This window comes from Gordonia rhizosphera NBRC 16068, from assembly GCF_000298195.1.
Classification (GTDB): Bacteria; Actinomycetota; Actinomycetes; order Mycobacteriales; family Mycobacteriaceae; genus Gordonia; species Gordonia rhizosphera.
The window spans coordinates 1-57,671 of record NZ_BAHC01000053.1; the positions used below are offsets into that span (position 1 = coordinate 1).

A 57,671-nucleotide genomic window follows, 5' to 3' on the forward strand; every position below is an offset into this window, starting at 1 on the left:
GTCCGGCGTAGTCGGCGGCGTAGGCGAGGACGACATCCGAGCCCTCACCGAGCCCGAGAAGCGCGAGATGGGCGACCCCCCACCTGATGCGCAACGCCTCCAGATCGGCGGCCGCGAAGGCCACACCGAAGTCGAGCTGATTGGGGCTCAACGTCTCGTTACAGCCGTCGGATGCCGACGCGGCCGCCCGCGCGAGGCGGTCGATCCGCTCCGACTGCGGCATCGACGCGTTACCCGCGAGCCCGTTGGTGGCCATGGCGGAACGTTCGAATCGCGTCATACAGTCCAGCGGGCTGCTCGTCGGGGTGCCGCGGCGGTCGACGGCCACCACCGGATGCTGCGTGAGCAGGCTGCGGCCCGGTCCGCGCGCCAACAGCAGAAGAGCCCGCGACGACGGCACATCGGTGCCTGCGGTGAGGACCACCGGGGCGGCGTCGGGCGGCGTGTCGGTGACCCGGGCGCGGGTCAGGGCGACGGTCAGGGTCGTCGCGGTCGGCCTATCCGGGTCGATCGGCGTGTCGAGTTCGGCACATTCGACGGTGACGCCTGCGGGCGCGGTCACGCCGTAGCGCGTCGCTGTCGCGCGCGCACACTCGGTCCACGTCAGGTCCGTCTTCGGCGCCTCGATCATCGGCGGCTCCGGGGTTGCCGACGACGAGGAGGGTGCCGCGCCGCCACCTCCGCCGCCGGTCACCACATCGGGGCCGGTGTCGGGTCCGATGGCGCACCCGGATACGACGACAGCCACGATCGCGCACAGGGTCGCGCCGAGCCGGGCCCGCCGAAGGGGTGGAGGTCGCATGCCCGCGAGCCTACTGCTGCCGCTACCGGCCGACGGTGGTCCGGGTCCAGCGGGTGTAGACGAAGCCGTCGTCGTCGGTGATGATCGTCGTCGGACGCATCGCGCGCAGCTGCGCCGTCGCGGGGTGATGCGCGATCCGCTCCGCCGTACCGGCCGCCACGTTGGGGCTCGTCGTGACACACAGTTCGTCGACGGCATCGGCGGCGATGAACGACCCGAGTAGCGACGGCCCGCCCTCGCTGAGGACGCGGACCCAGCCGCGTTCGGCGCAGACGTCGAGTACCGCGGAGATGTCGACGGTGTCGTCGCCGCAGTCGATGACGGTGGCGCCGGCGTCGGACAGGGCGCGGCGCCGGCTGTCCGGGGCGTCACAGCACGTCAGGATCGCCGTCTCCCGGCACGACAGCGGTGGGTAGTCGGTCGGGATCGACAGTGACCGGCTCACCAGCGCGAGCGCCGGCGCCGGGGTCTGCTCCCGGTCGGCTCGGGCCGCGGTGAAGACATCGTCGGGGCTCGGCTGCCGGTAGCCCTCCACGACCGCGGTGCGGGCACCGACGAGCACCACGTCGGCCAGCGCACGCAGCACGCGGAAGATCGCCTTGTCGCCGGGTCCGGCCAGGTCACCCGACCGGCCGTTGTGGGTGACGGCACCGTCGATCGAACTGACCATGTTCACCCGAAGGTAGGGGCGCGGCAGACACGGCGGCGAGGCCGGGCGATCCGGGTACGGATACTGCTCCGCGAGCCACCGCAGCGTTGCGGTCTCGTCGTCGGCCGATGTGAGCTGGGTCGCTTTCTGTAGACCGAACATGACTACATCATGTCCCAGGTGGCTAGGCTCCCCCTATGACGGCACGACTTTGCGACCGGAATCCGGTGGTCGCCCCCGAAGCACTGATCCTCGAGATGGTGCCACCGTCGACGTTCGACCTCGTCAGCTTCGACTCCTACATCCCCGACCCCGGCGAGCCCTCCCAGGCTCAGGCGGTGTCGAAGGCGCGTGACTTCGTCGGCCGCGCCGGGAAGGCCCGCACCACCAAACGCGGCCTGTTCTCGCGCAAACAAACCCCGCAGGGTATCGGCCTGTACCTCGACGGCGGGTTCGGCGTCGGCAAGACGCACCTGCTCGCCTCGATCTACCACTCCTTGCCCGAACCGAAGGCGTTCGCGACCTTCGTGGAGGTCACCCACCTCGTCGGTGCGCTGGGCTTCGTGAATGCGGTCGAGCGGCTCTCGGATCGCACGGTGCTGTGCATCGACGAGTTCGAACTCGACGATCCGGGCGACACCATGCTGGTCTCGCGACTGCTGACCGAACTCACCGCCAAGGGTGTGTCGATCGCCGCCACCTCGAACACACTGCCCGGGCAGCTCGGCGAGGGCCGATTCGCCGCGCAGGACTTCCTGCGTGAGATCCGCAAGCTGTCGGCGATCTTCGAGACGATCCGCGTCGACGGCCCCGATTACCGGCACCGCGATCTGCCGCCGGCCCCCGCCCCCCGCTCGGATGCCGAACTGGTCGAGTTGGCCGAGTCGACGACCGACGCGACCCTCGACGATTTCGACGCACTCTGCGATCACCTCAGCACGCTGCATCCGTCGAAGTACAAGGACCTCGTCGACGGTGTGTCCCTGGTCTGTCTGCGCGGCGTGCATCCGGCGAAGGACCAGTCGGTGGCGCTGCGCATCGTGGTGCTCGCCGACCGCCTCTACGACGCCAACATCCCGGTGACCGTGTCGGGTTGCCGACTCGACGAGATCTTCACCGAGGAGATGCTCGGCGGCGGCTACCGCAAGAAGTATCTGCGGGCCATGTCCCGACTGCTCGCGCTGTCGCGGTTCGCCGAGTCGACGGTCTGACCCGCCGATCCTCGCGCGCTGCGTCAGACCAGGGTCTGCGCCAGGATGTAGTCGTGCTCGATCGACCCGTTCAGGTCGAAGGTCTTGACGCCCACCCTGGCGAACCCCATCTTGGTGTAGAAGCGCTGCGCGCGGACGTTCTCCTGGTTGACGCCCAGCCACACCATGGCGCTGCCGCGTCGTCGGGCGCAGTCGATGGCGGCGCGCATCATTGCGTGTGACGGTGCGCCCGACCGGCCCTGGGCATGGTGGTCGGGCAACACGTACATCTTCGAGACCTCGGAGACCGGACGCTCGGTGATCACTGCCGCGACGTCGGGATGTGTGGGTGCGGTGTGATGGACCAGGCAGTACCCGATGATCGGGCCGTCGATCCGCTCGCGGGCGACCAGGACGTCGCTCTGGTCGCTGACGATGTGGCGGACGAAGTCGTCGGGCGCCAGGTTGGCTTCGATGAACGCGGCGATGTCCTGTGCCGTCGAATGTGGTGGGCATGCCAGCGGGAACGTCGCCGCCGCGACCTCGGCGACACTCGGTGCATGACGAGGGTCGCCGACGACCTCGATCAGTTCGGTGGCGGGCACAAACGAAATGTACTCACTCGCCCGCGAGATCCGCCGACAGGTCCGCGACCTCGACCCCCTCGGGGACCATCACCTCGGTGATCCGCTCAGGAATGTCGTCGAACTCGAGTCGCAGGGCCTTGCACATCGTCGCGTGCATCTCGTAGAGGGCGGCGATGTAGGTGAACTGGACGATCTCCGATGGACTCAGATGCTCTCGCAACATGTCGAACACACCATCGGGCACCCGCCCGCCGTCGTAGACCACGGCATCCGTGTAGGCGAGTACCGCACGCTCGAGCGGTGTGAACAGGTCGCTGACCTGCCAGGACCCGATCGCGGCGATCTTCTCCTCGGGCATGCCCAGAGAGCGCATCTGCTTGCAGTGCTGGGAGAACACGAACTGGCTGCCCCGGGCATATCCGGCTCGGCCCTGACAGAGTTCACGCAAAAGCGGGTCGATCGATGAGTTGCGGTACAACGAGAATCCGGCCACGGCATGGCGGAACACGTCGGGAGAGTGTGCGAAGACCGTCCACCAATCGCCCGGTGTGGCATGGATGGTGCCGTGATCGACCGCCGGATCCTTGTCGGGTCCGAACAGGTGATCGTAAAACCAGAGGATCTTCTCGTCGGTGACGTCCGCGCGGGGGACTTCGGGAAGTCGTGGCATCAGGAGGCCTTCCGTTCACGGCGGTCGGCGGCCGTCTTCGGTCTGTGGGCCACGAATGTCGGGTTGTCTGGGGTCATGGTTGCCCTTTCCGCAAAGTTGACTTGACTGTCATGTCATCTGGCTGGATAGTTTGTTTGTGGCCAAGTCGTCTGTCAACACCTCGACGGTTCCCGCCCCGGTGGACTCACTGTCGCCGCGGGGCCGGGCCACCCGCGACGCGCTGCTCGCCGCCGCGCAACGGGTCTTCGAGAGGGTCGGCTTCCTCGACGCGCGGGTGGAACTGATCGCGCAGGAGGCAAACGTCTCTTATGGGACGTTCTACCGATACTTCGAGTCGAAAGAGGACGTTTTCCGGGAACTGAGCACATGGCTGTTCAGTGAGATGCATCGGCGCGAACCGTCGTCGCCGGACATGGGGCCGGCCGAACGGCTCATCGCGTCCAATCGGGCCTACTACCGGGCGTACCGGCGCCACGCCGCCATGCTGGCGATCGTCGAGCAGGTGGCGACCTTCAACGAGGAGTTCCGCGAGCTACGTCATCAGCACCGTGCACAGCTGATCGACCGGACGGCCACTGCGATTGCGGGCTGGCAGCGGGAGGGACGTGTGCGCGAATCCCTGGACCCGACGATGGCCGCACGCGCCATGGCCGCGATGGTCGATCACACCCTCTATCTGTGGCTGATTCAGGGTGAGGAGGCCTCAGAGGGGGCGTTACTCGATACGCTCGATGCGATGTGTCTGGGCGCCTTGGGATTGTCCGACGAGGGTTCGACCGACGAGGGTTCGACCGACGAGAACGGGGATCGATGATCATCGACGAGGTGGCCGACCGATTCTTCGCGGCGATCGAGTCCGGCGACACCGATGCACTGCTTGCGCTGTACGCGCCGGACGCAGTCATCTGGCACAACGAGGACGGCACGGAACAGACGGTGGAGCAGAACCTGCGCGTATTGCGCTGGCTGACGAGGACCGTCGCCGACCTCGAATATCGTGATGTCCGGCGCATCGTCCACGACGGCGGCTTCGTCCAACAGCATCTGCTGACCGGAACCCTGCCCGACGGCGAGGACCTGGCCATCCCGGCGGGACTGTTCGTCGACGTCGCCGACGACCACATCGTCCGGATCAACGAGTACGTCGACTCCGCACACCTCCGACCGCTCCTGACGACACGAAGGACCAACAGGTGAACACTGCCGACAGTCATGCCCCCGACGCCGAACTGGCGGACCTGTGCGCACGCATGCGTGCCTTCATCGACGACGAGGTGATCCCACGCGAGCCGGAACTGATCACCGAGGACGAGGCCGCCGCCAAGGTTCTCGACGAGCTGCGTTCGCGGGCAAAGGAACTCGGCCTGTGGGCGCTGGGGCATCCGGCCGAGGTCGGCGGTGGCGGCGTGCCCTTCATGGACTTCGTCTACCTCAACGAGATCATCGGGCGTTCGGAGTTCGGACAGCTCGCCGTCGGGTCGGTGACCATGCAGGACACCATCATGCTGCACAAGCACGGGACCGCCGAGCAGCAGCGCCGCTGGATGACCGGGATGGTGTCGGGGGACATCTTCCCGTCGGTCGGACTGACCGAACCGGAGGTCGCCGGTTCCGACCCGACGCTGATCGCGACGCGCGCCGAACTCGACGGTGACACCTGGGTCATCAACGGACACAAGTGGTTCACCACCGGGGTCAACGTCGCCGCCTATTGCACCGTGTTCGCCCGGACCGAAGACGACACCGTCCCGCGGCACTCCCGGATCAGCTCGATCATCGTGCCGACAGACACTCCGGGCTTCGAGATCGTCCGCGCCATCCCGACGATGGGTCACGACCCGAGCGATCATTTCGAGGTGCGCCTGAACGACGTCCGGGTGCCGAAGGAGAATCTGCTCGGTGAACGCGGCAAGGGCTTCGTCATCGCCCAGGATCGTCTGGGTCCGGGCCGCATCTTCCACAGCATGCGCTGGCTGGGCCAGGCGCAGCGCGCGTACGAATTGATGTGCGAGCGTGCGAATTCGCGCTACGTGCACGGTTCACTGCTCGCCGACAAGGGCGAGGTGCACCGCTACATCGCCGAGTCCGCGGCCGAGATCCAGGCGGCCCGACTGATGACGCTCGACGCCGCCCGCGTGATGGACACCGGCGACGACGCCCGCATCCAGATCGGGCTCATCAAGTTCTGGGGGGCCCGCATGCTGCACAACGTCGTCGATCGCGCCATCCAAGTGCACGGCGCACTCGGGCTCACCGCCGACACCCCACTCGAGCGGATGTACCGGCAGGCCCGCTATGCGCGCATCTACGACGGCCCCGACGAGGTGCACCGGATGTCGACCGCTCGTCGCCTGCTGCGCGACCCCGACGCCGCCCCGTGGCGATGATCGTCCCGCCGACGCTCGACGCCGACGGGCTGGCCGCCGGGATCGGAGCCGTACTGAGTGCGGCGACGGGAGCCGAGGTCGTCGTCGCCGACCTGCACCGGCTGACCGGTGGGGCCAGCCGCGAGACATGGGCGGCGCGTACGGAATCCGCCACCGCCGGCGAACGCACCGTGGTGTTGCGGCGTGATCCACCCGGACACGGGCAGCCGGAGCGGATGCGTGCCGAGGCCGCCTGCCTGCGGGCGGCCGCCGCAGCCGGGGTACCGGTGCCGACACTGATCGCCGCGGGCGACGACGCCCCCGGCATCCATGCGCCGTTCCTGGTGACCGAACTGGTACCCGGCGAGGCGATCGCCCGCAAATTGCAGCGTGATCCGCAATTCGCGGACGCACGAACTCATCTCGCCGAGGACATGGGCCGAGTCCTCGGGAAGATCCACCGGACCGGCACCGAGTCGTTGACGATGCTCGATCGGTCCGACCCGCTCGAGCAGATCGAGACGATGTACCTCGGATTCGACGAGCCGCGGCCGGCCGTCGAGCTGGGCTTGCGCTGGTTGCGCGAACACCGCCCGCCCCGTCGCCCGGATGCGCTGTTACACGGCGACTTCCGGATGGGCAATATCCTCGTCGATCCCAGCGGAATCCGGGGTGTGCTGGACTGGGAGCTGGCCCACATCGGGGACCCGATCGAGGACCTCGGGTGGCTGTGCGTGCGGGCCTGGCGGTTCGGGAGCCCAGCACCGGTCGCCGGGGTCGGTACCCGCGAACAGTTGCTCGACGGGTACGCGGAGACGACCGGATACCGGCCCTCGACCGAGGAACTGCGGTGGTGGGAGGTCTTCGGGACCCTGCGCTGGCTGATCATCAGCCGTTTCCAGGCGCAACGGCATCTCGGCGGCGAGGAGCACTCGCTGGAACTGGCCGCCATCGGCCGGCGTGTCTGCGAGTCCGAGTACGACCTGCTGCTCGTGCTCGACCTCTTGGACACCACGGCAATCGGCTCGATCGGGTCGGCGGAGCCGTCGATGCTGCACGATCGTCCCGAGCTGACCGAGATCCTCGATCTGGTGACCGACACGCTCCGGTCGGACGTGCTCGATGCGCTCGGCCCCGACCGCGCGCGTGAGCGGTACCAACTCCGGATCTGTCTGAACCTGCTCGGGATCGCCGCGCGGGAGATCGCCGCCGGAGGAGAAGCCGAGGCCACCGTCGCGGCCGCTCTGAGGGGAGCGGGGCACGACAGTGAAGCGGAGTTGGCGGCGCGCATCAGAGATGGTTCGGTCGACTACACCGAGCCTCTCGTGCGGCGCGCGATCTCGGCGGCGGTGGTCGGTCGCCTCCGGGTCGCAAATCCGCGCCACGAGTTGACCGGTAAGTCCGAGGGATTGAAGGTGTAACATGTCTGATCTGCTGGGCGCCCGGTCGCCGGTCCGCTCCCGTCTACGTGCCGCGCTGGAAGGGGGGAGGCCCGTTGTCGCGCCCGGGGCCTACGACTCGCTTACCGCCCGACTCGCCGAGAGTGCGGGGTTCGAGGCGGTCTATATGACCGGATTCGGCACCGCGGCGAGCCTTTTGGGACGTCCTGACGTAGGGCTCATCACCGCCTCGGAGATGACCGACAACGCGCGCCGAATGGTCGCAGCCATCGACGTCCCACTGATCGCCGACGCGGACACCGGATACGGCAACGCCATCAACGTGATCCGGACCATGCAGGACTACGAACGTGCCGGCGTCGCCGCCATCCAGCTCGAGGATCAGGTGGCGCCGAAACGTTGTGGCCACATGGCGGGCAAGCAGGTGGTGCCGGCCGGGGAGATGGTGGCCAAGATCGCGGCCGCGGTCGACGCCCGAACCGACCCTGATCTCCTCATCATCGCCCGTACCGACGCGATCGCGGTCACCGGGGTCGAAGACGCCATCGATCGTGCGCGGCGATACGCCGACGCGGGTGCGGACCTGTTGTTCGTGGAAGCACCGGGCAGCGTCAACGAGATCGCCATGGTGGCAACGGCTCTCAGTGATTGTCGGCTGGTGTTCAATTGGGCCGAGGGGGGCCGGACACCGGGGCTGACCATGGATGAGATCACCGAGCTGGGTTTCGCGCTGATCCTGTATCCGATCGGTGCACTGTTCTCCGCCGTGCGCGCGATCCAGGGCTATTACGAGGTGCTGGCCCGCGACGGCGTGCCCACGGCGGTGCTGGGGGACCTGCCCGCCTTCGACGACGTGACCGATTTCCTCGGCCTTCCCGAGGTCAACGAGTTGAGCGACCGATACGCCGATCGGTAGTGGATTTCCGTGCGGCGGGTGTGGTCTCGATACGCGTCGGGCTCGCTGCGCTCGTTCGCTCGCTACTAATGGGAGCTACCGGGTCTGGTCGAGGTTTGAGTTGGGCAGACTTTGGTTGTGGTGGCTGCTACTGGGTGAGCACTCCTTGCTACTGGACTGTTCATGAGTTCTGGGTCGAGACCGTGCCCCTGGTGGTAGGCCGAGAGGGTGTGATCGCTGCTGGGATGTTGTGCCGACTCGTTGGTTGGGGTGTGAGCACTGAGCCATTAGTTCGCGAGTAACCCTCCGGCCGGCTGCTGCTTTGGAACGATCGAGATCGAGCGTCGGAAGCTGATAGGAGGCGAAAGTGGCAGTGTTGTTCGTCGGGGACGATTGGGCCGAAGATCACCACGATGTCGAGGTGCAAGACGAGGACGGGCGGATTCTGCGTCGTGCCCGGCTGCCGGAGGGGATTGCTGGGATCGCGAAGTTCGGTGAGATCGCGGCCACGTTCCTCGACGATGGAGACCAGCCCGAACAGGTGCTGGTGTGCATCGAGGTCGATCGCGGCCCGTGGGTCAACGCGTTGATCGCTGCCGGGTACCGGGTGTTCGGAGTGGACCCGAAGCAGGCGCACCGGTATCGGGAGATCCTGGCCAGTTCGGGCGCCAAGAGCGACAAGGGCGATGCGCATGCGCTGGCCGAGATGATGCGGACCCGCCGCCACCAGCTGCGTGAGAGCGGTGGGGACTCCGAGATCGCTGATGCGGTCAAGGTGGTGGCCCGGGCGCATCAAACGATGATCTGGGAACGGACCCGCCACCTGCTGCGGTTGCGTGCGGCGTTACGCGAGTACTTCCCGGCGATCCTGCTGGTGTGCTCGGCGTTGGACCTGGACTTGTCCAGCCGCCCGATCCTGGGATTGCTGGCCAAGGCGCCGACCCCGGCGCGGGCGGCGAAACTCACCAAGAGTCAGATCATGCCCCTGCTCAAGGGACGCCGCAACAAAGAGGCCAAAGCCATTGAGATCCAACAGATCCTACGCGAACAACACCTCGGCCAACCCGACCGGGTGACCGACGCCTACGCGGCCTCGGTGCGCGCTTCGGTGGCGGTGCTGGACGTGGTGATCGAGCAGATCGCCGAGCTCGCCAAGGAGGTCGATGCCCATTTTTCCCAGCACCCGGACCATGAGATCTACCTCAGTCAGCCCGGCATGGGGCCGACCCTGGGCCCCCGGGTGCTCGCCGAGTTCGGAGACGATCCACACCGGTTCCGCCACAGCAAGGCCCGCAAAAACTATGCCGGCACCAGTCCCATCACGATCCAGTCGGGCAAGTCGCGGATCGTCTCGGCGCGCTTCGTGCACAACGACAGACTCGTCGACGCGTTGATGGCGCAGGCCCACGCAGCGTTCATGCACGACGAGGGTGCCCGTGCCTACTACCGCAGACAGCGAGCACGAGAAGTCGAACACAACGCCGCGCTACGGCAAGTCGCCAACCGCCTCGTCGGCATCCTCCACGGCTGCCTGGCACGCGGGATCCCCTACGACCCTGACACCGCCTGGAAAGACCAGACACCCGCCGCGGCTTGACAAACAACCTTCAGGGATGTCTCGACCAGCGGTGGGCGAGTGGCCTTTCCCGCTGGTCGAGTAGTCCCGAGCCGCTAGGCGAGGGGCGTATCGAGACCACCTGAGGTGCTGGTGGCCTCGATACGCGCCGTGCCGTGCCCTCACACCAGCGTGTCCACGAACCGTTGGCGCAGATCCTTCTTGAGGATCTTGCCGGTGATGTTCTTCGGCAGGGCGTCGACGTACTCCACGCGGCGCGGCACCTGGAAGCCGCCCAGGTGGTTGCGGCAGTGCGCGATGATATCGGCCTCGTCTGCTTTGGTACCCGGCCGCAACGCGACCACGGCGCAGACGATCTCGCCCCACGTGTCGTCAGGAATGCCGATGGCTGCCGCCTCGGCGACCGCCGGGTGTTTGTAGAGGGCCTGTTCGACCAGAAGCGATGCGACGTTCTCGCCGCCGCTGATGATCAGATCCTTCTTACGGTCGACGATGAAGACGAACCCCTGCGCGTCCTGGCGTACCAGATCGCCGGTGTGGAACCATCCGTCGGTGAAGGCTGCGGCGGTCGCCTCCGGATCACGCCAGTACCCGGTCATCACCTGGTCACAGCGAACCAGCATCTCGCCGACCGCGCCGATCGGCAGATCGTTGCCCTCGTCGTCGACGATACGGATGTCGGCCAGCCGCATGGGTTTCCCGGCCGCGGCCAGCAGCCCGGTCTCGCCGGCGGCCGCACGACGATGCGCCGCCTCGTCGAAATGCAGCACGTTGCCGGCCACCTCGGTCATCCCCATGCCCTGGTAGAAGTCGACCTTGAGTTTCTCGAGGCCCTCGCGCAGGACGGCTGCCGGGATCGCCGACGACCCGTACCCGATCTCCTGCAGGGTGCCCAGGTCGTGGTCGTCGAGTGACGGGTCCTGCAGGAGGAAGTTGATCATGGTCGGCGCGAGACCGGTCTGGGTGACGTGCCACTCGTCGATCAGGCGCAGGAATGTCGCGTTGTCGTAGGACCGCAGGATGCCGACCGTGCTGCCCAGCAGATGGTTGAGCACCGTCACGTATCCGCCGACGTGACACAGCGGGAAGCAGAACAGGAACACGGTGGCCTCGGGGATGTTCCATTCGACCGCCGACGATGTGACCGCGCTGATCAAGTTGTGGTGACTGAGCATCACGCCCTTGGGCGTTCCGGTCGTGCCGCTGGTGTACACGAGCCACGCCATGTCGTTCGCGGAGGGCCGTGGCGCCACCTCGGTGGCCGGGGCGCCACCGACGAACGACGCCCACGATGTCGTCTCGTCCGAGCCGCCGATGACGACGACGGTGTGCACGGTCGGGATACGGTCCCGGATCTCGGTCACGAGTCCGGCGAACTCGGCGGCGACGATGAGAACCGATGCCTCCGAGTGGTTCACGAGGGAGGTGATCTGCTCGGGGTGCAGCCGGAAGTTGAGGATGGTCAGGGCCATACCCGCCATCGGAACGCCGTAGTAGCAGTCGAAATACTCGGTGCAGTTCGTGGAGAGCACGGCCACCCGGCCGCCCGGCGAGGCGACCTCGAGCAGGGCATTCGCGAGACTCCGGCTGCGGTCACGCAGTTCGCGATAGGTGACGGTCTCGTCCTCGAAGCGGACGGCGATGCGATCGGGGTGCTTGCGTGCCCCGTATTCGACGATGTCGCTGAGAAGCATGTAATTCCTCCGGTCAGCGGATCGCGAGTGGATTGATCGGGGAGCCGACGCCGCGGGTGAACTTCAGTGGTGGGCCGGCGTAGAAGAAGTCGTACCGACCGTCGGCGGCGCAGGCCTCGGCGAGTTCCTCGAAGTCCAGCATCTCGGCCAGGGTCATACCCATGTCGCGGATCAGCACCATGTGCAGCTCGAACAAAGCACCGGGGTTCTCACCGGGCATCACCTCGATGGCCCAGTTGTCGGAGCCGACCACGGCGACGTCACGCTCGCGCAGCCAGGCGGCGGTTGCCAGCCCGAGGCCGGGCTCTCCCGCCATGAAGCCGGCGGGGTCCTTCTCGGCCAGGAACTTCGCGCGCCAGCCCGTGCGGAACAGCACAATGTCGCCCGGGCCGATCTCCACCCCTTGGGCCTTGGCCACGTCGTCGAGTTCGTCGGGACCGATGACGCTGCCGGCCTCCAGCCAGTCGACGCCCCGGTGGCGGGCGATGTCGAGCAGGACGCCGCGCCCGGTGATGCCCTTGGCCTGAGTGTGGATTCCGCACTTGTCGGCGCCCTTGACGGTGACACCGTCACCGGGATGGCCGTTGTAGAGCTGTCCGTCGTAGTGGACGTGGGAGAGCGAATCGTACTGGGAGCCGGCCTGAAGCGGCATGAAGACGTAGTCGTCGGCCCACTTGAACCCGCCCGGCAAAACCTGCTCCTGGCCGTTCTCCGACATCAGCCGGATGGGATTGATGCGATTGCCACCGGGTTGGGGACCGTCGGCGTCGAGGGGGATGCCCAGTTCGAACACCTCTCCGGTGCGGATGAGCTGTGCGGCGGCAGCGATGCGCTCCGGAGTGATCAGGTTGGTGGTGCCGCGCTCGTCGTCGGCGCCCCAGCGTCCCCAGTTCCGTACCTGCTTGCCGAGTTCTCGCATGTCGCTGGCAAAGGTGGTCACGCTACCTCCAAAGTTCTTTGACGTGACAGTCATGTCATGTTTGCAGCGATAGTGTGACGCGGAGCACCGTTGGCTGTCAATGTGGGCCCGGCGCCCAGTGGTCCCGCTCGCGCGCCGCACCCGCCGATTTTCACCCGGATGGCAGTCCGATGATCGTGGTCAGCGGGCGTCCGCGGCGCACCGGAATCCGGTGTTGCCGGTCGTACTGTCGGGTTCGTTGGCGGTGCGCGCGGCGACACGATATCGATTGCAGTAGGAATCGTGGCACAGGTACGAGCCCCCACGGATCACCCGCGCCGGACCGCCCTTGGGACCGTGCGGGTTGACGCACCGCCCGGGGGAGTGGTCGACACCCCACCAGTCCGCGCACCACTGCCATACGTTGCCCGCCATGTTGTACAGGCCGAACCCGTTCGGCGGGAACGCATCCACCGGGCACGTGCCGCGGTACCCGTCCTCGGCGGTGTTCTTCGTCGGGAAGCTGCCCTGCCAGATGTTGCACATGTGCACGCCGTCGGGTACGAGTTCATCGCCCCAGACGTACCGTTTCTGGATGAGGCCGCCACGGGCCGCGTACTCCCACTCGGCCTCGGTGGGAAGCCGGGCACCGGCCCACGCGCAGTAGGCCTGCGCGTCGTTCCAGGACACGTGGACCACCGGATGGCGTCCGCGGTCCTCGACGGTGCTGCCCGGTCCCTCGGGTGCGGACCACATCGCGCCGGAGACACCGCACCACCACGGCGCCTGCTCGGGCCGCGGGGCGCCGCGGCGCAGCTGCGCGGGAAGGAAGGAGGCGAACACGAACGACCATCCGTACCGCTCCGCGTCGGTGACATATCCGGTCGCCTCGATGAAGGCGGCGAACTCGTCGTTGGTGACCGGACATTCGGCCATGCGGAAGGCGTCGACGAACACCGGGCGTACCGGGCCCTCACCGTCGTCGGGAAAGCCCACCGGATCGTCGGTACCCATCAGGAACTCGCCTCCAGGCAGGTCCACCCACCTGATGGGCGCATGCCCCGCCTCGATGGTCCGTGTGGGCGGGGACTCGTCCGCCGGATCACCGGGACTACGCGCGGGGGCGCAGCAACCCGACTTCTCGACGTTGGGATCCATCGATACCTCCTGAACCGCTCGGGTGATGTGCTCTCCACGCTCTGAGGTCCCGCGCGTCCATCAACGACGGTATTACCTCTTCCGCACGATCTGTATGGTCGAGCCGCCAAACCGCAGCGGCATTGACATTTCGCGGCGGCGTCTGGCCGGATACCGATATCGTTGATGGCGAACTGCCGGACCAACCTACCGCCGCGCCCGGACCGCGATGGGAGCGACCCGTGCCCCACCGAACCGTTGCCGATGTCATGACCGCCGACGTGCTGTGCCTTTCGCTCGGCACGAGTTTCCGATCCGTCGTCGAAGCGCTCGCCGAGCGAGGTGTGAGCGGTGCGCCGGTCGTCGACACGGACGGTCGGGTGGTCGGAGTCGTCTCCGAGGCCGACCTGATCACCGCCCAGGCACAGATCCCACCCGATGGGTGGCATCGATTCCTCGCCCGCGTCGGGCACTCCACGCAGGAGACTCCCCATGGGGCCGAACTCGACACTGTGATGCACTCGCCGGCCATCACGATTCCTCCGGACGCGACGGTACGGGAGGCGGCCACACAACTGGCGCGGCACGACATCAAACGGTTGCCCGTGGTGGACGACGACGGTCGACCGATCGGGATCGTCTCACGTAAGGACGTGCTGCGCGTCTACCTCCGTTCGGACTCCGATCTCGCCGACGACATCCGCACGAACGTGCTCGAGCGCGCGATGTGGATGGACCCCGCATCGATCGAGGTCCAGGTGGCCGACGGCACGGTCACCTTTCGCGGGACGGTCGAGCGACAGAGCATGGTCCCGATCATCGATCACCTCACCCGGGCGGTCGACGGTGTCGTCGACGTCGTCGTCGAACTCGATGCTCGACTCGACGACCGTCACGTGCCGCCGCCACCGCCGGAGGTCACCGGCATCCTGCACCTTCCGCACCGGCCGGACCGATGAGCGCGATCATCGACCGCGCCGGCCTCGACCGGCTGATCGAGGTGCTCTGGGCGCGCGGATACGAGGTGATCGGACCGACGGTCCGTGATGGCGCGATCGTGCTCGAGCGGCTGGCCACCGGGGCGTCGCTGCCGGACGGCTGGGGAGTTCTGACCGCACCCGGGTCATATCGGTTACGTCCCCGCGATGACGGTGCGGTCTTCGCGCACTCGGCGGGACCGCAATCGTTCAAGCAGTTCCTGCATCCACCCCACCGGCAGCTGGCCACCATCGATCGGGACGGCGACTGGCACGAACCGGATGAACCCGACCCGCGATACGCGTTCGTCGGGGTACACGCCTGTGATCTCGCGGCGATCCGGGTGCTGCGTGAGGTCCTGTGCCGCGGCACCCACCCCGACAGCGCGACGGCACGCCGGTTCGCCCGGCTGTTCGTGGTCGCCGCGAACTGCACCGAACCCGGCGAGGTCTGTTTCTGCGCCTCGATGGGCACCGGTCCGGGTGCGGACCGCGACTACGACCTGGCGCTCACCGAGCGCATCGACGACGACGGGCACCGTTTTCTGGTCGACGTCGGCACCGACGCCGGAGCCGGCGTCCTGGCCGAGATCTCCCGCCGCGACGCCGCCGACCCCGAGATCGACGATGCCCGCGCCGCGGTGCGTGACGCGGCCGGGCGCATGGGTCGGCGGATGCCGCAGGTCGACTTGCGCGACATGCTGGCTGCGGCGCGCGACTGTGACGTCTGGGCCGACGTCGCCGACCGCTGCCTCACCTGCGGCAACTGCACCATGGTCTGCCCGACCTGCTTCTGCACCACCGTCGAGGACCACACCGACCTGACCGGCGACCATGCGCAGCGGTGGCAGCACTGGTCGTCGTGCTTCGAACCCGACTTCTCCCACCTGCACGGCGGCAACGTCCGCGACTCCGGCGAAAGCCGCTACCGGCAATGGATTTCGCACAAGCTGGGCACCTGGCACGACCAGTTCGGCAGCTCCGGATGCGTCGGCTGCGGACGGTGTGTCGACTGGTGCCCGGTCGGCATCGATATCACCGCGGAGGCCTCCCGGCTGACCGGGGCGATCGGCTGGGCCGAGACAGAACCCGAGAGGCCGGCATGAACCCGGTCGACCATGATTCCGTACCGGCTGCGCCGACCGCATTGTCGGCGGTGCATCGGGTCCGACTGCTCGGACTTGGTCGACGGGTGAGCTTCGAACCCGGCACGCTGCTGTTCTCGGAGGGCGATAGCGCCGACCAACTCTGGGTTCTGCACAGCGGGCGCGTGGCGCTGGTCGCCGGTCACCCGGGCCGCGGCGAACTCGTCGTCGAAACCCTCGGCGCCGGTGACCTGCTCGGTGTCTCCGGACTGACGCGGTATCGCTCGTACCATTACGGCGCCCGCGCGCTGCTGCCGACCGAGGCCACCGAGATCGCGGTGGACGACCTACACACGATGACCCGGGCCGATCCCGAGTTCGGTGCCGCGGTCGCCGATCTCCTGGTGGAGACGTTGTTGGAACGGCTGCAGTCCGCGCGCGCCCGTCTGCTCGACCTCTACGAGCCGACATGAGTGCCGACTTCGCAAGCAACGGGAGGACCGGTGCCGCGACGACCGGGACCGCGACGACCGGAACGATGGTGCCCACGCGGTATCGGGTACGTGAACGCATCGTCGAGGCGGCCGACTGCGCGTCGCTGACTCTCGAACCCGTCGACCGGGCGCTGGCGCCGTTTCGGCCCGGGCAGTTCATGATGCTCTACGCGTTCGGGATCGGGGAGATAGCGGTGTCCTGCAGCGGCGATCCGGGCGCGGCGGGAGGTGCCGCGATGCACACCATCCGCGGGGTGGGCGCGGTCAGCACCGCGCTGCGCGATGCCACGCCCGGCACGGTCATCGGGATGCGCGGACCCTTCGGCACCGACTGGAACCTGGCCGACTGCGCGGAACGCGACCTGCTCATCGTCGCCGGCGGGGTCGGACTGGCGGCCGTGCGCGCGGCGGTTGTGGCGGCGGTGGGGCGGCGCGACCGCTATCGGCGGATCGTGCTCGTCGTCGGCGCCCGCACGCCCGCACAGATCCTGTACGGTCGCGAACTCGACATGTGGGCCACAGATTTCGGCGTCGAGGTCGAACTCACCATCGATCGTCCGGCCGTCGGATGGACCGGATCGGTCGGGTTCGTGACCGACCCACTGAGACGGCTGGCGCTCGACGCGGACGCGACCTCGGCCCTGCTGTGCGGGCCGGAGCCGATGATGCGTTTCGCCGCGAGAGTGTTGCTGGAGAAGGGAATCCGGCCCGACGACGTGCGGGTGTCGTTGGAGCGCAACATGCAGTGCGGGATCGGACACTGCGGGCATTGCCAACTCGGCGAGTTGTTGTTGTGCCGCGACGGGCCGGTGGTGCCCTATTCGGTCGCCCGACCGTTGCTCGGAGTGGGGGAGCTCTAGATGAACCGACCGACACTGGCCGTATGGAAGTTCGCCTCATGCGACGGCTGCCAACTGTCGTTGCTCGACTGCGAGGACGAACTGCTCGCGCTGTCCGGGGCGGTGCGGATCGCGCATTTCCTCGAGATGTCCAGTGCCGTCGAGGACGGGCCCTACGATCTGTCCCTCGTGGAGGGCTCGGTCACCACGGCCGCCGACGTCGAACGCATCCACCGCGTCCGCGAACAGTCACGCACGCTGATCACGATCGGTGCGTGCGCGACCGCCGGCGGGGTACAGGCGCTACGGAACTTCGGCGACGCCACCGAGTTCGCGGCGGCCGTCTACGCGCACCCCGACTACATCGACACGCTGGCCACCTCCACGCCGATCGCCGCCCACGTGCCGGTCGACTTCGAACTGCGCGGCTGCCCGATCGACCGGGGACAGTTGCTCGAGGTGATCACTGCATTCCTGGCCGGCCGTAAACCGAACATCCCGAACACCACCGTGTGCACCGAATGCAAACGCCGCGGCCTCACCTGTGTGATGGTCGCGCACGGCACGCCGTGTCTGGGGCCGGTCACCCACGCCGGCTGCGGCGCGGCGTGCCCGGCCCAATCTCGTGGCTGTTACGGCTGTTTCGGCCCGGCGCCCGACCCGAACATCGCGTCGCTGTCGGGGTGGCTACGGGAGTCGGGGACCAGCGAGGACACCATCGACCGGATGCTCGCGACGTTCAACGTGGCGGCACCGGAGTTCGTCGAGGGGCGCCGGCATGGCCGAGGAGACTAGGCGGCTGACCCTGCGCGGACTTGCCCGCGTCGAGGGTGAGGGCCGATTGCATGTCTCCATCACCGGGGGCTCGGTCGACCGGGCCGACCTGAACATCTACGAGCCGCCGCGCTTTTTCGAATCCCTCCTGCGCGGGCGGGACTTCCGCGAACCACCCGACATCACCTCGCGCATCTGCGGGATCTGCCCGGTGGCCTATCAGGTCAGCGCCTGCAACGCGCTCGAACAGGCCTGTGGCGTCGAGCTGAGCGACCCGATACGCACCCTGCGACGGTTGCTGTACTGCGGGGAATGGATCGCCAGCCACACCCTGCACATCTACTTCCTGCACGCCCCTGACTTCCTCGGTGTCCCCGACGCCGTCGAACTCGCGCGCCGGCAAAGCGAGGCGGTGGAACGCGGGCTCGCCCTCAAGAAGGCCGGCAACGCGATCCTCGAACAACTCGGCGGTCGACCCATCCATCCGGTCAACGTCCGGGTCGGTGGCTTCTACCGGGTGCCCACCCGCGCAGAACTCGCCCCGCTCGCCGAGCAACTGCGCCGCGCCCTCGACGACGCGGTGCAGACCGTGGCGTGGGTGGCCGGGTTCGACTTCCCCGACGCCCGCCTCGATTGCGACCTGTTGGCCCTGCGTGGTCGAGATCGGTATCCGATCGAGGACGGGACCATCGCGTCGGCGAGCGGTGCCGCGTTCGACGCCGCGGAGTTCCCGGCGCACGTCGCCGAGCATCAGGTTCCGCACTCCACCGCTCTGCACGCCCGCTTCGACGGGCACCGCTACCTCACCGGACCTCTCGCCCGGTTCGCGCTCAACGCATCGTTGCTCTCCCCGGTGGCGCAGCGGGCCGCGGCGGACGCCCGACTCGATGACGAGTGTCGTAACCCGTTTCGCAGCATCGTGATCCGCAGCGTGGAGACGGTCTACGCGGTAGAGGAGGCGTTGCGTCTGATCACCGACTACGAACCCCCCGACCGACCGAACGTCGAGGTGGAGCCGGTCGAGGCCGTCGGCCACGGGGTCAGTGAGGCGCCCCGCGGGCTGCTGTATCACCGCTACGCGATCGCCGCCGACGGCACGATCCGCGACGCCGTCATCGTGCCGCCCACCGCTCAGAACCAGTCGGTGATCGAAGATGACGTGCGCGCTATCGTCACTGCGAACCTCGCCGCCGGCGATGCCGAGCTGACCGAACTGTGCGAGCGGACGGTCCGCAACCACGACCCGTGCATCTCGTGCGCCGCACACTTCCTCACCACCACCATCGAGCGACGATGACGGTGCGGTCATGACGGGCGTGCCGAAGACGGGCGTGCTCATCGGAGTCGGCAACGAATTCCGGCGCGACGACGGTGTCGGCCCCGCGGTCGCGCGTGCACTCGAGAACGTCGTCCCGCCGGGCTGGCGCATCGTCGAGTCGAGCGGTGACCCCACCGAACTCCTCGACGCGTGGTCGTCGGCGTCGACGGCGGTGACCGTGGATTCCCTCGTCTGCGAACCGTCGAATCCGGGCAGGGTACATCGGTTCGACCCCGGTGCGGTGCCGCTGCCGGTGGATGTGCCGAGTTCGCATGGTCTCGGTGTCGCCGAGGCGCTCCGGCTGGCCGAGGTGCTCGGACGGGTGCCGCAGCGACACGTCGTCTACGCGATCGAGATCGCGGACACCGGTGTCGGAGAGGGGTTGTCGCCTGCGGTGGCGGCGGCGGTGCCGGTGGTGGTGTCCGCGGTGTGGGCCGAGATGGCGAACAACCCTTGCCATCGACGGTATCCTCAGGAAAGGAGGCGTGTGATGTTGGCAAAGACCGGAGACTGGCTCATCACCGAACAGCCCGTGCTCGGCAAGGAACCGAGGATGGGACTGATCGTCGAAGTACACTCGTCCGACGGTTCGCCGCCGTACCTGGTGAAATGGACCGACAACGATCACACCGCGCTCGTCTTCCCCGGGCCGGACTCGATCGTGCGGACCGCCGCCGAGGTCGAGGCGGCCAACCAGGCGAGCGCCGAACGCGCCGCACGGGTGGAATCGGAACTGTCGCACCGATCCGAAGGCTAGTCCTCCGGCGTTGCGCGGTGCTGCTCGACGTAGCTCACGATGTCGTCGAGTGTCCGTAGGTCGGCGTAGTCCGATTCGGGGATGTCGACCCCGAGCGCCTTCTTGACGCCGATCAGGAAGTTCAGCCAGTCCATCGAATCCAGGTCCGCCTGATCGCGCAGCGGTTCGTCGGCGACGAGTTCCTCGTCCGACAGTTCCGGCGCGACGTCGTACAGCGCGTCGGTGACCGTGCTCAGGATCGCTTCGCTGTTCATGGTGCCCTTCACAATTGGTCCGGCCGTTGCAACAGATCTCTGATGTGGGCGAGGAACAACCCGCCCCGGCGTCCGTCGCTGACCCGATGGTCGGCGGCGAGACTGGCGACCACGACCGACACCGGCCGGATGTCGTCGCCAACGACCCACGGGCGTACGACCGGTTTGCCGAAACCGACCAGCGCCACCTGCGGTGGGTAGATCACCCCGAACACCGACTCGACACCCTGATCGCCGAGATTCGTCACCGTCAGCGTCGGGTCCGACACCTCCGAACTGCGGAGCTTGCCGGCCCGCGTCCGTTTCACCAGGTCGGTCAGATCCGCCTGAATCCGGTCCAGCGATTTGTCGGGCACGTCATGGATCGCGGGGGCGATCAGTCCGCCGCGACGCAGCGAGACCGCCACGCCGACATGCACGGCCGATTGCTGATGGAACTCCTCGTCGATCCAGAACCCGTTCATCTCGGGGTAGCGACCGGCGGCCACGGCCACCGCCTTGAGCAGCAGCACCGCTGGCAGGATGCGCTCGGTGACCGAGCGTTGTGCGTTGCGTTCGGACAGCCACGCCTGCGCGGCGGCCAGCGGTATGGACTCCGACAGGTAGTAGTGCGGGATCTCCCGTTTGGACCGGCTCATCGCCGCCCCGATCGTCCGGCGCATCTCCTTGGCGCGGTCGGCTGCCGTTTGTGCGGGGGCCACCGACGGCGCGGATGGCTGTGCGGTGGGCGCCGCGTCGGCGGCGCGGTCGACGTCGGCGAGGGTGATCGCGCCGCCCGGCCCGGTACCCGAGACCACATCCGGATCGATGCCACGCACGTGAGCCCGACGCCGTGCGGCGGGGGAGATACGGGTGCGGGTGATCGGTGCAGCGCCGGAATCTGCCATCGGCGCCGGGACAGGGGTGGCAGCGGTCGGAGCTGCGGTCGGCGCCGGTGCAGCGGGTGGTGTCGGTGCGGGCGGAGTCGGTGGTGGTGGCGGAGTCGGTGCGGGCGAGGTCGGTGCCGGCGTCTCGACCGCCGGAGTCTCTGCGATCGGATTCTCGGCCGCCGGAGTCGCGGGCGCTTGGGCCTGGGGTGGCCGGTCGGTGGGCGGCGTCTCGCCGGGCTCGAGGAACAACGCCATCACCGTGCCCACCGGGATGGTCTGGCCCACCTCGACGATGAGTTCGGCGACCGTGCCCTCGTGCCACGCTTCGACGTCGATGGCCGACTTGGTGGTCTCCACCTCGGCGACCACCTGGCCCTTCTCCACGGGGTCACCCGGCTTGATCATCCACTCGTTGAGTCGCGCCTCGTCCATGTCGGCGCCAAGCGACGGCAGCCTGAACTCGATCACCGGCGCCCACCTACTCCGCGCCGAGGACGGAATGCACTGCGGTCACGATCTTTTCGGGCTGGGGGACAGCGGCCTCCTCGAGATGTCGAGCATACGGAATGGGCACCTCCGCGCTGCACACCCGCGCGGGCGGCGCGTCGAGCTCGTAGAACGCCTCCTCGACGATGCGGGCCATCACCTCGCCGGCGAGGCTGCCGCTGCGCCAGCCCTCGTCCACCACGACCGCACGGTGGGTTTTGGTCACCGACGACACGATCGTGGTCATGTCGAGGGGACGCAGCACGCGCAGGTCGATGACCTCGCAGCCGACTCCTTCCAGGGCGAGCATTTCGGCAGCGCGCAGCGTCTTGTGCAGCGACCCGCCGTAGGTGATCAGCGTGACGTCGCCGCCCTCCCGGCGGATCGCCGCCGAGGAGATGTCGACCTCGACCGGGCCCTCGAGGTCCTCGGCGTCGTTGTAGAGCGTGGCGTGCTCGAAGATGATGACCGGATCCGGATCGGCAAGCGCCGGTGCGAGCATGCCGCGGGCGTCGGCGACGGTGGCCGGCGCCAGCACGGTGATGCCGGGGATGTGGGCATACCAGTTCTCCAGGCTGTGCGAGTGTTGCGCCGCCAGCTGCCGACCTGCGCCGGTGGCCATCCGGATCACGATGGGCACGGAGAACTGCCCTCCGGACATGTGCCGCAGGGCCGCGGCGGTGTTCACCACCTGATCGAGTGAGAGCAGGCTGAAGTTGACGGTCATCACCTCGACGATCGGGCGCATGCCGCCCAGCGCGGCGCCGATACCCACGCCGACGAAACCGAGTTCCGACAGCGGCGTGTCCCGGACGCGTTCGGGCCCGAACTCCTCGAGCAGCCCCTTGGACACGGCGTAGGTGCCGCCGTATCGGCCCACGTCCTCACCCATCAGGAACACCCGTTCGTCGGCGATCATCGCCTCACGGATGGCGTCGCGCAGCGCGCCGCGGTAGGTCGTCTTCATCGGAGCTCCTCGACCGGGGTGGTGACATCGCGTTCGAGTTCCTCGACCGGCTCGAAACTGCCCTGCTCGGCGTAGGCGACCGCGGCGTCGACCTCGGCCTCGGCGCGTGCGTCGATCTCACCGGATTCGTCCTCGGTGAGCAGCCCCGCCTCACGGAGCCGGTCGGTGAACGTCGTGATCGGATCGCGCTGCTTCCAGGCCTCCACCTCGGCCTTGTCGCGGTAGAGTTCCGGGTCGAACATCGAGTGCGCACGGAAGCGGTAGGTGAGGAACTCGATGAAGTAGGGTCCACCGGTGTCGCGGATGTGCTGCGCGCCGAGGCTGGCCGCCTCGTGGGTGGCGATCACGTCCATCCCGTCCACCTGCACCGTCGGTACCTTGTAGGCGGCGGCCTTGGCGGCCAGGTCGGTCTGCGACTGCGCACGTTCCAGCGCGGTGCCCATCGCGTAGCGGTTGTTCTCGCAGCAGAACAGGATCGGCAGATTCCACAGGGCCGCCATGTTCACCGATTCGTGGAAGGCACCCTCGGCGACCGCGCCGTCGCCGAAGAAACAGGCCGTCACCCGCCGTCGTCCCTGCATGGCGTCGGCCAATGCGATACCGACCGCCAGCGGCAGACCGCCGGCGACGATCGCGTTGCCGCCGTAGAAGCGGGAGTCGGCGTCGAACAGGTGCATCGACCCGCCCCGTCCGCGTGAGCAGCCCTCCTGTTTGCCGAACATCTCGGCCATGATCGACGTCATCGGCACCCCGCGGATCAGCGCGTGACCATGCTCTCGATAGGTGGCGACCACCGCATCGTCGTCGGTGAGTGCGCGCAGCGCCCCCACGGCTACCGCCTCCTCACCGACGTACAGGTGCAGGAAACCGCGGATCTTGGTGGCCCCGTACAGTTCTGCGGCGCGTTCCTCCATGCGGCGGATGCGCACCATGTCGCCGAGCAACTCCTGCAGAAACTCCCGGCGGTAGGGCAGGGTGGTCGTCGCGGTGTTCATGTGCGCGACTCCGTCACGGTGTTCATGAGCCCGACTCCAGCGTCGAGATGTCACCCTCGGGCAGGCCGAGTTCGCGGGCCTTCAACAGCCGGCGCATGATCTTGCCGCTGCGGGTGTGCGGGAGGTGGGCGGCATAGTCGATCTCCTTCGGCGCCACCGCGGCGCCCAGCTTCTTGCGGGCATGTCCGAGCAGTTCGCGGCGTAGCTTGTCGTCGAACTCGTAACCGCGGCGCAGCGTGACGAAGGCCTTCACGACCTCGCCGACGATCGGATCGGGTTTGCCGATCACGGCCGCCTCGGCGACGGCGGGGTGCTCCATCAGCACGTTCTCCACCTCGAACGGCCCGATCAGATGGCCTGCGGACTTGATCACGTCGTCGGCCCGTCCGACGAACCAGAAATAGCCGTCCTCGTCACGTTTGGCCAGATCGCCCGACAGGTAGAGATCGTCGACGAAGCACTTGCGGTAGCGCTCCTCGTTGTTCAGGTAGGCGCGGAACATCGACGGCCAGCCGACCCGCAGGGCGAGTTCGCCCTCCTCACCGGGGGTGTCGATCACGGTCACGCTGTGGTCGGGGTTGTGTCGCACGAGCACGGCGTCGATGCCGGGCAGTGGCCGGCCCATCGAGCCGGGCTTGATGTCGAAGGCGGGCGTGTTGGCGATCATGATGCCGCCGGTCTCGGTCTGCCACCAGTTGTCGTGGATGGGCAGACCCAGCACGTCGCGGCCCCAGATCACCGCCTCCGGGTTCAACGGTTCGCCGACGCTGGCGATGAACCGCAGCTGCGGACGCGGGAACTTGTGTGCCAGTTCGCCTCCGGCTTTCATCAGCATGCGGATCGCGGTGGGCGCGGTGTACCACACCGAGACGTCTTGCTGCTCGAGAATCCGGTACCAGCGTTCCGCATCGAAGTCGGCCGGATCGATGATCGAGGTGACCCCGTGCAGCAGGGGAGCGATGATCCCGTAGGACGTGCCGGTGACCCAACCGGGGTCGGCCGTGCACCAGAACGTGTCGTCGGGGTGCAGATCGAGGGCGTACAGACCGGTCGTGTAGTGCGTGGTGACCGCGCCGTGCACGTGGACGGCACCCTTCGGGGTTCCCGTCGTCCCGCTCGTGAAGTGCAGCAGCGCCGGGTCGTCGGCGGTGGTCTCGGTGATCTCGGCGTCGTCGGAGGCGTCTGCCATCAGGGCGCGGAGGTCCTCGGTGCCCGGAATGTCGGTGGGCGCACCGGATTCGTCGACGAGCAGAACGTGGCGCAGCGTCGGCATCTCCTCACGCATCTTGGCGATCTTGCGTCGGTACAGCGATGAGGTGGTCAGTAGCACCGACCCGCCGCCGAGCTGTACGCGCATCGCGATCGGTTCGGGGCCGAACGCCGAGAACAGCGGCGAGACGACGGTGCCGTTGCGTAGCGCCCCCAGCACGCCGGCATACAGTTCCGGGATCCGCGGCGAGACGACGAACATGGTGTCGCCCTTGCCGATTCCCAGCCGACGCAGCACGTTGGTGAACCGTCGGGCCAAGGTCGCGAGTTCGTCGTAGGAGACGTCGCGGGCGGTGATGTTGCCGTCGGGACCGGTGTCGCCGAGGAAGCGCAGGGCGGTCTTGGTGCCCGTGGGGCCGCCGACATAGCGGTCCACCGCGCAATAGGCGATGTTGCAGCCTCCGCCGGGCATCGCCAGCCCGTCGGCCATGCGTGCCCAGCTGAAGCTTTCGCGGGTTGCCACGTAGTCGTCGAAGTTCGGCGGCACACGTAGGTCAACCTCGGTCTTGCGGATGACCTCCATGTGGCTCACGCTACCGGCCGCGGTTTCGACGTGGTGGCGGTTCGGCCGGGTCCGGGACCTTCGACCCAGCCCGGTCGGCGATGGGCCCGGCGGTGTGTTCAGTAGCCCACGTCGCGGCGGGTCAGTCCGGCGAAGCCGGCGGCCAACGCTGCGGCGGCGAGGATCGTCACCACGACGAGGGGTGTTGCCGTGATGGTGTCCAGCGGCGCCTGCGGAGTGTGCTCGAACGGCGACGCCTCGCGCGACCAGTCGGGCATGCGGAACGATTCCGCGAAGATCGCCACCACCACGCAGTAGGCGACGGCGATCCACGCGACGATCGCCGCGGCCCGCGGGAGCCAGCCGATGCCGAGGACCGCGATCGCTATGATCAGCCAGACCGCCGGCACGTAGACAAGTGACACTCCGATGAGCCGGGTGATCTGGCCGAGATCGGAGATGGTGAGTCCGTAGGCGAGCCCCTCACCGCACGCCCCGAACGCCAACACCAACGCACTGCCGCCCAGTGCCATGACGACGTGGCCGCCCAGCCAGGACACCCGGTTGTTGGTGGCGGCGATCACCGGTTCGGCCAGCGCCGAAGTCTCCTCCCTACGTGCCCGCAACACGCTGTTCACGCCGTACGCAGCGGCCAGCAGTGCCGCGATCACCAGGGTCAGCGCGATGTAGGCGTCCACGGCCTGTTCCGCGCCGCCAGGCAGGTAGTCCGCGACCTGCGGGTTGTCCTTGATGAAGTCGGCGATGCTGTCGGTGAACGATCCATACGCCGCCGACAGGATGAACACACCGACCACCCACGCGATCAGCGAACCGCGGTGCAACCGCCATGCGAGCCCGAGCGACGATCCGAGCGCCCGAGACGCCGTCGCCCGCCCCGCGCGGTAGCCGAGTAGGCCTGCCCCGAAGTCCCGGTGCTCCAACAGCACCGCGCCGGCGGCGATCGACACCGCGCCGCCGATCAGGAACAGCAGCAGGGGCCACCAGGTGTTGTCGACGTAGGGCAGTGTGCGCTGGCCCCAGCCGATCGGGGACAGCCACGACAAGGTGCCGTTACCCACGTCGCCCGCAGCTCGGAGTACATAGGCGAGGCCGATCGCCGCCGTGACGGCGCCGTAGACGCTGCGCGGGTTCTCGAAGACCTGGGCCGCGAGCGCGGTGAGTCCGGCGAAGGCGAATCCGACGCCCGCGAGCGCCGCGCCCATCAGCACCGAGCCACCCACCGGCAGGCCCGTCAGCACCGTGGTGAGGGCCACCACCACCCCTGCCGCCAGATCGGCCATGATCGCGAGCACGACCGCGGCCATGAGCGGCGCCCGGCGCCCGACCCGGGCCGAGCGGATCAATTCGGCGCGGCCGGTCTCCTCGTCGGATCGGGTGCGTCGGCCGACGAGGAACATGTTCATCAGTGCGAGGACGATCGCCGCGTAGCCGAAGATCTCGAAGACGACTTCGCCGCCCACCGTGGCCAGCAGGTCCTGCGGCCCGCTCAGTGCGACCAGTGCAGGGTTGCCGCCGACGGTTTCGCGCAGTGAGGCCAGCTTCTCCGGTGTGTCATAGAGATCTTGGCTACCAAAGGATTGGAAGCCCACCAGGGCCGCAGTGCCCAGCAACCAGAAGACCAGGCCGATCCGCTCGCGGCGCAACCCGAAGCCCAGCAGCAGGCCGAAGCCGGTGGTGGTCTCCGAGGCCCGCACTCCCGACGGACCGGCCACCGTGGTCATTGTGCTCACCTCGCACCGCCCGGGGTCGAGGCGTCACCCGGCACCGGCGACACGGAGTCGTCGTAGTGGCGCAGGAAGATGTCCTCCAATGTCGGGGGCGAGCTGGCGAGGTTACGCAGCCCCAGCGCCGCGAGCTCACGCATGACGGTGTCGAGATCGACGGCGTCGACGTCGAATCTGATCTGGTTGCCGTGGCGGACCACGTCGTGCACCCCCGGCAACCGATCGATCCCGACGGGTTGCTCGTGGGTCTCGGCGGTGATGGCCAGACGACTGAGGTGGCGCAGTTCGGCGAGGGTGCCGCTCTCCACCGTGGTGCCGAGTCGGATGATGCTGACTCGGTCGCACAGCACCTCGACCTGGGCGAGGATGTGGCTCGACAGCAGCACCGTCCGGCCCTGCTCCCGGACCTCGGCGATGCACCGCTGGAACTCCGCCTCCATCAGCGGATCGAGTCCGGCGGTGGGTTCGTCGAGCAGCAGCAGTTCGGCGTCGGAGGCCAGCGCGGCGATCAGCGCGACCTTCTGTCGGTTGCCCTTGGAGTAGGTGCGCGCCTTCTTGCGCGGGTCGAGGTCGAAACGCTCGAGCAGGTCGTCGCGGCGGCGTCGGTCGGAGTCGCCGCGCAGGCGGCCCATCAGGTCGATCACCTCGCCGCCGGTGATGCCCGGCCACAGATTCACGTCGCCGGGGACATAGGCCAGGCGCCCGTGCAAGGCCACCGCGTCGCGCCAGGGATCACTGCCGAGCACACTGATGGTGCCGGAATCGGCGCGCAGCAGACCCAGCAGGATGCGGATCGTGGTGGTCTTCCCGGAACCGTTCGGACCGAGGAAGCCGTGTACTTCGCCTTCCTCGACGGTGAGGTCGAGGTTGTCGAGCGCCTTGACATGCCCGAAGGTCTTGGTCAGTCCCGAGATCGAGATGGCGGTCATGATTCCAGTGTCATCGAGCCGTCCGAGGATCGCCAGGGGCCTATGTCACGGTGTCGTGGAGCGATGGCGACGGAGTCGACCCCACCGGGACCTCGACCATGGCCGAACAGGCGGTCTCGGTGGGCCCGCCGGACTGAGTTCCGGCGGACCCACCGGGGGGTGGCCCGGTTTCACACTATGGAGTTCTCAAGGAACGTGCGTCCCGGTGGTTCCGGGGTGGTCTGGTCGGGTCGGGTCGTAGTGCTGGTCGGTTCTTCCTGGTCGTGCTCGGGGTCGGGCTTTGGGTCAGGCCTGCGGGCTCAGGCCTGCGGGTCAGGCGGCGACGTCGTCGAGGTGCACGGTTCGGCGGTTGTAGGCGGGGATCGGGGTGCGTTTCGGGTCCTGCTCCACCGGCGGCAGCAGCCAGGGATGCCGGTCGGCGCCCATGATGATGTCCCAACCGGAGGCGTGGATCTGGGCGTGACACGAGGTGCACAACAGGCAGCTGTTGTCCAGGTCGGTGGGCCCACCGTCAGCCCACTGCCGCACATGATGACACTGCGTATATCCTGCTGCCGCACCGCATTTCACACAACACTGGTCACGGACGATCAACGCCCTGCGTTGATGATGAGTGAACAGGCGCTGCGGGTGTCCCATGTCCAACGGCACGTTCTCGCCGTCGACGATGATCGCGGTCACCGTCGCGTCACAGGACAGCGTTTTCGCCAGGGTCTGCGAGATCGGGCCCAGCCACTGCAGGGCCGCCGCATCCGGGGTGTCGACGGGGACGGTCAGATTCAACTGTGTTTTCGGGGCCGCCACCAGATCGGTGACCCCCGACTCGGCGGCACGTGCGGCGGCATCGAGGATCCTCTCCAGCGCGTCGGCGCGGCGTTGCCCGGCGCTGCGGGCGTCGTCGGACCCGTCGGGTTCGGGGCGTTTACCGGCGAGGGATTCGATGGCCGACACGAGTTTCTCCCCGGTCACGATGTCCAGGTTCGCGTGTACCTCCAACCGGCCGTCCGTCGTCGGTGGGCTTGCTAGTCCACTCGTTGATGGAACGGTCCTCGCTCGCCGGGACCCCGCCGTGGTCGTCGGCGATCTGGTTGCCGAGCTTGCGGGCGGTGTTGAGCACCTCGCGCGGGGTGGCCCCGGCACACGCTTGGGCGATCAGGGCCAGTTTGTGCTCGATGCGTGACACCTCGCTCAACGGTTCGGGGGAGCGCTTCTCGACATGGGCCATCCCGCGGACCAGGGCGTCGACGTGTTCTGAGGAGAAGACCCCATCGCCCGAGTACGCCGCGACCCGTTCCAGGGTGGACAGGGCGGCCGCGATGCGCAGCCACCGGTCGGCCACGACCGGTGCGGCGCCCATCTTGATCAGCAGCGCGCGGGTCTTGCCGCCGGTCTGGCGGGCCACCCCCAGCCGGTCCAGGGCGCCGGTGTGCACGGCGAGTTGGTGGTCGACCACGTTGCGCAGGCCCATCAGGATCTTGGGGGTGTCGAACACCTGACGGCCGGTGGCGTCGGCGGTGATGGTGAGGTCACGGACGGTGGGGAGCAGGGTGTCGATCGGCATGCCCCCATGGTAGTCGAACATCTGTGCGAACTGCGACGCTGCGGTGGGTTATCCACAGGCCAGTCTGAAACCCGTAACACCTCGTCCCTCAATGGATTTGGTTTGCGAATACTCAACCCTGAAGGAGCAGGCGTTGCGTGTGGTCAGGATACTGCTGAAGGCCCTGCGAATCGCTCGCGGTCGGGTGATCGGGGCCGAGTTCACCGCCGATGATCACGGCCCGCTGGTGCTGGTCCGGGTCGAGGCACACGCGCGGGCACGGTCGCGATGCCCGCACTGCAATCGCGTGTGCGGTGGTTACGACCGCGCCGACCGGGCGCGCCGCTGGCGGCACCTCGACATCGGTGGCACACGCTGTTTCAGCGAGGCGCGGGTGTCGCGGCTACGCTGCGCCCGCCATGGCGTGGTCACCGAGAAAGTGCCGTGGGCGCGGCCGGGAACCAACCTGACCCGAGCGTTCGACGACCTGATCGCCTGGCTGTGCGCGCATAGCCCGGCCTCGGCGGTGTGCCAGTCCCCGAGAGTCTCGTGGCGCACCGTCCGGCGCGTCGTCGAGCGCGTGGTCGCCGAGGCCACCGGCTCGCAAGACCGACCGGCTCAAAGGGTTGCGGCGCATCGGCATCGACGAGATCGCCTACCGCAAAGGCCACCGCTACCGGACCGTGGTCGTCGATCACGACACCGGCCGGCTGGCCTGGGCCGGTGAGGGCGGCAACAAGGAAAGCCTGCAGCGGTTCTTCGACGAACTCGGCGACACCCGCACCCAACAGCTCACCCATATCAGCGCCGACGGCGCCACCTGGATCGAAGCAGTGCTCACCGAACGAGCCCCGCACACCTACCGGTGCATGGACGGCTGCCACGTCATCCAATGGGCCAACCGAGCCCTGGACCGATGCCGATCACGGCTGCGGGGCACCGTGGCCGGACTCTCCGACACCGACCGCAAACACCTGCGATGGGCACTGCTCAAAAACCCCGAAGACCTCACCGACAACCAGCGACTCGTCCGCGAAACCCTTGTCGCCGACGTCAACAACGACCTCGCTGTGGCCTACCAACTCAAGGAAGGTCTACGCCACCTCTACTGGCGAACCTACCGTGACCCCGAACGGGCACTCAACACCTGGATCCGCCGCGCACACAGCAGCGGAATACCGGAAACGATCAGCCTCGCCACCAGCGTCGAGAACCACAAAATCCAGATCATCAACGCCATCAACTGCGACATGTCAAATGCCCTCGCCGAGGCCACCAACACCCACCTGAGGGCCCTCACCAAACGGTCCTACGGCTTCCACAGCGCCGACGCACTCATCGCCATGGCCCCCCTCACCCGAGGAGGAGTCCGCCCCGCCCTGCCACACCAGCAAACGAGGCCCATCAAAGGGTCAGGAGGACGCACAGGTGTTCGAACACAATGGCAGAAGAGAAGCGATTACGTTGCACTGCAACGGTTTTGCCAACGCTAACGGCTCAGGCGATCATCATATCGCGGGGGGTATGACGTTCCCGGGCGTCAATCACGGGAAGTGCACCGCACCCCCCGGACCGAGTTGCCGGACGTCCTCGCGGCATTCGACGGTGATCGGTTCGACCCTGCGGGGTTCGGAGGTGATCCGGACGCCGCTGCCGCTGATGTGCAGCTGCAGTCGGTGCCCGCGATAGAAGATCCGGAACGAGAGAGTGCCCAGCGCCGTCGGCCAGGCCGGGTTGAGGATCAGGCGGTCCGCGCGCATCTCCAGGCCGGTGAAGCAGCGCTGCAACAGGTCGATGCTGCCGGCCATGGCGGCCAGATGGATGCCCTCCGACGTCGTGCCGCCCTGAATGTCGGCGACATCCGAGAGCAGAACCCGCTCGAAGAAGTCGACCGCTCGGGCGCGATGCGACCGGGCGAGCACCCACGCATGCACCACCGAACTCAACGTCGAGCCGTGCGACGTACGGGCCATGTAGTAGTCGATGGTCCGCGGGATCGCCTCCGCCGGGAGCTCATAGCCGAGTTGGTCGAGTAGTTCGCGCAACTCGTCGGCCGACATCAGATAGAACAGCATGAGCACGTCGGCCTGCTTGGACGCGCGATAGCAGCTCACATCGTCGTTCTCGGCCTCCAGGATGCGGTCGAGACGCTGGATGTTGCCGTACTTCGCGCGATAGCCCTCCCAGTCGAGTTCCTTGAGCTTGTCGTAGCCCTCGAACTGGCTGATCGTGCCGTCGTGGAACGGGACGAACATCCGGCACGACAGTTCCCGCCAGTGCTCGAGTTCCGGTTCACGTAAACCGATCTCGTCGAGGAGGTTGACACGGTCGCGCTGCGGGATCGTGGCCAGCGCATCGAGGGCGCGGCCGATCACCCAGACCACCATGACGTTGGTGAACGCGTTGTTGTCGATTCCGTCGTACGGTGCGCCGGGGTAGCCGGCGTGGAACTCGTCGGGCCCGATCACCCCGCGTATCACGTAGCGGTCGTGCACCGGGTCGTAGGACGCGAGACTGGCCCAGAACCTGGCGATCTCGACGAGGAGTTCGGCACCGCACTCGACGAGGAAGGCGAGGTCGCTGGTGACCTGGAAGTACTGCCACACGTTGTACGCGACGGCGAGGCCGATGTGATGCTGGCGCGCACTCGGATCGGGATTCCAGTGTCCCGACCGCGGATTGAGGTGCAGTTTCTGGCTCTCCTCGCGGCCGTCGCTGCCCGACTGCCATGGGAACATCGCGCCCCGGTACCCGGCCTCGCGGGCGAGCTCACGCGCCTCGTCGAGCCGGCGATAGCGATAGCGCAGCAACGCCTTCGTGAGCGCGGGCAATCGCGGATTGAGCACCGGCAGCACGAACAACTCGTCCCAGAAGATGTGTCCGCGATACGCCTCACCGTGCAGTCCGCGGGCGGGGACACCGACATCGAACTCGGCGGTGTGGTCGGAGACCACCACCAGCAGATGCAGCAGGTGGACCCGCGTGACGCGCTGCGCCTCGGCGTGACCGTCGAGATCGATGCAGAACAGATCCCACAGCGCCACGAAGGCGCGCGCATGGCCGGTAAGGAGTTCGCGGAAGCGCCCGAGACGCGCCAGCGACCGCGACGCCGCCTCGCCGGGTTCGGAGATACCGGGGTCACGGCCGGTGTAGAGGGTGACCACCTTTTCCGCGGTCACACTGTCGCCGGAGGTCATGTCGACCGAGATCCGGTGCCCGATCCGGCGCGGTTCGTCGACGAGTTCATAGCGGCCCGCCACCTCCTCGTCGCCGTGCCACAGCGTGGTGCGCGAAGCCACCGCGACACCGATGCGGGACTGATTCGTCGTCACCCGCAACAGCACCGAATCGGTTGTCAGTGCCGAGGTTTCGTGTCCGGTGAGGTGATCGTTCGCCAATTCCCGGTAGCGTTCGACGAGGCTGTTGCGGACGTCCCCGTCGACGAGTGAGCGGAACTCGAGGGTGCCCGACCAGTCCTCGGCGGTGATCGTCGTCTCCAGCGCACAGACATGCGGCTGGTCCATCGACACGAACCGGCGCTGCCGGAGCGTCGAGGCGCGGCCCGCACCGTCGCGGAAGCGGATGTCGCGGGTGAGCACCGCCCGCCGCAAATCGAGGGTCTGCCGGAACGACAACACCTCCACCGAATCGATGTCGAACCACGGGCCGTCGTCGATCCGGAACGTGAGCGGCAGCCAGTTGGGCAGATTGACCATACTCTCGTTGTCGATCTCGGAATCACCGATATGGTCGAGGAGCCGGTTGAACACCCCGGCCACGTAGGTGCCCGGGTAATGCACCTGTCCCGCATCCGATTCCGGTGCGCAGCCGCGGGTGGCGAGGTAGCCGTTGCCGACGGTGCACAACGCCTCGCGGAGCTTCTCCTCGTGCGGATCGTAGGCGTCGTAGGTCAGCGACCACGCGCTGCTGGGTTCGCGCGATTCCTCGAGCAACCCGGCGATGCGACGCAACAACCTCGGTAGCGCGTCGGGCGAGTTGACCGCGAACTGCGCGGCCGATCGGCGATCCTTGTTCTCCGCGGCGCGCACCACAATGCCCAGGCCGCTGGTCGCCACCTGGTCGAAGGCGTCCTCGTCGGTGAGGTCGTCACCGAAATAGATCGGGACCGCGTCGCCGGGCACTCCCATCCGGTCCAGAATCCAGCTCAGGGCCTTGCCCTTGTCCCAGTCGACGTCGGGCCGCAGCTCGATCACCATACGGCCGTGCATGATCCGCAGGCCCTGCTGATTGCCGACCCGATGGGCTGCGGAGGTGATCGCGTCCACTCGGCCCGGATCGGCGTTGCGGTAGTGGACGGCGACGCTGAACTGCTTGTGCTCCAGCAGGACTCCCGGGATAGTGCCGAGCAGCCTCTGCAGTTCGGTTGCCGCGGCGTCGACCTGGGCGGTGGACCCTTGGGCCACCTCGTTGACGTAGTGTTCGCCCGCCGGTCCGACGAGCTCGACCCCGTGGCTGCCGGCGTACCAGATCCCGGGTAGGCCGACCCGCTCGCGAACATCGGGCACGTCCCGGCCGCTGATGACCGCGACGGGGCAGAGGGTGGCCAAGTGGGTGAGGGCGTCGCCCGCACCGTCGACGAGGGTTGCGGTCGCCGGATCGCGCACGATGTTCGACAGCGTGCCGTCGAAGTCGAAGAACATCGCCGGCACGCGGGTCGCAGCGATGGCGTGCATGTGGTCGAGATAGGTTCGGGCGTCGGGAATCGTGGAGATCCGCGCACCACCGAGGCGCACCCGGATCTCGACGAGGTCCTCGACCACCGCGTCCGCGCCGCGGGCGGCCAACGCCGCAGCATGCCCTGTGCGGTCGACCCCGATCACCTGCGCGAATCCGCCGCTGCGGCCGGCCGCGACACCGACCTCGGAGTTCTCGATCATGACGCATCGACGCGGTGTCACCCCGAGCCGGGTCGCAGCCTGAAGAAGGAGTGCCGGATCCGGCTTGCCCGGCAGACCGAGTTCCTCGGCCACCACACCGTCGACCCTGACAGCGAACAGATGCCCGATGCCGGTCGCGTCGAGGAACTCCGCACAGTGCCGGCTCGACGACACGACCCCGCAGGCGATGCCGAACGCCTGCAACCGGCGGACGAGGGCAACGGTGGACTCGAACAGCGTCACACCGTCGCGGGCGAGTCGCTCGCGGACCCGTTGCGCCTTGCGGTTACTCACGCCCCACACGGAATCGGATTCCGGCGGGTCGATGCGGTGGCCACGCTCGACGGTGATGCCGCGGGCGCCGAGGAACTCGGTCACCCCGACATCTACGGGCTTGCCGTGGACGTATGAGCGGTAGTCGTCGTCGGTGAACGGGCTCAGATCGGCGCCGACACGGTCGGTGTGCCTGCGCAGGAAGTCGTCGAACACGTCCTTCCAGGCGGCCGCGTGCACCGCGGCGGTGTCGGCGACGACGCCGTCGAGGTCGAAGATCACGGCATCGTGCAGACGGGCGTCGATCGTCACCCTGGCGCGGGTGGTGGTTGGTGCGATGGTCGCCGCTTCTTCAGACATCGTCATAAGACCAGCATCTCCCGTACGGCAGCGATTACACCAGGGTCGAGGTCGTGTGTCCGAGAGGACTTTGGTCCGTTATCCGCAATGCGGGGTGGCCCTGTGTATCGGCCGTGCAACGAGTCGCGGAACTTTCCCGGGTTGAGATGGCACGTTCAACCGGTGTCGGTCATGGTCTAGTACATGGAACCCGTCCCGAGTCATCGATTCTCCGATGCGACCGACGTGGTGCCCGCGTGGGGGGCCTCGGACCCCGAATCCGTGGGCAGCAGCTCTCCGCTGGGTGCGACCCTGCGCGACGGCGGCGTCAACTTCAGCGTGTTCTCCAAGGACGCCACACAGATCGACATCCTGCTGTTCGACGACGAGCAGGCCTCCGAGCCGTCGACGGTGATCTCATTGGACCCGTACCGGCACCGCACCTACCATTACTGGCACGCGTTCGTGCGCGGGATCGGACCGGGGCAGGTCTACGCCTACCGGGCGCACGGCCCGGTGGTGGCCGAACGCGGGCTGCTGTTCGACCGCGACAAGGTCCTGCTCGACCCCTATGCCAAGGCCATCGTCGTGCCCACGGCCTACGATCGCCGCGCGGCCGCGCTGCCCGGCGACAACGTCGCGACGGCGATGAGAAGCGTCGTGGTTGACCCGGGTACCTACGACTGGGAAGGGGACCGGCCGCTGCGGCGACCGGCCGCGGAAACCGTCATCTACGAGATGCATGTGCGTGGCTTCACCCGGCACCCGAACTCCGGTGTCGCCGCACACAAGCGTGGCACCTACGCGGGGCTGATCGACAAGATCCCCTACCTGCGCGACCTGGGCATCAACGCGGTCGAGTTGCTGCCGGTGTTCCAGTTCGACCCTCAGGGCGCCCCCGACGATCTGGTGAACTACTGGGGATACCAGCCGGTGTCGTTCTTCGCGCCCCATCACACCTACGCGTCGACGTCGGGGGCGCTCGCGGTGCTCGACGAGTTCCGCGACATGGTCAAGGCCCTGCACCGCGCCGGCATCGAGGTCATCCTCGACGTCGTCTACAACCACACCGCCGAGGGACGACCGGATGAACCGACGTTCGCCTATCGTGGCCTGGCCAACGACCATTACTACATCCTCGAGCAGGACAGGTCCCGCTATGCCGACTACTCGGGATGTGGGAACACACTGAACGCCAACCAGTCAATCGTGCGCCGGCTGATCTTGGACAGTCTGCGCTACTGGGTCTCCGAGATGCACGTCGACGGGTTCCGCTTCGATCTCGCCTCGATCCTGGCGCGCGACGAAAGGGGCCGTCCCCGCTCGAGGCCGCCCGTGCTGTGGGACATCGAAAGCGATCCCATCCTGGCGGGGACGAAGCTGATCGCCGAGGCCTGGGACGCGGCGGGGCTGTATCAGGTGGGATCGTTCGTCGGCGACGCCTGGCTGGAGTGGAACGGGCGATTCCGAGACGACGTGCGCCGCTTCGTCCGGGGCGATCACGGAACCGTTCAGGGGCTGGCGGCACGTCTGGTCGGTAGCCCGGACATCTATGGTCAGGACCACCGGGAGGCCGAGCAGAGCGTCAATTTCGTGACCTCGCACGACGGTTTCACGCTCAACGACCTCGTCTCCTACAACGGGAAACACAACCAGGCCAACGGTGAGGGAAACCGCGACGGCGACAACGACAATCACAGCTGGAACTGCGGGATCGAAGGGCCCTCCACCGATCCGGAGGTCGAGGCGTTGCGCACCCGCCAGATCAAGAACCTGCTGGTGCTGAACCTGCTCGCCGCCGGCATGCCGATGCTGGTCATGGGTGACGAGGTGCGCCGAACGCAGCACGGCAACAACAATGCTTACTGCCAGGACAACGAAATCAGCTGGTTCGACTGGGACCTCGTCGAACGCCACGCCGACGTTCGCCGGTTCGCGGCACGGCTGATCGCCTACCACACGTGCCCGGTGGGTGACGGGCTTCCGCTCGTGCTGAACGAACTGCTCGAGCGCGCCGAGATCGAGTGGCATGGCGTGCGGCTGCATCGCCCGGACTGGTCGGAGGATTCGCATTCGCTGGCGATCTCGCTGCACAGCCTCAGGGCCGCGGTCTGCCTGCACGGCATGGTGAACGCGTACTGGGAGCCCCTGACATTCGAGGTCCCGTCGACACTGTCACCCACGGGCGAGTCAACGCCCTGGCGACGCTGGATCGACACCTCGCTCCCGTCGCCGCAGGACATCGCGCCATGGCATGCGGCGGCGCCGATGACCGACTGGGAGTACACGGTGCAGCCCCGTTCGGTGGTCGTGCTGATCCGGACCGGGTGCCCGGTGGCGCACTGATGATTACGGGAGGCGTCTGACGCGCCGTTGGGACGTCCTGGTGGTGTCAGAGTTCGACGGCGCGCGCGTTCAGGTCTGCAACGGCGACGTCATAGGGGTTCTCGAAGTCGCCCGCCAGTCGCTGGACGATCTCGGTCCCCGTCGACAGCGACGCCGCGTCGACCTCACCGCGCGGCCAGGGGAGCACGGGAGTGTCGAACAGGTCCTCGAGGCGTCGGCCGTCGACGGTGATCGGGCCGGTCTCGGCGATGCCCACGACGTCGGCGTCGCCCCAGCGGGTGACCGGAAGTCCGCGGATGACCAGCCGGTCGGCCCCGGCCCGCAGCGCCAGGACACCGCGCTCGCCCTTCAGCCACACCACGTCGCACCCGGGTGCGACCTGGTAGCGGTCGATGGTGTGGATACCGCGTGGGGACACGTCGAGGCCGGTGCGGGCGCTGTCGGCGACCAGGATCCAGCGCCCGCGCGGTGTGGCGTCGATCGTGACGTCGAGCCGGAGCACCTGCTTGGGCGGGCGCTTGGGCTCGGTCGAGACGAGCGTTGCGGAGGCGGTGAAATCGGTCATGGCGTGCGGAGGCCCTCAACCTTGGTCGGGTCGAGACGCGAGGCCGCACCGGCGAAGTAGCCGCCCTTGCGCTCGGTTCCGTTGATCGTGTACGCGGGATCGTTGAGGATGTTCGCGACCGTCACGGTGTCGGCGAATTCGCCGCCGTCCTCGCGGTATTGCGATGGGATCCGGCTCTTGTACTTGAGGTAGAGGCCCTCGAGATAGGCCGTGTCGCGATCGCGGTATTGCTGATTCGGCGAGGACACCTCGGGTGCGTCCGACGCGTAGGTGTCGAGCAGCCTGGCGTAGTCGCCGCCGTCGCGTGACCCGTTGTACGCGTCGGCCATCTCCTGGAGCATGTCCCGCTCGGTCATCGGGCCGGCCCCGAGGCCGGCCCAGATCTGTTGCCCGCCGGAAGTGCCCATGAACACGGCGTTCTCGCCTTGCCAGGCACCGCCCGGATGTTTCAGCAGATACTTGGGGTGGTTGTAGAAGTACACCCAGTCCCCGTCCTTCACCGGGCGATTCCCGATCGTGCCGAACTCGCCGGCGCCCGCGCCGTGCGCGGAGGTGAACATCCCGTCGACGGGAGTGCCTTCGGTGCCCGTGTGAATCCGCAGTCGCCGGGCCTCGGGCACCGGAGTCGATGTCGACCCGAACAGCGTGTCGAACCTGTCGTCGCCGATCGCGGCGCGCAGCGTGTCGATCTCGATCGCCACGATGCAGCTCAGACACTCGGCGATGGTGAGTCCCTTCAGCCACGACCGGATACCTTCCGACGCGCTCTTGCCCGGCTTGAGCTTCCAGTCCATCCAGGCGGTGCGATCGAAGAGGGACGGGTCGGCGAGCCCGCTGCGCCAGTCGTCGTCCCACCGGTAGTTGGCGGGGTCTTTCATGTGCTCGGCGTGGTAGTTGTAGTCGTACCAGACCCCCTTGTCGGGCCCGAATTGCGTGTTCGCCTTCGTCATCCCGGCGATGACGTGCTTACCCATCTCCTCGGTGGTGGCCGCGATCTCGGGCTGCCCGGTCTTGCCGCCACCGCCGGCCAGTTCATCGAGCTTGCCCATCGTTTGGCGACCGACGGTACCGTCCTTCGATTCCAGTCCGTGTTTGGACTGGAAGGCGACCGCTGTCGCCCGGGTCTCGGCACCGAAGACCCCGTCCATGGAACCATCGGACTTCGTCGACTTCGGCATCGCGAAACCGTCGGCGACAAAGCCCCGCTGCACCTTGGCGACTGCGGGGTCGGTGCGTCCCTTCCGGAGGAGCGGGGAGTTGTCGTAGGCCGCCTCCAGCACCGGATCCCCGGCGTATCGCGGCGAGGTGAGGTTGCGCGTCTTCTCGGCCGGGGTCAGCGGCGCCCGCTGAATGTGGATGTCGCCCGGGCGCCAGCCGTCGGTATCCCGCCGCTCGACGAGGTCGGACACCGCGTGGTTGCCCGCGGTCTGCTGCAGCTCGGTCACCCGGGCGAGCGACAGCGGGCGGGTATCGGTGGCCGTCGGGGAATGAGCGGCGGATGTGCGGTCGGCAGGGGCGGACCGTCGGGGCCATCCGAGGTCGGTCTCTCGCGCACGCCAGCCGGGCATGGACCAAGTGTGCAGCAGCTTCACCGTGCCCGGAAGCACGTCTGCACCATCGGGCAACGCGCCGACACGACGGGGCACGCACGCGTGGCTGCGCGTGGGGGATCAGCGCGCCGCGACGGCGGTCTCGTTGAATCCTCTGGCCATCAACCAGATCGCCAGGAAGATCTCGTTCGTGATCATCAGCACCAACGTCGCGTCCAACGCCGGGTTGCTGAAGTCGAACCACGACAGCACCGTCGTCAGCACCAGGACGGCGACCGCGACGAAACCCCAGATGGCGATGAACCGTGGGACGAGCCTCGTCTGGTAGAGCAGGTAATACATGACGGCCGCGCCGATGATGAAGAAATATATCTGGACGTATTCGTACAGATCGTCTCGAACCCCGGTCTTGCCGGCCAGGAACAGCGTCCCGGCCGCGATCATGATCACGCCCTCGGCCATTCTCGCCCAGAAGTAGACGGCCGATGCGATGCGGGACGACGGCCGGAACAACGGATAGAGCAGGATCGCTATCCCGATGACCGACAGACCGCTGAGGACGTCGACGATGAAGGTGATCGCCCCGGAGTCGGTCGCCTCGGCGAAGAGCATCAGATACGCGGTGAGGATGAACACTCCCGCGAGCGTGGCCCGTGTTCTCCGTGGCAGACCGACCGCCGACGGTGTCGCGGATCGTTCCCACATGCCCCCATTGCTACCCGGCGCGGCGGTGTGTGGGCCAGTGCCAAAAGTCACCCAAGTGTGGTCTCGGCGCGCCTGCACTGGCGGTCGACCCGCAAAAGAGGTAGACCCGGAAACGAGATACCACGGCCGGCGCATCGGCGACGAAAGGGATCGCGATGGCAGATGCGGGATGGCAGTTCTGGGTTGACCGGGGCGGCACGTTCACCGACATCGTGGCGCGTCGGCCCGACGGACGCCTACTGACACACAAGTTGCTCTCGGAGGACCCCGCACGCTACCGCGACGCGGCGGTGGCCGGGATCCGGGCCCTGCTCACGACGACCCCCGACAGCGAGCCCATCCCGGTCGCGGACGTGGAAGCGGTGCGGATGGGCACCACCGTCGCGACCAATGCATTGCTGGAACGCACAGGGGAGCGCACGCTCTTGGTGATCACGCGCGGTTTCGGCGACGCACTGCGCATCGGCTACCAGAATCGTCCCCGCATCTTCGACCGGCACATCGTGCTGCCGGAGATGCTGTACGAGCGGGTCGTCGAGGTCGATGAGCGGATCAGGGCCGACGGCACGGTGCTGCAGGCGCCGGATCTCGGGCAGCTGGGCGAACGGCTGCGGGAGGCGCACGCCGATGGCATCCGCGCAGTCGCGGTGGTGTGCCTGCACAGTTACCTGCACCCGGCCCACGAGGTGGAGATCGGCAAACTCGTCGAGCAGATCGGTTTCGACCAGATCTCGCTGTCGTCGGAAGCGAGCCCACTGATGAAACTGGTTCCGCGCGGAGACACCACGGTGGTCGACGCCTACCTGTCCCCGGTGCTGCGTCGTTATGTCGACCAGGTGGCAGACCAGATGCGCGGTGTGCGACTGATGTTCATGCAGTCCAACGGCGGGCTCGCCGAAGCGGGGCACTTCCGCGGCAAGGACGCGATCCTGTCCGGTCCGGCGGGCGGCATCGTGGGCATGGTCCGCATGTCCGCGTTGGCCGGATTCGACCACGTCATCGGCTTCGACATGGGAGGCACCTCCACCGACGTGTCGCACTTCGCCGGTGAGTACGAGCGGGTGTTCGACACCCAGGTTGCCGGGGTCCGGTTGCGTGCCCCCATGCTCGACATCCACACGGTGGCGGCAGGCGGCGGGTCGATCCTGCATTTCGACGGCACCCGCTATCGCGTCGGCCCCGATTCGGCCGGCGCCGACCCCGGCCCGGCCTGCTACCGCGGCGGCGGTCCACTCACCGTCACCGACGCGAACGTGATGCTCGGCCGAATCCAGCCCGAGCATTTCCCGGCGGTGTTCGGACCCGACGGGAAGCAGCCGCTGGATGGCGAGATCGTGCGGCGGCGTTTCGCCGAACTGGCCGCCGACATCGGGGCGGCCACCGGCGACCGGCGCTCGCCCGAACAGGTCGCCGAGGGCTTCCTGAGGATCGCGGTGACCAACATGGCCAATGCGGTCAAGAAGATCTCCGTCCAAAAGGGGCACGACGTGACCCGCTATGTGCTGACCACCTTCGGCGGCGCCGGCGGGCAGCATGCGTGCGCGGTCGCCGATGCGCTCGGTATTCGTACCGTGCTCGTCCCGCCGATGGCCGGTGTGCTCTCCGCGCTAGGGATCGGCCTGGCCGACACCACCGCGATGCGCGAGCAGTCGGTGGAGATCGGACTCGACGCCGCCGCCCTCGACCGGCTGGCCGCCGTCGCGGACTCCCTCGAGCAGGCCGCACGTGCCGAACTGCTCGACGAGGGCATCCGGCCCGAGCAGATCCGGGTGGTTCGCCGGGTGCACGTGCGCTACGACGGCACCGACACGGCGATCCCGGTTCGTCTGGCCGAGCTCGACGAGATGACGACCGCCTTCGAAACCGCCCACCGGGAGACGTACTCGTTCCTCATGGACCGTCCGTTGTTCGCGGCGACGATCTCGGTGGAGACGACCGGGCTCACCGAACAAACTGATCTGTCCGACTTGGCGTTTCAGGTCGCCGACGCGGCCGGCGCACCGGACACCGTCGGTGTCTACACGGACGGATCGTGGCGTGACGCCCCGCTGAGTCACCGGGAGCGGATGCGGGTGGGAGACACGATCACGGGACCGGCCATCATCGCCGAGGCCAACGCCACCACCGTCGTCGACGACGGCTGGCGCGCGACGATGTCGCCGTCGGGACATCTGCTCGTCGAGCGCATCGTCGCCCCTGCGGCTCCGGATGCGGGCACCGAGGCCGATCCGGTGCTGCTGGAGATCTTCAACAACCTCTTCATGTCGATCGCCGAGCAGATGGGCTTCCGGCTCGAGTCGACCGCCCAGTCGGTGAATATCCGTGAACGCCTGGATTTCTCGTGCGCGCTGTTCGATCCTGACGGCGACCTGGTGGCCAATGCACCGCACATCCCGGTCCATCTCGGGTCGATGGGAGCGACCGTCAAAGAAGTCGTCCGCCGCCGCGGCGCCATGAGGCCCGGCGACGTGTACGCGGTCAACGACCCCTACCACGGCGGTACCCACCTGCCGGACGTCACGGTGGTGACCCCGGTCTTCGACACCGCGGGCGAGCACATCCTGTTCTTCGTCGCCTCCCGCGGCCATCACGCCGAGATCGGCGGGATCACCCCGGGATCGATGCCGGCGAACAGTCACGACATCCACGAGGAGGGCGTGCTGTTCGACAACTGGCTACTCGCCGAGGGCGGACAGTTCCGCGAGTCGGCGACCCGAGACCTGCTCACCGAAGGGCCGTTCGGCTCCCGCAATCCCGACACCAACCTCGCCGACCTCCGCGCACAGGTCGCCGCCAACCAGAAGGGCGTCGACGAGGTCGGCAAGATGATCGACCACTTCGGCCTCGATGTCGTGCAGGCCTACATGCGTCACGTCCAGGACAACGCCGAGGAAGCGGTCCGTCGCGTCATCGACAGACTCGACGACGGCGACTACCGCTACACCACGGATTCGGGTGCGACGATCGCCGTGCACATCGCGGTGGACCGCGAAACCCGCAGCGCGACCATCGACTTCACCGGAACATCGCCGCAGTTGGATACCAACTTCAACGCGCCGTCGTCGGTGGTCACGGCCGCGGTGCTCTACGTGTTCCGGACCCTGGTCGCCGACGAGATCCCGCTCAACGACGGCTGCTTGCGGCCGCTGCACATCGTCATCCCGGACGCGACGATGCTCGCACCCGCCTACCCGGCCGCGGTGGTCGCCGGCAACGTCGAGACCTCGCAGGCCATCACCGGTGCGCTGTTCGGCGCGCTGCGGGTGCAGGCGGAAGGGTCCGGGACGATGAACAACGTCACCTTCGGCAACGCGCGGCACCAGTACTACGAAACCCTCGGGTCCGGTTCCGGCGCGGGCGACGGGTTCGACGGCGCGTCGGTCGTGCAGACGCACATGACCAACTCGCGGCTCACCGATCCGGAGGTTCTGGAATGGCGTTTTCCGGTGTTGCTGCGGGAGTTCGGCATCCGGCGCGGCAGCGGCGGCTCCGGACGTTGGCACGGCGGTGACGGCGGTGTCCGTCGGATCGAGTTCACCGAGCCGATGGTGGTGAGTACCCTGTCCGGACACCGGCGCGTGCCGCCCTACGGGATGGCCGGCGGTGCACCGGGGGCGCTGGGACACAACCGTGTCGAACGCGCCGACGGCACCGTCGTCGAGTTGGCCGGGTGCGACTCGACCGAGGTCCGGCCCGGCGACACACTCGTCATCGAAACCCCCGGCGGGGGCGGATACGGCATCGCCTGATCGGACCGGAACCTCGAACCTCGCACAGCACTCCGGGCCCTACTGCACCTCAGGCCTACTGTGTGGCCATGAAGATGCGTGAGGACAACTCGGAGGCCGCAAGCTTCGCTTCGTTGGTGGCCACCTCGTCGAAGGACTGGCCCGAATCGATGTCGACCATCGCCCGATGCAGCTTCCCGGTGAACCGGAAGGGTGACTCGTAGGCCTGCGAGACCGGCGTGATCAGATCGCAGCCGATGTCGAAGGACTCCTGGACCGTGTACCGCATCGGCACCTGTTGCGCGAAGGTGCCGGCACCGATCACGTCGGTGCCCGCGCGCAAGGTGGCCCAGCCTCCGGTGCCGAGCGTGCCCGGCTCGTCGCATTCGATCTGGGCCGACACGACGTAGCGGCCGACCGGCAACGGCGCGTCCGAGGACACCCGGTAGCGGTGCTCCCCGAACCAGTTGTGCTCCCAGTGCAGTCTGCCGTCCTGCACGAAGAACGTGTACCCGGCCGTACGCCCGCCGCAGGAGATCAGCACACCCTCCGTGCCGCTGTCGAGGATCTCGATCTCGGCGGAGAGAACGTGGTCGACGTTCTTGATCGGCGGCGACGAGGTCTCCGGAACGCGCACCGTTCCCGGGAAGTACGTGAAGTTCTTCTTGCCGGCGATATGGCTCGGGCGCAGGCTCACGTCCGCGCGTTCCGAGAATCGATCGTCGAGCGGCAGCACGTTGTACTTGGCGGCCTCGGCCATGAACAGGTCCTGCAGCTCACGGAGCTTCCCGGGGTGCTCTGCGGCAAGATCGTGGGCCTGTGAGAAGTCCTCGTCGACGTTGTACAACTCCCAGGCGTCCGCAGCGAAGTCGGCCGAACCGCGCATCTGCCACGGGGTCTTGTGCTTGCAGCCCGCGACCCAGCCCTCGTGGTAGATGGCGCGGTTGCCGAACATCTCGAAGTACTGGGTGAGGTGCCGGTCGTCGGCAACGGCGTCGGTCCAGGTGTATGCCATCGACGTGCCCTCGACCGGTGTCTGCGCCGCGCCGTTCACGTGGGTCGGGTGGGGGATACCGACGGCCTCGAGGATGGTGGGCGCGATGTCGATCACGTGGTGGAACTGGGAGCGCACGATGTCGTTGTCGTCGATGTGCCCGGGATGGCGCATGACGAGTCCGTTGCGGGTGCCGCCGAAGTGCGAGGCCACCTGCTTCATCCACTGGAACGGGGACGAGCCCGCCCAGCACCACGGCACCGGATAGTGGTTCTCGTGGTTCGGACCGCCGATCTCGTCGATGTGTGCGAGCATCGTCTCCAGGTCGTCGTTGAAGCCGTGCTGCGTCTTCATGTTGTTCAGCGTGCCGGTGAGTGTTCCCTCGGCGCTGGGCCCGTTGTCGCCGATGATGTAAATGACGAGCGTGTTGTCGGCGACCCCGAGCGTGTCGAGCGCATCGATGAGGCGGCCCGCCTGGGCATCGGTGTGCTCGAGGAACCCGGCGAACACTTCCTGCATCCGGGCGTACAGCCGCTTCGCGTCGTCGGACTGCTCATCCCAGGCCGGGATCTCATCCGGGCGAGGGGTCAGCTCCGTGTCCGCGGGGATGATGCCCAGGGCCTTCTGGCGTTCGAACGTCAACTGCCGTTCGCGGTCCCAGCCGTGGTCGAACGCACCGCGGTACCGATCCGACCACTCTTTGTCGACGTGATGAGGCGCGTGCGCGGCGCCCGGCGTCCAGAACACGAAGAAGGGCTTGTCGGGAGCCGAGGCCTTCTGATTCGTCATCCACTCGATGGCCTTGTCCGCCATCGCCTCGGTGAAATGCCAGTTCTCGTCGGCGTCCGCGGGACGCTCGACCGGACTGGTGTTTTCCCACAACGGGGTGTTCCACTGGTCGGCTTCACCGCCCAGGAACCCCCAGTAGTACTCGAAGCCCTTGCCGGTCGGCCAGCGGTCGAACGGGCCGGCGGCACTGGTCTCGTGGTCGGGGGTGTTGTGCCACTTGCCGAATGCGGCCGTGCTGTAGCCGTTGAGCTTGAGGACCTCGGCGACGGATGCGGATTCCGGACCCCACTGTCCGTCGTAGCCGGGAAATGCGGTCGCCAGCTCCATGATGTTGCCGGAACCCACCGAGTGATGGTTTCGTCCCGACAAGAGCGCTGCACGGGTGGGCGAGCACAGTGCGGTGGTGTGGAATCGGTTGTAGAAGGCGCCCTCCGACGCGAGTTGTTCGAGGTGCGGAGTCCTCGCGGGCCCGCCACACAGGCTGGGCTGACCGAATCCCACGTCGTCGAGCATGATGACGACGACGTTCGGAGCCCCCGCGGGCGCCGACGGTGGGCTCATCACGCCCGCCTGGGAATCCTGGTAGGTCACGCCGATCTGCCCGGAGAACGGTTCGGGCGGAAGCGGCAGGTGTTCGCGGCTCATGGTGTTTTCCTCAATGATGGTGTGGCGCTGATGTTGTGGCGAATGATGTTGTCGCGCAGACGTTGTCGCGGCGTAGCGGAAGCAGTGCCCGCGGGTGCGTTCGGCTCTTGGTGAAGACGAACCCACCCGGGTACTGCCGTTGGGGTCGGGGACGGCGGTGGGTCAGACCGCGGTCGTGTTGCCGAGTCGGCCGGCGTCGGTGGTGCGGTAGCGGCGGACCAGCGGCAGCAGGCACAGCAGGAGGGTGGCGGGGATGAGCGAGAATCCGAGCAGCAGACCCTCCAGTGCGGTGGAGGACTGGGTGACCGCGTGGGTGGAGGACACGAAGCCGGTCGCGGCGAGGATGAGGCTGTAGCAGAGGGGGCCGAGGGCGTGGGAACCGTTGTCGGCGGCAGTCCACAGTCCGGTGAAGGCGCCTGCCTGGTCTCGTCCGGTGCGCTGCGTGTCGGCGGCGATGGTGTCGGGCAGCATGGCGAACAGGGGGACCTGGGTGCCCATGGTGGCGATGCCGATCAGGGCGGCGACGATGATGGTGGGGAGCAGGCCGGACTTGACGGCGGGGTAGAAGGCGGCGCCCGCGATGGCCCATGCGCAGATCATCAGGGTGAACATGCGTGGCTTGCCGATCCGGCGGGTGTAACGGCCGATCAGCGGGGCCGACAGCGCGCTTCCGATGGTGATGACCAGGAACACGATGGCGGTTTTCGCCTGGCCACCCAGGTAGTAGGTGGCGACGTAGGGCAGGCCGGTGAGCGCCATGGTCTGGAAGATGACCATCAGCATGTAGGTGGTGACGAGGATGAAGAACGCCTTGTTGCCACGTGCGGTCCGGAAGGATTCACGCAGGCTGAGGCCTTCGCCGCCGGAGCCCGAGCCGGAGCGGACCCACCGCGTCGAGCGCACGGGCACGAGCATCGCACACAGGAGGCCGATGCCGACGACGATGGCCATGGTTCGGTACGAGGCCATGGTGCCGTGGCCGACGAGCTTGGGTGCGATGACGCCGCCGATCAGGAATCCGAGCGTGAAGAACATCGACCGCCAGGTCATGATCCGGGTCCGCTCGACGGGCGAACCGGTCATCTCGGCAGCGAGGGCGGTCTGGGGGACCTGGAACAGCAGATAGCCGGTGGACGCGAGCAGGAAGGCCACCAGGACCCACAGCGCTCCGGCGTTGCCGGTGACCGGCGAGGCGAAGGTCAGTACGAAGAACAGGGGCAGGGCCAGGGCGCCGATCCGCATCAGGCGCTGGCGTCCACCGGTGCGGGCGGCCTCGCGGTCGCTGAGTGCTCCGGCCCAGGGGCTGAGCAGGGTGTCCCACAGTTTCGGCAGCGCGACGATGAGACCGGCCAGGCCGGCGGCCACGCCGAGGGTGTTGGTCAGGTAGATGATCAACAGCAGGCCGGGTGCGGTCAGGAATGTGTTCGAGGCCAGGAAGCCGGTGGACCAGCCGAGCAATCGGGGTCGCGACAGCATGGATGTCTCTGTTCTCGGGGGTGATGTGGTGTGGGCTTCGGTCAGGGACATTGGGGGAGATCCTTCCGAGGGGACTGCCGCGGTCTCCGCGAATGCGGTGGCCGGGCTGTGAGGAGGGGAGAACGGATCTCAGTGTGCGAGCTGGGTCACAGTCAAAACTTGACTCGAGATGACTGGTTCTTGACATCAGAAGTCACTCTGCTGGGCGTCTCGGTGGTGACCCGCTTGCGGTAGTTGCGGGGACTGGTGCCGAACCAGCGCTGACATGCGCGGGTGAGTGTGCTCTGTTCGGAGTACCCGAGTTCGCGGGCGATGTAGGTGAAGCTCAGGTCGGTGTCGCGGAGGTAGCGTTCGGCGACATCACGTCGGACGTCGTCGACGAGGTCGGCGAAGGTCGTGCCGTGTGCCTCCAGGCGTCGTTGGAACGTCCGCGGATGCATCGCGAACTGCTTGGCGACCATGTCGAGGGTGGCCCCGGTCGGAAGCAGCCGGCTGACGAGCTCGGTCGCGCGAAACGTCAGGCCCGTCTCGCTCGGGGGCAGGACGGTGTCGAGGTAACGCCGAATCACCTCATTGGCGGCGCGATCACGGCTGAGCGGACGTTCGAGATCGCGGGCACGCAAGGTGAACCCCGCACGTGGTTGTTCGAACCGCGGACCGCCCCCGTAGTAGGCGAGGTAATCCTTGCGGGGCGCGAGCGCACGATGGGTGTGGTGCACCTGCAACGGCGAGTATTCCGGCCCCAGGAGGAATCGGAACACCTTCAGCGACATGCCCAGGGCGAGCTCTTGTGTCTGAGCGTGCGGCGGGAGCCGGTCGAGCAGGGGCCGGATCTCGTAGAACACCCTCTCGCCGCTTCCCGTCGGTTGCAGTGAGATCGCGAGCGCGGGTCCGTACGCGCTGACGTACTTCACCGCGATGTCGAACGCGTCGCTGACTTTCGGAGCCGTCCGCAGGGCCACCCCCAGTGGTCCGAGGATCTCGACGCCCTGTCGGCGTGCGGCCAGTTGTCGGCCGAAATCGATCGCCCCGGTCGCTTCCGCCGCGCTCTCGACCGCCTTGATGTGGCTCAGGTAGGGGATGAACACGTCGTGGTTGCCCGCGTCCTCGGGACGCAGGCCCGCGGCGCGGAGCAACACGTCGGGGTCTGCGCCGAGTTCGGCGACCTGCTCCCGATATCCGGTGAGCACCGAGCCGCGGATGACCGACATATAACCATCCTGCGAAGGCTGTCGTGTCAGGTCAAGTACCTGTCATCTGAAGTCGAGTTTGCCACCGGCATTGTCGCGCACGATCGATGTCATTCCAGAGCGACATCCCTGAAAGGACGGCCCCGATGGTCGACTCCAATTACCGCAGTACTCTTCCGATCACGCCGCCACGACCCCCTCAGGCGACGGTGATGGACGTGCGCCATGCCGAGACCCCTGCCCCGATCCAGCCGCTCCGTCCGCCGGCCGGTGCCCCGAACGTGGTGATGATCCTGCTCGACGACATGGGCTTCGGCGCGTCGTCGGCCTTCGGTGGTCCGTGCCGGATGCCGGTTGCCGAGCGACTTGCCGCGGATGGGCTGCGCTACACGCGCTTTCACACCACCGCGTTGTGCTCGCCGACCCGGGCGTCGTTGTTGACCGGGCGTAACCACCACAGCGCCGGCATGGGTGTGCTCACCGAGCTGGCCTCGGCGTTCCCCGGGTACACCTCGTCGCGGCCGGATTCGTGTGCCACCCTGCCGGAGATGCTGCGGCTCAACGGCTACAGCACCGGCTGTTTCGGCAAGTACCACCAGACGCCGACCTGGGAGATGAGCCGGTCGGGCCCGTTCGACCGGTGGCCGACCGGTGAGGGTTTCGAGAAGTTCTACGGCTTCATGGGTGGTGAGACCGACCAGTACTCGCCGACCCTGTTCGAGGGGACCACGCCCGTCGACACGCCGAGGCGCGACGGCTACCACCTCAGCGAGGACATCGCCGAGCGCGCGATCGCCGACATTCGTCAGCAGCAGACCCTGTCGCCGGACAAGCCGTTCTTCACCTATCTGTCCTTCGGCGCCGTGCACGCCCCTCACCATGCGCCGGCCTCCTACGTCGACGCGTACCGCGGCGACTTCGACCATGGGTGGGACGCCCAGCGTGAGCAGACCCTGGCGAAGCAGAAGGAACTCGGTATCCTGCCCGACGATGCCGACCTGAGCGCGCGCCCGGACGAGATCGGAGCGTGGGACGAGCAGCCCGAGAACGCACAGCGGCTCTACGCCCGCATGATGGAGGCCTACGCCGCGATGGCGACCCACACCGACGAGCAGGTCGGCAAGGTCGTCGACGCGCTCGACGAGATCGGTCAGCTCGACAACACCGTCATCCTCTACATCCTCGGCGACAACGGCGCGAGCGGTGAGGGCGGACCGCACGGCTGCCTCAACGAGTTCGCCACCTACAACCTCGAGCCGGCCTCGGTGGAGGAGATGCTCGAGCACATCGACGAGATCGGTGGTCCGAGCTTGTTCAACCACTACCCGGTGGGATGGGCGCACGCGATGAACACGCCGTACCAGTGGACCAAGCAGATCGCCTCGCACTGGGGCGGCACCCGCAACGGCATGATCGTGCACTGGCCCGCGGGCATCGAGAGTTCCGGGGAGAACCGGCACCAGTTCTCCCACGTCAACGATGTGGCGGCCACAATCCTCGAGGTGGCCGGTCTGCCCGAGCCGACGATGGTCAACGGGGTGGCCCAGAAGCCGCTCGAAGGTGTGTCCATGGTCTATTCGTTCGACGACGCCGAGGCACCCGAGCGGCACACCACCCAGTACTTCGAGCTGTTCGGCAACCGCGGCATCTACCACCAGGGCTGGTCGGCGTGCACGATGCACGACGTCCCGTGGGAGCTCAACGGTGACTCCATTGCCTTCGCCGACGACGAGTGGGAGCTCTACGCACCCGGCGACCACAGCCAGTCCCGCAACCTGGCGGCGGCAGAACCCGAGCGGCTTCAGCAGCTCAAGAATCTCTTCCTCATCGAAGGGGCCAAGTACAACGTGTTCCCGCTCGATGACCGCAAGGTCGCCCGGCTGCACGCCCCCTCGGTGGGCCGCCCGCAGGTGATGGACGGGCGGACCACGCTGACGCTGTACCCCGGGATGTCGCACATGAACGAGAACGTCGTTCCCGACACCAAGAACTGCTCGTGGCGGGTGAGTGTCGAGGTCGAGGTGGGTGCGGCCGATGCGGGTGCCCTGGTCACGCAAGGGAGCCGGTTCGGCGGTTGGGCGCTCTACCTGCGCGACGGTGTCCCCGCGTTCCACTACAGCTGGATCGACGTCGAGCACTACGAGATCGTGGCGACCGACCGGCTGGCCCCGGGTCGCCACACGGTCGGCTACGACTTCAGCTACGACGGTGGGGGCGTCGGCAAGGGCGGCATGGGCAGGCTCTTCGTCGACGACGTGTGTGTCGGTGAGACGGTGCTCGCGCACACCGTGCCGTTCATCTACCACACCACCGACGGACTCGACGTGGGTGCGGACAACGGCACGCCGATCTCACGCAGCTACGGCACCCCCGACGGTCGTTTCGCCGGCACCATCCACCGCGTGGTGCTCGAGACCGACACCGACAAGGGCGACGAGCCCGGCGCGGCCGAGGCCCGGCTGCGCGCCCAGCTCGCGACCCAGTGAGCTGAATCCCTCCGGAGGGCCGGGTGGTACGACCGTACCGCCCGGCCCTGCGGGTGTCTGATCGGCGAACGACGGTCCGACGGCGTCGCCAGCGCACCGGAAACCGGTGTTGCCCGTGGAACTGCCGGGCGTTGGCCGTCCGCGCGGCAACGCGATACCGATTTCAGGAGGAATCGTGGCAGAGGTGGGAGCGGCCGCGGATCACCCGCGCCGGACTCTGTGAGGGGCCCAGTGGGATTTACGCAGCAATCCGCGGAGTGCTTGACGCCCCACCGACCCGCGTACCACTCCCAGACGTTGCCGGCCACGTGAAACGACCGAATCCGTTGGGGCCGAGGGCATCCACCGGGTAGGTGGCCGCGGCTCGACGGTTGCTGGGCCCTCCGGAGCGGCTCAGTTTGCGCCTGCGACGCCGCACCACCTCGGCGCATGTTCCGGAGAGGTGCGCCGACGTGCGCGTCGTTGGGTCGATGCGACCGTCGGAGTGCTGGCCTCGGCCAGTTCGTCGACCACCCCGATATCCCGGCCGCTCTCCGGCTCCAGTGGCATTCACAGTCGGTTGAGTTTGCGCGTGATCTTGTTGAAATGCTGCAGTGAGGTCACGCCTCTGCGCAGGCTGGGCTGCATCGGACTTATGTTGGACAGCACCATGTAGCGGACTCCGCAGTCGCGCCACTGCACGGCTTGCTCGACGACCTCATCGGGTGTTCCGTTGAGGAAGATTTCATGCAGCAGTGTCACAGGGACCTGCGCCACATGCGCCAAGGCCGTTTGCTCGTCCATGGTGTGCGGCAGAATATCCTGAGCGCCTGTGAAGCCGGCCCCGAGTGGATGCTGCGCACCGTGGCGTGCGAATACCTCGTCAGACGCGATCAGCGCCATGGACTTAATAGCTTCGGAGCTCAGTGCCTCGTCGACGTCGTCTCTGCTGCGACCGGTGACGACCATCAGCCAGACGGCCGGAGTGATCGACATGGGGTCGCGCCCGGCATCGGAGGCTGCGGTACGAACAGCGTCGAGACGCCGCTCGTAGTCCACTGGGCGTTGTGGGAACGCTGGAAAGTAGGCGTCGCCATAACGTCCTGCGGCGCGCAGCATGCGGGGCCCGTGGGCGCCGATCCAAATCTCCGGCCATTTGCCTCGGTAGGGCGGCAGGTCGAAGACCGCATCGCGCAATGGGAAGAAGGGCGAGTCCCGGTTGACGAGTTCACCACCGGAATCCCACAGGGCGCGGATGGTGACCATGGCCTCCTCGAACCGCGCGACCGGCTTGGACCAGTCGACCCCGTAGGGCTCATTGCCTTCGCGTTCGCCGCTACCAATGCCTAGAATCGCGCGCCCGCGGGTGAGCAGGTGCAGTGTGGCGGCGGCCTGCGCGGTGACTGCCGGGTTTCGTCGACCGGCATCGGTGACACCAACGCCGAGGCGCAGGCGTCCTAATCGGTTGCGCGCGGCGAGGTGTCCGAGCATCGTCCACGGCTCCATCACCGCGCCCATCTTTGGCGTCAACATCGTTGCACCGCAATACTTCTGCGTAGTCAACGACCGCGGGTACAACTGATTGAGATGGTCGGGAACCCAGAACGAGTCGATGCGGTTGGCGAGCGCACCGAGATACTCGGATCGGACATACCACTCGGGCGTGGGACGACCCGCAATAAGTGGGTCCATGACGCCCACCCGGAACCGCCCCATCGTCAACCCCTTGGTGCACTTGCTTTTGTCCAGTATCTACGCGCCGACACAGGGCTCGATTGATAATCGACAACTTGGTGTCACCTTCGGCGCGAGGTCTCCATCGGTGACCGGCCAAATCACGAAGGATTAAGGACGCGATGCAGCCAAGCGTCAACCAAGCTCGCACCACCTGACTTCCCCGCGTCGAGGCAGGTCGCTCACGAGGCGGCTGCAGCTGCAGCTCGACGGAAGGACGCAAGATCTCCCCACTCGTCGGCTTCGTCGAGCGGATGCTCGTCGTAGACCGCATAACTCGCGTCCACCTCGGAGGCGTGGTCACGCGAGAGCAGTGCCCGGAGAGCCTCGTCAACGAGCGCGGCGTCGGTGATCCCGGATCGAGTGCGACGGGCGTCGGCCAACAACTCCGCATCGACCGTGGTGCTCAAACGTATGCGGGTCATGCCATCACAATGCCACGGTATTGGGGGCGTTCCTCAGCAGGATCCATTCCAGCAGGTTTGCGGCCACCAGCAGGGCAAGAGGCGCTACCGGTCGGCCGTCAGCACCACGCCCAGCAGGCGCCGCAGTTCGGCGTGGCCCTCGGCGCCGAGCAGGTCGTCGAGGTGGTCCTCGATACCTTCGATGGTCGCGCGCCCGGCCGTGACGCAGTCTTGCCCGCGCGGGGTCAGCACGATCAGCTTCGCGCGCCGGTCGGTGGGATCGGGGCGTCGCTCGACGTACCCCAACTCCTCGAGCTCGTCCACGAGTTCGCCCATCGCCTGCGGGGTCATGCCCGCGCCCCGTGCGAGAGTGCTGAGCCGGCTGCCCTCGGGACTGATTTGTGCGAAGACCGCCGAGTGCGACGGCTTCTGCGGAAAGCCGGCGCCGACCACACCGTCGACAATGCGGAACCCGAGCAGGCTGTAAGCCTGCCCGAGCAGGGTCACGGTATTTGCCCTGCTCAGCGGGCCGGGGTATTGCGCCATTGGATTCCTTCAGGGTAACCTGATTATCAGGTTACCTTATATATTTCATCCTCACGACTAGGAGGCGCGCCATGGTCAGCGTCGCCGAAACCACGCACGACACGCACCCTCGCACCGAGCAGATGGCGGTCATCCACCGCATCTTCCGCACGGCCTTCCCCGAGATCGCCGACCTGGTCCGGCGCACGCCGCCGACGTCCCCGCGACGGGCCGAGGTCGTGGCCGGTTATCTCGACTTCCAGCTCAACGGGCTCCACGCCCACCACACCACCGAGGACCGCAACATCTGGCCCCGGCTCCTCGAGCGTGCCGCACCCACGGCCGACGTCATCGAGCGGATGGAACGCCAGCACGAGGCTGCCTCCGAGGCCTCGGATCGAGTGCGTGAGCTCGCAGCGCGGTGGCGTGTCACCCCGACCAACGGCGCAGAGTTGGCCGCCGCGATCGACCAACTGACGGCCATTCTCGTGGAACACCTCGACGACGAGGAGGCACACGTGGTGCCGCTGATCCGCGAGCACATCACCGTCGAGGAGTGGGAGAAGTTCGGCGAGGACGCGTTCGCGAAGTTCACCAACGCCCAGAAGCTCATCGCGACCGGCATCATGGTGGAGGTCGCGACGCCCGAGGAGGCGTCGTGGTTCCTCGATCCGCTCCCGCTCCCGATACGCATCATGTGGCGGCTCCAGGGGCGGCGTAAGTACGCCGCCTACATCCGGCGCGTGCGCGGGGCGCGCGACCATGGACTGCTCTTGCGGCGCCTCGGACCGAGCGTCAACCGGCTGGGGACTTCGCTCTACCGCCGGTCCCACGGGCGGGTGGGTGGAACGGCGAAAGGGTGTCCCGTGATGTTGGTGACGGTGCCCGGGCGCCGGACCGGGACGCCGCACACCACACCCGTCGCCTACTTCGACTACGACGGCACGTACCTCGTCTCCGGGACCGCCGGTGGCAGCGTGGCCGAGCCGCAGTGGTTCCGCAACCTGCGCGCGACCGGCACGGCGCACGTGGAGATCGCCGACCGGGAGCAGGACGTCAAGGTCGACGTCTTGCCCAGGGTGGACCGGGACCGCATCTGGCGCGACGTGATCCTCCCCAAGGCGCCTTCCTTCGTCAAGTACGAGCAGAAGGCGGGAAGAATCATCCCTGTCGCCGTATTGACGCCGGCAGGCGACTCCTGAGTATCTGTCCCGCACGCTGGTTCTGTGCTGATGCCTGAGGAGCACGATCGGGCCGACCTGATCACCACTGTGAGAAGCCGATCCAACTCCTACTGATGTTCGATCACCGACACCGTTCCGTCGTCGCGATTGGTGACGTAGACGGCGTGGGTGCTCGGGTCCACCGCCACCCCCTGCGGATTCTTGCCGACGGGCACGGTGGCGGTGACGGTGTGCGTCACCCCGTCGATCACCGAGACCGAGTTGTCGTAGGCCCGGGTGACGTAGGCGGTGTGCGTGCTCGGGTCCACCGCCACCCCCCGCAGGTCCTTGCCGACGGGCACGATGGCGATTTGGCCGTACGTCGAGCCGTCGATCATCGAGACCGTGTTGTCGTTGCGGTTGGTGACGTAGACGGTGTGGGTGTCCGAGTCGACCGCCACCGAGTTCGGGCCGTTGCCCACAGGGACGTTGGTGACGACGGCCTGATGCGCTCCGTTGATTACCCACACCATGTTGTTGCCGCTGGTCACGTTGCCGCCGCTGACCAACTCGGTGGTCACGTAGACGGTGTTTAGGCCCGGGTCCACCGCCACCCCCGACTCGGCGTCGCCGACGCGCACAGTGGCGGTCACCGTGTGCGTCGCCCCGTCGATCACCGACACCGTGTCGTCGTTGCGGTTGGTGACGTAGACGGTGTGGGTGCTCGGGTTCACCGCCAGATCGACTGGGAACTGGCCGACGGGCACGGTGGTGGTGACGGTGTGTCTCGTCCCGTCGATCACCGACACCGTGTTGTCGAACAACTGGGCGACGTAGAGGGTGTGGGTGCCCGGGTCCACCGCCACCGCGAACGGGTTCTCGCCGACGGGCACGGTGGTGGTGACGGTGTGCGTCGCCCCGTCGATCACCGACACGGTGTTGTCGGATCTGTCGGTGACATAGAGGGTATGGGTGCCGGGGTCCACCGTCACCCCGAATGGGTTCTTGCCGACGGGCACGGTGGCGGTTACCCGGTACGGACCTTGCTCGGTGGCACCTGGCTCGCCCGTCGACGGCGCCGCGGGAGAGGAACTCGCTGTCGTCGCCGAACTTCCGGACGGACCCTCGCATCCAGACAGGGACACGGCCACCATGACGGCGCCGATGACTGCGAGCACGCGAGTGAACACCGGCCTCGCCACCAGCCGCCGGCGTTTTCCCCACCTCACGATTCCCCTCCGGTCCAGTTGCGGTCCTGCACGAGGTACAGCATCGTCGTCAACTGGGAAGCCTGCAGCAGTTCGTCGGGATTGACGGCGGCGTCCTTCTCGCGCGTTCGCTGTTCGCGGTGGCTCCAGCAGTTCGGCGACGCCGGTCAGATAGTCGGTGCGCTACGTCCCGCCCGACGCCGGAGGCGAGTTCGGTGTGCACGCCTGCGAGGCACTTGTGCGCCCGATTGGCCAGTGTCCGAGCGGTTTTCGGCTGGGATGTGAGAACATGTGCCATGCCTGATGGCACCACAGCCGGGGATCAAGTCCGTCCACCGATGACGGCGAGGCTGGTTCTCGCCACACTGGGCCTCGCGATTGCCTTCGCGATCCCGGGCATCGACCCGCGGCTGCTGACGCTGAATCTCGGTGCTGTAGGCGAGGCGCTCGATGTGCCGCCCGGCCAACTCGGTTTCCTGGCCAGCGCGGCGTCGCTGGTGGTGGCGGCTGCAGTGTTGGCGGTGGGAAACCTCGGCGACATCTACGGACTCAAACGCCTACTGGTCTACGGGCTGGTGGCGCATATCGGTGTCGAGTTGCTGGGCGGGCTCTCGCCGGGCTACGCGTTTCTACTGGTGACGCGCATGGCGGACGGGGTCGCGTTGACCGCGATGGCGGGGCTGTCGTTGGCGTTGCTGACCGTGTCGGTCCCGTCGACGATCCGGCCGGTGGCCATAGGCATCGTCATGGCCACCGACGCCGTCCTCTATGGGCTCAGCCCTCTGGTCGGCGGGTGGGCGGTGGGGATCGTGGGCTGGCGAGCTTTGTTCGTCGTCACCCCGGTGCTGGCGCTGGTCGCGTTGCTGCTGATCGTCCGGTACGTCGCCGAGCCGCCGCGTCAGCGCGCCCGTGCGCTCGACGTCGTCGGAGTGGGTCTGTTCGGGGTGGCGCTGCTGGGCCTCATCTATGGGCTCAGCGCAGCCCAGAACGGGATCACCGCAGCGCAGGCA

General features: G+C 67.4%; 42 protein-coding genes and 4 pseudogenes (1 of these 46 running past the window's edge). 20 read left to right on the top strand and 26 right to left on the bottom strand.

The window, feature by feature from the left end:
* A pseudogene (locus GORHZ_RS05355) lies at window positions 1-802 on the bottom strand (alpha/beta hydrolase); the annotation flags it as partial.
* 22 nt (window positions 803-824) lie between these two features.
* Window positions 825-1,613: a pyrimidine reductase family protein gene (locus tag GORHZ_RS05360; RefSeq protein WP_006331072.1), complete on the bottom strand. Its 789-nt coding sequence runs from the start codon at window positions 1,611-1,613 to the stop codon at window positions 825-827.
* Between the two features lie 35 nt (window positions 1,614-1,648).
* Here GORHZ_RS05360 and zapE point away from each other — a divergent pair, with 35 nt between their 5' ends.
* Window positions 1,649-2,662, top strand: coding sequence for a cell division protein ZapE (zapE, locus tag GORHZ_RS05365; protein ID WP_040530297.1), 1,014 nt, complete (start codon window positions 1,649-1,651; stop codon window positions 2,660-2,662).
* Between the two features lie 23 nt (window positions 2,663-2,685).
* Here zapE and GORHZ_RS05370 read toward each other — a convergent pair whose 3' ends face one another.
* Window positions 2,686-3,246 (bottom strand): GNAT family N-acetyltransferase, encoded by a 561-nt coding sequence (locus GORHZ_RS05370; protein ID WP_006331074.1) that lies wholly within the window; start codon window positions 3,244-3,246, stop codon window positions 2,686-2,688.
* 13 nt (window positions 3,247-3,259) lie between these two features.
* The gene (locus GORHZ_RS05375; RefSeq protein WP_006331077.1) at window positions 3,260-3,898 is read right to left on the bottom strand and encodes a carboxymuconolactone decarboxylase family protein; all 639 of its coding nucleotides are present in this window, start codon (window positions 3,896-3,898) and stop codon (window positions 3,260-3,262) included.
* Window positions 3,899-4,034: 136 nt separating this feature from the next.
* Here GORHZ_RS05375 and GORHZ_RS05380 point away from each other — a divergent pair, with 136 nt between their 5' ends.
* The 6 genes from GORHZ_RS05380 to GORHZ_RS05405 all read left to right on the top strand — a co-directional run bounded on the left by GORHZ_RS05380 (window position 4,035) and on the right by GORHZ_RS05405 (window position 10,156).
* Window positions 4,035-4,712, top strand: coding sequence for a TetR/AcrR family transcriptional regulator (locus GORHZ_RS05380; RefSeq protein ID WP_006331079.1), 678 nt, complete (start codon window positions 4,035-4,037; stop codon window positions 4,710-4,712).
* Window positions 4,709-5,095 carry a nuclear transport factor 2 family protein gene (locus tag GORHZ_RS05385; protein WP_006331080.1) on the top strand — a complete coding sequence of 129 codons (387 nt, stop codon included), beginning with the start codon at window positions 4,709-4,711 and terminating at the stop codon, window positions 5,093-5,095. The genes GORHZ_RS05380 and GORHZ_RS05385 overlap by 4 nt, the downstream gene beginning before the upstream one ends.
* Window positions 5,092-6,285 carry an acyl-CoA dehydrogenase family protein gene (locus GORHZ_RS05390; protein ID WP_006331081.1) on the top strand — a complete coding sequence of 398 codons (1,194 nt, stop codon included), beginning with the start codon at window positions 5,092-5,094 and terminating at the stop codon, window positions 6,283-6,285. The genes GORHZ_RS05385 and GORHZ_RS05390 overlap by 4 nt, the downstream gene beginning before the upstream one ends.
* Complete coding sequence (locus tag GORHZ_RS05395; RefSeq protein WP_006331087.1) at window positions 6,282-7,685, top strand: phosphotransferase family protein; 1,404 nt, start codon at window positions 6,282-6,284, stop codon at window positions 7,683-7,685. Before GORHZ_RS05390 ends, GORHZ_RS05395 begins: the two co-directional genes overlap by 4 nt.
* 1 nt (window position 7,686) lies before the next feature.
* A complete protein-coding gene (locus GORHZ_RS05400; protein ID WP_006331088.1) occupies window positions 7,687-8,580 on the top strand; it encodes an isocitrate lyase/PEP mutase family protein in 894 nt (297 codons plus the stop codon).
* Window positions 8,581-8,932: 352 nt separating this feature from the next.
* Window positions 8,933-10,156: an IS110 family RNA-guided transposase gene (locus GORHZ_RS05405; protein WP_040530299.1), complete on the top strand. Its 1,224-nt coding sequence runs from the start codon at window positions 8,933-8,935 to the stop codon at window positions 10,154-10,156.
* A gap of 140 nt (window positions 10,157-10,296) precedes the next feature.
* Here the strand turns inward: GORHZ_RS05405 and GORHZ_RS05410 are convergent, their stop codons facing one another.
* From GORHZ_RS05410 to GORHZ_RS05420, 3 genes are all read right to left on the bottom strand, one after another.
* Window positions 10,297-11,829, bottom strand: a complete 1,533-nt coding sequence (locus GORHZ_RS05410; protein ID WP_006331090.1) for a long-chain-fatty-acid--CoA ligase — start codon at window positions 11,827-11,829, stop codon at window positions 10,297-10,299.
* Between the two features lie 13 nt (window positions 11,830-11,842).
* Entirely contained in the window at window positions 11,843-12,748 is a 906-nt protein-coding gene (locus GORHZ_RS05415) for a cyclase family protein (RefSeq protein ID WP_040530320.1), read from the bottom strand.
* A 180-nt stretch (window positions 12,749-12,928) separates the two neighbouring features.
* Window positions 12,929-13,885, bottom strand: coding sequence for a formylglycine-generating enzyme family protein (locus GORHZ_RS05420; protein ID WP_006331092.1), 957 nt, complete (start codon window positions 13,883-13,885; stop codon window positions 12,929-12,931).
* Window positions 13,886-14,106: 221 nt separating this feature from the next.
* Here GORHZ_RS05420 and GORHZ_RS05425 point away from each other — a divergent pair, with 221 nt between their 5' ends.
* Genes GORHZ_RS05425 through GORHZ_RS31525 form a run of 7 tightly spaced genes read left to right on the top strand, consistent with a single transcriptional unit; the run spans window position 14,107 to window position 20,108 of the window.
* Window positions 14,107-14,823 (top strand): CBS domain-containing protein, encoded by a 717-nt coding sequence (locus GORHZ_RS05425; RefSeq protein ID WP_006331093.1) that lies wholly within the window; start codon window positions 14,107-14,109, stop codon window positions 14,821-14,823.
* Window positions 14,820-15,947: a 4Fe-4S dicluster domain-containing protein gene (locus GORHZ_RS05430; RefSeq protein WP_006331094.1), complete on the top strand. Its 1,128-nt coding sequence runs from the start codon at window positions 14,820-14,822 to the stop codon at window positions 15,945-15,947. Before GORHZ_RS05425 ends, GORHZ_RS05430 begins: the two co-directional genes overlap by 4 nt.
* Window positions 15,944-16,399, top strand: coding sequence for a Crp/Fnr family transcriptional regulator (locus tag GORHZ_RS05435; protein WP_006331099.1), 456 nt, complete (start codon window positions 15,944-15,946; stop codon window positions 16,397-16,399). Before GORHZ_RS05430 ends, GORHZ_RS05435 begins: the two co-directional genes overlap by 4 nt.
* Window positions 16,396-17,280 carry an FAD/NAD(P)-binding protein gene (locus GORHZ_RS05440; protein ID WP_006331100.1) on the top strand — a complete coding sequence of 295 codons (885 nt, stop codon included), beginning with the start codon at window positions 16,396-16,398 and terminating at the stop codon, window positions 17,278-17,280. Before GORHZ_RS05435 ends, GORHZ_RS05440 begins: the two co-directional genes overlap by 4 nt.
* Entirely contained in the window at window positions 17,281-18,054 is a 774-nt protein-coding gene (locus tag GORHZ_RS05445; RefSeq protein ID WP_006331103.1) for an NADH-quinone oxidoreductase subunit B family protein, read from the top strand.
* Entirely contained in the window at window positions 18,038-19,330 is a 1,293-nt protein-coding gene (locus GORHZ_RS05450) for a Ni/Fe hydrogenase subunit alpha (protein ID WP_006331106.1), read from the top strand. Before GORHZ_RS05445 ends, GORHZ_RS05450 begins: the two co-directional genes overlap by 17 nt.
* Before the next feature lie 10 nt (window positions 19,331-19,340).
* Window positions 19,341-20,108 carry a hydrogenase maturation protease gene (locus tag GORHZ_RS31525; protein ID WP_006331109.1) on the top strand — a complete coding sequence of 256 codons (768 nt, stop codon included), beginning with the start codon at window positions 19,341-19,343 and terminating at the stop codon, window positions 20,106-20,108.
* On the opposite strand, the gene GORHZ_RS05460 is transcribed toward GORHZ_RS31525, so the two are convergent.
* From GORHZ_RS05460 to GORHZ_RS05495, 8 genes and pseudogenes are all read right to left on the bottom strand, one after another.
* A complete protein-coding gene (locus tag GORHZ_RS05460; protein ID WP_040530324.1) occupies window positions 20,105-20,362 on the bottom strand; it encodes an acyl carrier protein in 258 nt (85 codons plus the stop codon). The genes GORHZ_RS31525 and GORHZ_RS05460 overlap by 4 nt on opposite strands.
* An 8-nt stretch (window positions 20,363-20,370) precedes the next feature.
* Window positions 20,371-21,699: a dihydrolipoamide acetyltransferase family protein gene (locus GORHZ_RS05465; RefSeq protein WP_006331111.1), complete on the bottom strand. Its 1,329-nt coding sequence runs from the start codon at window positions 21,697-21,699 to the stop codon at window positions 20,371-20,373.
* 10 nt (window positions 21,700-21,709) lie between these two features.
* Window positions 21,710-22,684 (bottom strand): alpha-ketoacid dehydrogenase subunit beta, encoded by a 975-nt coding sequence (locus tag GORHZ_RS05470; RefSeq protein WP_006331112.1) that lies wholly within the window; start codon window positions 22,682-22,684, stop codon window positions 21,710-21,712.
* On the bottom strand, window positions 22,681-23,679 hold the full coding sequence (gene pdhA, locus GORHZ_RS05475) for a pyruvate dehydrogenase (acetyl-transferring) E1 component subunit alpha (RefSeq protein WP_006331114.1): 999 nt from the start codon (window positions 23,677-23,679) through the stop codon (window positions 22,681-22,683). The genes GORHZ_RS05470 and pdhA overlap by 4 nt, the downstream gene beginning before the upstream one ends.
* Before the next feature lie 22 nt (window positions 23,680-23,701).
* Window positions 23,702-25,471, bottom strand: coding sequence for an acetate--CoA ligase (acsA, locus tag GORHZ_RS05480; RefSeq protein ID WP_006331116.1), 1,770 nt, complete (start codon window positions 25,469-25,471; stop codon window positions 23,702-23,704).
* Window positions 25,472-25,569: 98 nt separating this feature from the next.
* A complete protein-coding gene (locus GORHZ_RS05485; RefSeq protein WP_006331117.1) occupies window positions 25,570-27,192 on the bottom strand; it encodes an ABC transporter permease in 1,623 nt (540 codons plus the stop codon).
* 5 nt (window positions 27,193-27,197) lie between these two features.
* Window positions 27,198-28,124: an ABC transporter ATP-binding protein gene (locus GORHZ_RS05490; protein WP_006331118.1), complete on the bottom strand. Its 927-nt coding sequence runs from the start codon at window positions 28,122-28,124 to the stop codon at window positions 27,198-27,200.
* Window positions 28,125-28,436: 312 nt separating this feature from the next.
* Window positions 28,437-29,706 (bottom strand): annotated as a pseudogene (locus GORHZ_RS05495) (HNH endonuclease signature motif containing protein).
* 112 nt (window positions 29,707-29,818) lie between these two features.
* Here GORHZ_RS05495 and GORHZ_RS32340 point away from each other — a divergent pair.
* Window positions 29,819-31,055, top strand: a pseudogene (locus GORHZ_RS32340) (ISL3 family transposase); the annotation flags it as partial.
* A gap of 153 nt (window positions 31,056-31,208) precedes the next feature.
* Here the strand turns inward: GORHZ_RS32340 and otsB are convergent.
* Window positions 31,209-35,201: a trehalose-phosphatase gene (otsB, locus tag GORHZ_RS05510; RefSeq protein WP_006331122.1), complete on the bottom strand. Its 3,993-nt coding sequence runs from the start codon at window positions 35,199-35,201 to the stop codon at window positions 31,209-31,211.
* Window positions 35,202-35,378: 177 nt separating this feature from the next.
* On the opposite strand from otsB, the gene glgX reads away from it, so the two are divergent.
* Entirely contained in the window at window positions 35,379-37,520 is a 2,142-nt protein-coding gene (gene glgX, locus GORHZ_RS05515) for a glycogen debranching protein GlgX (RefSeq protein WP_157205080.1), read from the top strand.
* A gap of 46 nt (window positions 37,521-37,566) precedes the next feature.
* Here glgX and GORHZ_RS05520 read toward each other — a convergent pair whose 3' ends face one another.
* The 3 genes from GORHZ_RS05520 to GORHZ_RS05530 all read right to left on the bottom strand — a co-directional run bounded on the left by GORHZ_RS05520 (window position 37,567) and on the right by GORHZ_RS05530 (window position 40,340).
* A complete protein-coding gene (locus GORHZ_RS05520; RefSeq protein ID WP_006331124.1) occupies window positions 37,567-38,085 on the bottom strand; it encodes a hypothetical protein in 519 nt (172 codons plus the stop codon).
* Window positions 38,082-39,653: a TGL-type protein-glutamine gamma-glutamyltransferase gene (locus GORHZ_RS05525; RefSeq protein ID WP_157205081.1), complete on the bottom strand. Its 1,572-nt coding sequence runs from the start codon at window positions 39,651-39,653 to the stop codon at window positions 38,082-38,084. The genes GORHZ_RS05520 and GORHZ_RS05525 overlap by 4 nt, the downstream gene beginning before the upstream one ends.
* A gap of 102 nt (window positions 39,654-39,755) precedes the next feature.
* Entirely contained in the window at window positions 39,756-40,340 is a 585-nt protein-coding gene (locus tag GORHZ_RS05530; RefSeq protein ID WP_006331126.1) for a DUF4386 domain-containing protein, read from the bottom strand.
* Between the two features lie 155 nt (window positions 40,341-40,495).
* Here GORHZ_RS05530 and GORHZ_RS05535 point away from each other — a divergent pair, with 155 nt between their 5' ends.
* A complete protein-coding gene (locus GORHZ_RS05535; RefSeq protein WP_006331127.1) occupies window positions 40,496-44,089 on the top strand; it encodes a hydantoinase B/oxoprolinase family protein in 3,594 nt (1,197 codons plus the stop codon).
* A 55-nt stretch (window positions 44,090-44,144) separates the two neighbouring features.
* On the opposite strand, the gene GORHZ_RS05540 is transcribed toward GORHZ_RS05535, so the two are convergent.
* The 3 genes from GORHZ_RS05540 to GORHZ_RS05550 form a co-directional block, all read right to left on the bottom strand.
* Window positions 44,145-46,496 carry an arylsulfatase gene (locus tag GORHZ_RS05540; protein WP_006331128.1) on the bottom strand — a complete coding sequence of 784 codons (2,352 nt, stop codon included), beginning with the start codon at window positions 46,494-46,496 and terminating at the stop codon, window positions 44,145-44,147.
* Between the two features lie 162 nt (window positions 46,497-46,658).
* On the bottom strand, window positions 46,659-47,972 hold the full coding sequence (locus GORHZ_RS05545; protein ID WP_006331129.1) for an MFS transporter: 1,314 nt from the start codon (window positions 47,970-47,972) through the stop codon (window positions 46,659-46,661).
* Between the two features lie 152 nt (window positions 47,973-48,124).
* A complete protein-coding gene (locus GORHZ_RS05550; RefSeq protein ID WP_006331131.1) occupies window positions 48,125-49,183 on the bottom strand; it encodes an AraC family transcriptional regulator in 1,059 nt (352 codons plus the stop codon).
* Window positions 49,184-49,308: 125 nt separating this feature from the next.
* Here GORHZ_RS05550 and GORHZ_RS05555 point away from each other — a divergent pair, with 125 nt between their 5' ends.
* On the top strand, window positions 49,309-51,648 hold the full coding sequence (locus GORHZ_RS05555; RefSeq protein WP_006331133.1) for an arylsulfatase: 2,340 nt from the start codon (window positions 49,309-49,311) through the stop codon (window positions 51,646-51,648).
* A 549-nt stretch (window positions 51,649-52,197) separates the two neighbouring features.
* Here GORHZ_RS05555 and GORHZ_RS05560 read toward each other — a convergent pair.
* From GORHZ_RS05560 to GORHZ_RS05570, 3 genes and pseudogenes are all read right to left on the bottom strand, one after another.
* A complete protein-coding gene (locus GORHZ_RS05560) occupies window positions 52,198-53,343 on the bottom strand; it encodes an LLM class flavin-dependent oxidoreductase (RefSeq protein WP_006331135.1) in 1,146 nt (381 codons plus the stop codon).
* Window positions 53,344-53,543: 200 nt separating this feature from the next.
* Window positions 53,544-53,810 (bottom strand): annotated as a pseudogene (locus GORHZ_RS05565) (type II toxin-antitoxin system antitoxin MazE5); the annotation flags it as partial.
* Window positions 53,811-53,870: 60 nt separating this feature from the next.
* Window positions 53,871-54,311, bottom strand: coding sequence for a MarR family winged helix-turn-helix transcriptional regulator (locus GORHZ_RS05570; RefSeq protein WP_006331137.1), 441 nt, complete (start codon window positions 54,309-54,311; stop codon window positions 53,871-53,873).
* Window positions 54,312-54,382: 71 nt separating this feature from the next.
* On the opposite strand from GORHZ_RS05570, the gene GORHZ_RS05575 reads away from it, so the two are divergent.
* Entirely contained in the window at window positions 54,383-55,492 is a 1,110-nt protein-coding gene (locus GORHZ_RS05575; RefSeq protein ID WP_006331138.1) for a nitroreductase/quinone reductase family protein, read from the top strand.
* A gap of 89 nt (window positions 55,493-55,581) precedes the next feature.
* Here the strand turns inward: GORHZ_RS05575 and GORHZ_RS05580 are convergent, their stop codons facing one another.
* Window positions 55,582-56,631, bottom strand: a complete 1,050-nt coding sequence (locus GORHZ_RS05580) for a beta-propeller fold lactonase family protein (RefSeq protein ID WP_157205082.1) — start codon at window positions 56,629-56,631, stop codon at window positions 55,582-55,584.
* A gap of 368 nt (window positions 56,632-56,999) precedes the next feature.
* Here GORHZ_RS05580 and GORHZ_RS05585 point away from each other — a divergent pair, with 368 nt between their 5' ends.
* Window positions 57,000-57,671: the beginning of an MFS transporter gene (locus tag GORHZ_RS05585; RefSeq protein WP_006331141.1), read on the top strand. It continues 837 nt past the right edge of the window; the window shows 672 of its 1,509 coding nt (coding positions 1-672); the start codon lies at window positions 57,000-57,002; the stop codon falls past the right edge of the window.

Bases quoted from the DNA above. Each gene is read 5' to 3' on its own strand.
- GORHZ_RS05420 (WP_006331092.1), bottom strand. From the start codon at position 13,885: ATGGATCCCAACGTCGAGAAGTCGGGTTGCTGCGCCCCCGCGCGTAGT.
- GORHZ_RS05400 (WP_006331088.1), top strand. From the start codon at position 7,687: ATGTCTGATCTGCTGGGCGCCCGGTCGCCGGTCCGCTCCCGTCTACGT.
- GORHZ_RS05435 (WP_006331099.1), top strand. From the start codon at position 15,944: ATGAACCCGGTCGACCATGATTCCGTACCGGCTGCGCCGACCGCATTG.
- GORHZ_RS05560 (WP_006331135.1), bottom strand. From the start codon at position 53,343: ATGGGGCGGTTCCGGGTGGGCGTCATGGACCCACTTATTGCGGGTCGT.
- GORHZ_RS05570 (WP_006331137.1), bottom strand. From the start codon at position 54,311: ATGGCGCAATACCCCGGCCCGCTGAGCAGGGCAAATACCGTGACCCTG.
- GORHZ_RS05485 (WP_006331117.1), bottom strand. From the start codon at position 27,192: ATGACCACGGTGGCCGGTCCGTCGGGAGTGCGGGCCTCGGAGACCACC.
- GORHZ_RS05470 (WP_006331112.1), bottom strand. From the start codon at position 22,684: ATGAAGACGACCTACCGCGGCGCGCTGCGCGACGCCATCCGTGAGGCG.
- GORHZ_RS31525 (WP_006331109.1), top strand. From the start codon at position 19,341: ATGACGGGCGTGCCGAAGACGGGCGTGCTCATCGGAGTCGGCAACGAA.
- GORHZ_RS05440 (WP_006331100.1), top strand. From the start codon at position 16,396: ATGAGTGCCGACTTCGCAAGCAACGGGAGGACCGGTGCCGCGACGACC.
- GORHZ_RS05450 (WP_006331106.1), top strand. From the start codon at position 18,038: ATGGCCGAGGAGACTAGGCGGCTGACCCTGCGCGGACTTGCCCGCGTC.
- GORHZ_RS05530 (WP_006331126.1), bottom strand. From the start codon at position 40,340: ATGTGGGAACGATCCGCGACACCGTCGGCGGTCGGTCTGCCACGGAGA.
- GORHZ_RS05445 (WP_006331103.1), top strand. From the start codon at position 17,281: ATGAACCGACCGACACTGGCCGTATGGAAGTTCGCCTCATGCGACGGC.
- GORHZ_RS05375 (WP_006331077.1), bottom strand. From the start codon at position 3,898: ATGCCACGACTTCCCGAAGTCCCCCGCGCGGACGTCACCGACGAGAAG.
- GORHZ_RS05385 (WP_006331080.1), top strand. From the start codon at position 4,709: ATGATCATCGACGAGGTGGCCGACCGATTCTTCGCGGCGATCGAGTCC.
- acsA (WP_006331116.1), bottom strand. From the start codon at position 25,471: ATGGAGGTCATCCGCAAGACCGAGGTTGACCTACGTGTGCCGCCGAAC.
- glgX (WP_157205080.1), top strand. From the start codon at position 35,379: ATGGAACCCGTCCCGAGTCATCGATTCTCCGATGCGACCGACGTGGTG.
- GORHZ_RS05415 (WP_040530320.1), bottom strand. From the start codon at position 12,748: ATGCGAGAACTCGGCAAGCAGGTACGGAACTGGGGACGCTGGGGCGCC.
- GORHZ_RS05460 (WP_040530324.1), bottom strand. From the start codon at position 20,362: ATGAACAGCGAAGCGATCCTGAGCACGGTCACCGACGCGCTGTACGAC.
- GORHZ_RS05535 (WP_006331127.1), top strand. From the start codon at position 40,496: ATGGCAGATGCGGGATGGCAGTTCTGGGTTGACCGGGGCGGCACGTTC.
- pdhA (WP_006331114.1), bottom strand. From the start codon at position 23,679: ATGAACACCGCGACGACCACCCTGCCCTACCGCCGGGAGTTTCTGCAG.
- GORHZ_RS05520 (WP_006331124.1), bottom strand. From the start codon at position 38,085: ATGACCGATTTCACCGCCTCCGCAACGCTCGTCTCGACCGAGCCCAAG.
- GORHZ_RS05490 (WP_006331118.1), bottom strand. From the start codon at position 28,124: ATGACCGCCATCTCGATCTCGGGACTGACCAAGACCTTCGGGCATGTC.
- GORHZ_RS05555 (WP_006331133.1), top strand. From the start codon at position 49,309: ATGGTCGACTCCAATTACCGCAGTACTCTTCCGATCACGCCGCCACGA.
- GORHZ_RS05430 (WP_006331094.1), top strand. From the start codon at position 14,820: ATGAGCGCGATCATCGACCGCGCCGGCCTCGACCGGCTGATCGAGGTG.
- GORHZ_RS05545 (WP_006331129.1), bottom strand. From the start codon at position 47,972: ATGCTGTCGCGACCCCGATTGCTCGGCTGGTCCACCGGCTTCCTGGCC.
- GORHZ_RS05525 (WP_157205081.1), bottom strand. From the start codon at position 39,653: ATGCCCGGCTGGCGTGCGCGAGAGACCGACCTCGGATGGCCCCGACGG.
- GORHZ_RS05575 (WP_006331138.1), top strand. From the start codon at position 54,383: ATGGTCAGCGTCGCCGAAACCACGCACGACACGCACCCTCGCACCGAG.
- zapE (WP_040530297.1), top strand. From the start codon at position 1,649: ATGACGGCACGACTTTGCGACCGGAATCCGGTGGTCGCCCCCGAAGCA.
- otsB (WP_006331122.1), bottom strand. From the start codon at position 35,201: ATGACGATGTCTGAAGAAGCGGCGACCATCGCACCAACCACCACCCGC.
- GORHZ_RS05360 (WP_006331072.1), bottom strand. From the start codon at position 1,613: ATGTTCGGTCTACAGAAAGCGACCCAGCTCACATCGGCCGACGACGAG.
- GORHZ_RS05395 (WP_006331087.1), top strand. From the start codon at position 6,282: ATGATCGTCCCGCCGACGCTCGACGCCGACGGGCTGGCCGCCGGGATC.
- GORHZ_RS05550 (WP_006331131.1), bottom strand. From the start codon at position 49,183: ATGTCGGTCATCCGCGGCTCGGTGCTCACCGGATATCGGGAGCAGGTC.
- GORHZ_RS05540 (WP_006331128.1), bottom strand. From the start codon at position 46,496: ATGAGCCGCGAACACCTGCCGCTTCCGCCCGAACCGTTCTCCGGGCAG.
- GORHZ_RS05410 (WP_006331090.1), bottom strand. From the start codon at position 11,829: ATGCTTCTCAGCGACATCGTCGAATACGGGGCACGCAAGCACCCCGAT.